This window comes from Paenibacillus sp. J31R109 (assembly GCF_059692055.1).
On sequence record NZ_JCAUAR010000005.1, the window covers coordinates 1 to 57,671 of the forward strand.

Consider the following 57,671-nt stretch of genomic DNA (forward strand, 5'->3'; position numbering starts at 1 on the left):
TTTTAAGACGCTCTTCTTCTTTTAACCTTTTCCCCATACCGGATCATCTCCCTTATCCCTATTCTAATAAAATGGGTAGGAAGACTCCAGTTTCATTAGGGGGCCTAGGAGAAAATACATCTTTTTTAAGGAGAATAGACCGTTTATTGAGGAATTGCTGCGAAAATACATCCTTATTTAGCGATATTCCATAAAAAGGGTAAATATGGTGGGAAAAGATGCATAATTGCATCTTTGCTATTAGACTACGACTTCTCTAGTGGAAAAAGATGTATATTCGCATCCTTTTTTAGATTCTGACTTTCCGAGGACGGAACAGCCTTGTTTCTTAGCAAAAATAAAAAGGACCGTCAGTTCAAATTGATCTGACGGTTTTTCTTACGATGAATCGAACCTAGACTAGAGCTTCTTCATTACCTCGAAAATGCGTAAATCGTTTATTGTTTGGATGACTAATGCCGAATCGGACATTTGGAATTTTTTGAGAATGGAGTTGATTTGTTTTTTGATCGTTTCATATTCCACGCAGCGCTCCTCAGCAATTTGTTTCCGCTTCTTGCCTTCGCACAGTAAGCGTAGCACTTGTAATTCGCTGGGCGTTAGCTCGGATATGATCTGAATAATGTTCAGCAGGGAGCTTTCGGCTCGCTTCACCCGAGCAAATTCCTCACGAATTTTCTCAGCGATCATGGGACGAATGGGAGAAGCATTCATATAAGCGGCACGCACGGCCTCCACGATTTCAACGTCAGCAGCGTTTTTAAGCAAATAGTCCGTAATGCCTGTTTGGAAGGCTGCAAAGATGAAGTTCTCATCCTTGTGAACGGTGAGTACGATGATTTTCATCTGCGGGTACTTTTCGCTAATTAATTTAGCCGCTTGAATGCCAGCAAACTGAGACTCCATCTCGATATCCATGAGAATCACATTCGGTTGATGAAGCGCTGCTTGAATAACGGCATCGTGTCCCGTTGAAGCACGGGCAACACAAGTAAAATCATCATATTTGGCGAATGTTCTTTCCAGCCTTCTGAGGTGGGCTTCCATATCATCGGCGATGAGAATGCGGATTGGTTGTTGTGTCATTGTGCAGGTTCCCCTTTCATCAGCTGTCCATTCCTCTAGATGATCGGCAGGAACACCGTAAAGGATGTCCCGACGTCTTTCTTGCTTTCTACGACAATCTTACCATCGTGGCCTAGAATGATTTTATGACAATAAGACAAGCCGATTCCCCAATTATTAACCGAAGCTTTTGTCGTGAAAAATGGATCGAAAATGGCTTCCAAATGTTCCTCAGGCACGCCAGGACCGTTATCGGAAATTCGCAAAAGCGCCCAGCCGTTCTGCTGGCTCCGTTCGACCACAATGCGTCCATCCTCTCGGAACTGCAGGGATTCGCTGGCATTGAGGAGCAGGTTATAGATAGCTTCGGTCAAATGAGCGAAATCCATATAGCTGATCGTGTGCTGCGTGCCAGGCGAATATTCGACTTGGCAGCTGCTAGCTTGCTCGCTTAACCGAGCAATAGCCGTTTGAACGGGAAGATCGATGGACATCGGTTGGAGATTCAGGTTCATATTTTTTAATTTATCTGCGGCGTCGTTTATGCTGGAGAGTGCTGTCTGCGACGATTGTAAAATAAGGTTGAGACTATACAGCGACTCACTGTCTGCCTGATGACGCTCTTTCAAATAAGCAGCCTCGGACTGAATGCCAATCAAATGATTCTTGAGTGCATGTGTAAAAGCGCGCGTTCCGAGCGTAGCCGTGTCGAGGCTTTTATTAATTTGAATATCACGGTTTTTACGGTAATTCTCAATGGCATTAAATTTGTAAACGAAGTAAATCATCAAGATTAGGGTTAAATAGATGGCAAATGGAAACACAGGGAGTAGAATCGACTGATAGCCAAGAGGAGGCTGCAGATAGTTGAAATAACCCTTCAAATATGTTTCTTTAACCAATACTTTGGGGGCCCATGAGAAAATGAATAGATGGATGACGACGAGCGGAATAAAAAGCAGAACATGATACAGGGTTAGATTTTTAATGAATTTAATTTTTGGATAATTCAAATAGTAGTTGAAAAGTACGCCAAAAGCAACAAAAAGTATGAGATAACGAAGGCACGTTAAGGCTGTTTCGATCGCGTTAAGGACGACAAGACTATCCATCCAATGGCTCAAGTAGATATGAAAAACAGGATCATAGTACAACGTCTCCACGATAAAAAAGAGGGAGATGCCGCCATAAACCAAACGCTGCTTCGACAGGCTGAGACTGCGGGTGAAGGCCACCGCGAAGCCAAGCAAGGAGCAGTAAAACAGTCCGACACCGACGTTCAGCATGCGAATGAGCCAGTTAGGGTTGAATTTGGTTAATACCAAATAATTCCAAGTGCCAGGGCTGAAATCAAAGAACCCTTGAATGACATTGTAGTAATAATTGAATTTACTTAGGTACAACATGAAGGATACGAACGAAAGCACCCAGCCGATGATGATGCCATACATGAAGCGAGTAGAGGCATGATTTAGCTTTTTATACGTGAACAATATCGTGAAAATAAGCAGGACTAAGGTAACGAACAGCATGGGATCACATCCTTCTCATTGCCAAATGGGGGAATAAAACATTCATCTGTCTGACTCTGTGGCATGTACGTATAATTCAAATTAAGAAAACGCAAACAAATCATATCAAAAAAAGGGTGAGTGTCCAATGAAAAAAAAATTACAGCTCGGTGTAACCGGTACAGTACTGTTAGGATTGCTGGCAGGATGCGGATCCGCTGGGACCACAACAGGAGATAAAAACACAACGTCGCCGGATGCCAAATCAGCACCAGTTAATTTGAGGGCAACGGTCCTTCCGGATGATTTGGAAACGTTCAAAACGGCTTATGCGGAGTTTAGCAAAGAGAATCCGAATATTCAAGTGCAATTCGAAACCATTCCACAAGCACAGTACTATGAGAAGCTTCGCATGCAGCTTTCATCTGGTGAGAATATGGATTTGTTCGGGGGCACGATGGACGTGTTCTTGGACACGGGTATCTTAGAGCCTTTAGATGATTATGTGAAAAAAGCAAATGTAGATGTATCCGGATACGGGCCATTGTACGATGCATTAAAAGTAAATGATAAAGTGTTCGGACTTCCGTATCGGAAATCCAATTGGATCCTCTTTTACAACAAAACATTATTCGACCAAGCTGGCGTTACGTATCCGAAAGCGGATATGACGTGGAACGATTTCCGGGAACTGGCGAAAAAGATGACAAAAGGCGAGGGCTCGAATAAAGTGTATGGGGCTTTCGTACATCCATGGGCACAAACGTGGTATATGCAAGGCGTTCAAGCCGGGGCTTCCATTATCGATAAAGACTTATCCGCATTCAAAAAGGGACTTCAATTCCGTATGGACATGGAAAAAGATGGTTCAATCATGGGCTGGGCAGAGCAAATTACAACGTCCGCTCATTACAACGCTGCTTTCCAAAAAGGCAATGTGGCGATGAATCTCATCGGGGATTGGCATGTTGCACAGCTTAGACAAGCTGAAGTAGAGAAGAAAATCAGTTTGATTGGGATGTTGTACCTATTCCTCATCCAGAAGGTGTAGCTGCGAACACTAGCTTAGCGACACCAGTATCTTTGATGGTTAGTAAGAACTCCAAACATAAAGAAGAAGCGTTCAAAGTGGTTCAGTTCATGACGGGTGCCAAAGGCGCGAAACAATTTGCTGCCAAAGGCTTCCTAACAGGCTTTATCAATGATGATATTCGCAAGACCTATATTGGGGACGGCAGCTTAAAGCCGAAAAACATCCATTATTTCGTGGAACAAAAAGAATATCCTGAATATCCGTTGCTACCAGGGGTGAAGAACATCTTGGTAAACAGCGTCTACAAGCAAGAGGGAGAAATGGCGCTAACTGGCGCACAATCCGTTGATCAAGCGATTCAAAAGATAGGTCAGCGCGTTGCTACAGAGTGGGCAGATAAATATGCGAAGGATTACAAAGCAGGCAAGAACTAAGGAATAAGAACAAAGACAGTCGGGCTTCGCCGAATGAAGGTGAAGCTCGATTGCTTTGATAGGGGTGAAGCAGATGAAGAATTCAAGCAAAGCACTACGACGCAATCGGTTGACAGGGTATACATTTCTACTTCCCAATATACTTGGATTTTTACTTTTCATTTGCATACCGGTTTGCGCTTCCTTCCTCATGAGCTTTACAGAATGGAATGGGTTTGGTGAAATTAAATGGGCTGGCCTATCGAATTATATTCACTTATGGCGTGATGAAACGTTTCGTATCTCCCTGTTCAACAGTTTAATCATGACGGCGGTCTCCGTACCGGTGACATTGCTTCTTGCGATATTGGCAGCAGTCGCCCTCAATAAAGGTTTGAGAGGCGTTAAAATATTTCGGACGGCGATTTTCCTGCCGCACATTACAGCGACGATTGCCGTAGCGGTCGTGTGGCAGCTGCTTTATAATCCCACTATGGGTCCCATCAATGGGGTGCTAAGAAGCATCGGAATTGATCATCCACCTACTTGGCTTGCTTCCACACAATGGGCGCTTGCTTCGGTTATTATCGTCAGTATTTGGCATTCCATCGGTTATTACATGGTGCTCTATTTAGCTGGCTTACAAGGAATTCCTAAGGATCTCTATGAAGCGGCTGAAATTGATGGCGCAGGCAAAGTAAAGCAATTCCGTAATATTACAATTCCTATGCTGTCTCCTGTCATTTTCTTTACCGTCATTATGGGCATTATCAATTCGTTCAAAGTCTTCGATCTGGTGTTCGTTTTAACCAAAGGCGGACCAGGCCGTTCAACGCACATGTTGGTTTACGATATTTATTACACGGCTTTTCAACGCTTTGAGTATGGCTATGCCTCGGCAATGGCTTACGTGCTGTTCACCATTATTCTAATTATTACGCTGATTCAATTTAGAGGACAAAAACGTTGGGTGAACTATTCCTAGCGAGTGGATTGGATGAGAGACAGGAGGAACCGGCATGAGTAGTATGCAATTAGAATCAAGCCAGATAACAATGAGGCTGTCGAGACGTCCACAGATTGGCGGAGTAATTAGAAAAACAGTGGTATATCTTGTCGTGACTGCTGTAGCCTTGTCCATGGTTGTACCTTTCCTTTGGATGCTTTCGGCATCCGTGAAGTCAGAGGCGGAAATATTTAGCTTCCCCATTCAGTGGATACCGAGCCAGTTTTATTGGTCGAATTATAGCAAAGTGTGGACCGAGCTACCATTTTTCACCTACTACTTGAATACGATTAAAATTGCTGTACTGACCACGCTGCTGCAAATTATTACATGTTCCACGGCAGCGTACGCATTTGCCAAAGTGAAATTCCCGGAACGGGATAAATTGTTTTTCCTATATGTGGCGACGATGATGGTACCCTATCAGGTCATGATGATTCCACAGTTCATGTTAATGAAAAAAATTGGGCTTATGGATTCACATTGGGCGTTGATTCTTCTAGGGGCTTTTAGTCCATTCGGTGTGTTTTTGTTTAGACAATTTTTTATGTCTATCCCAGAAGAACTCTCGGAGGCGGCTAGAATTGACGGGCTGAGTGAGTTTGGTATTTATGCAAGGGTCATTCTACCGTTGATTCGGCCGGCGATTGCGAGCTTGACGATTTTCACATTTATGCATGCGTGGAACGATTTCCTCGGTCCTCTGATTTACTTGAATTCGGATAGTTTGTTTACGCTTCAGCTGGGTATGCAGCATTTCCAATCGGAACATGCTACAGAGTACGGCCCGTTAATGGCAGCGGCAGTATGCGCGATTATTCCAACTATTCTCATTTACTTTATGGCTCAAGACCATTTCGTTGAAGGGATTTCCGCAGGAGCGGTGAAAGGGTGAGCCCGACATGAAGCCAAATATCATTTATATGTTTGCGGATCAATGGCGTAAGCAGGCTGTTGGGTTCGTGGGTGAAGATCCCGTTATCACGCCGAATATCGACCAGTTTGCACAGGAGAGTCTGGTATTTAATCATGCGCTCTCTTGTACGCCACTGTGCTCGCCGCACCGGGCGGCGCTCATGACTGGCAAGTATCCGCAATCGACGGGCGTCTATACGAATTGTAAAAATGGTGCAGACATTATGCTGAGTCCTGATGAAGTAGGTGTTGGAGATGCGCTGAAAGCTGCGGGGTATCAAACAGGGTATATTGGCAAATGGCATCTGGATGTGCCTGAGCAGAATGAATGTCCAGAGCCAGAATCCGGTGCACGCGAGTGGGATGCTTATACACCGCCGGGGCCGAAACGGCACGGCTTTGATTTCTGGTATTCTTACGGTGCGTACGATCATCATCTCAAGCCGCATTATTGGAAAGACACGCCGGAGATGATTCAAGTCGATCAATGGTCCTTGGAGCATGAGACGGATGTGGCGCTGGACTTTATCCGGGCTAAAGGGAAGGAACAATCGGATCCGTTTGCGTTATTCGTCTCCTGGAATCCACCGCATAGCCCCTTCGAGCTTGTACCTGAACGCTACAAGGAGCTATATCACGGGAGGGAGCTGAGCTTGCGTCCGAATGTAAGCTCGGAGCAGCTGGCTGCGCATACAGGTGAGCCCTTTAAGAGCGGGGATGAGGCGCTGCTTCGGTACACGCGCGATTATTTCGCTGCGGTATCGGGCATGGATGAACAGTTCGGCCGGATTTGGCGAGAGGTTCAGGATCTAGGCATCGCAGAGAACACGCTGATCGTACTCTCATCGGATCATGGTGAGCTTATGGGTTCACACGGTCTAATGGCGAAGCATTCCTGGCATGAGGAGTCCATTGCAATTCCTTGTGTGATGAGCTGGAAAGGGACGATTGAGCAGGGAAGTACGGATGTGCTTTTTAATAGTGTGGATATTATGCCTACGCTGCTCGGGCTTCTCGGCGTTCCCGTTCCAACGACAGTTGAAGGACTCGATCTGTCTGGTGATCTTCTCGGAACGAGCTATACAGACATATCTTCTGCTTTCATCTGCGCTTTCCCTGGAAGGAAGGATGCGATGGAGCTGTTCGCCTCCGCTGGTTTAGACAATCGGAGATATGGTTGGCGGGGAATCCGCACAAGTCAGTACACCTATGTCGTGCATAAAGGTTATGCGCCTGGCGCTGAGATACAACGGTTATTTTATGATCATGCCAAGGATCCGTATCAGCTCGAACCTGTCATCTTAAAGGAACGACCGCAGATGGAGCTATTCCTAGCTTTAGAAGAAGAATTACAAGCTTGGTTAGATCGGACACAAGATCAGTTTGAACTGGCTTAAGGGAGGATGACAAGAATGTGGCGTGAGGCAATTGAAGACGCAATCGGGAAAGTTCGCAAGAATTTGGAACAGCATCCAGGTACTTTCCCACATATTACGAATGAGAAACGCTATGCATGGTCCGCGAATGAGGATTGGATTGAAGGGTTTCATACAGGACTAACTTGGCTCAGCTATGAGTACAGTCAAGATGACTTTTTTCAAGGGCAAGCGAACCAACAAATTGCTGATTTTAAACAGCGGCTGGAAGCGAAAATATGCTTAGAGCATCACGATATTGGCTTTCTGTACGGGTTGTCCGCACTAGCCGGATGGATCGTAGAGAAGAATGAAAGCGCACGTGAGCTTGCCTTGCAGGCGGCGGATCATTTGCTCGGCAGATGGCGTGAGCAAGGTGGCTTTTTACAAGCATGGGGACCGGAGAACGATGAGAAGAATGGCGGCCGGATCATTATTGATTGCTTGTTGAATTTGCCTTTGCTTTATTGGGCCTCCGAAGTCACTGGCCAATCCCACTATGCCGAAGTCGCTTACAAGCAGGCTGAGCTGTCCAGACGGTATCTGGTGCGTGGCGATGATTCTTCTTATCATACGTTTTATTTTCAAAAGGAGACCGGAAACCCGCTTGGCGGTGGCACCCACCAAGGTTATACGGATGGCTCGACTTGGACGCGTGGACAAGCGTGGGGAATTTACGGATTTGCGCTTTCATACCGTTACACCAAGGATCCTGCGTTCTTGAAAACGGCGAAGCGGTTGTTAAAGTACTTCCTCAATCATTTACCCGAAGATCATGTGGCATACTGGGACTTCAACGTGCCGATTGAGGAGAATACAAGTCGCGATAGCTCAGCGTCGGCGATCACGGCATGCGGAATGCTGGAGCTGTTGGATTTGATCTCGGAAGATGATGTGGATCACAGCTGGATCAAGCAGGGACTGGATCAAACGATGCATTCCCTTGTGAACAAGTATGCAACCATTGGCGAAGAAGCGGAAGGGTTGCTGAAGCATGGTTCCTATCATGTGCGAGGTAATAACGGCTTAGATGACTATATGATTTGGGGCGATTATTACTATTTGGAAGCCTTAATGCGGATGGAGCGGGGGATTCCAGGTTACTGGTACGAACGGAATACGAAGTAAACGCATAAGGGCCAGTCCCAGAAGTCGAGGCATATATATACGTTGGAAAAGTAAATAAAGACCACGCAAGATAAGGTGATGACATCATCTTATCTTGCGTGTTTTTTCATTTTTACTGGAAATAAAGTGATGGTATAACGCTAAAGCGTTGAAATACGCAGGAAACTTCGATTTTGGAGCGTTTAGCGTTATCGCATAACGTTATTGTTCGGCTGGTCGTCCATTAGCACGAATTAGCGTTATCCCGTAACGTTATTTATCCCATCAGCCCAATTGTCACCTGTAAAGGGGTATAAAACATTCACCTGTTGGATGAGGGGTAAAGTATGCATAATGAAATGAAAGTTAGATGGAACGTGTCCTGCAGATGAACTCATATCTCAACCCCAAAGGATGAACGAAATGATGATGAATGCTACGCTACGCCGACGGAAGGTAATGACCGTCTTTAATCGCTATTTGCTTTCGTTTATTTTGCTGCTCTTTGTACCCCTTCTTTTATTGGGGATTACGGGGTATTACCAACTAACCACAATTGTCGGGGACGAAATGGAGAGAAACAATCAAGCATTGCTGAATTCCCTCCAAAATGAGGTGGATAACAAACTTATTCTGATGAATAAGCTAGCGATTCAGATTACGGAATCTCCCGAGTTGTCACCGTACACCCTGTCACAGGATATGTTTAGTGAGTATCAAGGGAAAAAGATATTGGCAGGCATGGCTGTAGATGACAGTATTCGTGAAATTGTACTTCATGTTCGCGGCTCGGAGAAGTTATATTCCTCGTTAAGTACCTATAAAGTGAAAGACTATGTGGACAGCTTTTACCATTTCGCTGAGTGGAAGGAGGAACAATTTTATCATGATCTGAACCAGATTACCTCCACGATGCTTCGGCCGGCAGAAGATGTTCGGATGGATGGGCTACCCGTCCAAAGGTTGATTTCTTATCTGGTGCCAATTCCGATTCGCAATCAGAAACCGTATGGGACTGTCTTGTTTGAGCTGAAAGAAGATTCTTTACTCAAAGGGTTGAATCCGGATTTGCTTTTACAGAACGGTAACGCGATTGTATTTGATCAGAATGGACGGGTCATTTCCGCCTATAAACAAGAGGAGATCTTGAAATCCGAAGGCTTTTACAAGCAAATTGTGAAGGGGGACAATAAAAATCATATTCAGGTATTACAGCACAAAAAATATGTCATCTCGGTACAAAAATCAACGCAAAGCGGTCTGACATATGTCACGATGCTGCCCCATGCTGCTGTCGTAGCCCCTGTTAAAGAAGTCATCTGGAAGTGGATTATTTGCTTGTTTATTATTGGAATCATAGGCTGCGGGTTCGTTTATCTGGTCATGGTATTGAATTATAATCCAGTTAAAAAGTTAGCCCATCTTGTCGAGACGCTGCGCGGTCAATCGCTTCAGAGGACGAACCTATTCGAAGCGATTGGCAGTGCTATCTATGATATAGCCCATTCCAATCAGACATTAGGCCGCAAATTGGAAGAGAATCGGTCCGCCATCAAGGACCATTTGCTCGGCAGCTTACTAAATGGGGAATTTCTAACGCTAGACGAGGTAAACGAGCGGGGCGAGGAAGTTGGCGTGATGTTCCCTTTTGCCAATCTCACCGTGATGATCTTAGAAGTCCCTGTTTCCCAAGCGTTTTATAAGGAAATGCTAATTGCAGAAGTAGAGCGGCAGTTCGGGGAAGATGTCGTCGGGCATGTGAAGATGAGCTTGGAAGCAAGCAGAGTGATTTTCATTTTGTCATGGCGAGATGCCGGAATGGATCGGAAAGCGTGGTTGAATCATCTACATGGACAGATAAGTACAGTGTTGGATGTGCCGATCACGATGGGAATCGGACATAGTTATCAGGAGCTTACGCAAGTCGGACGTTCCTATTTGGAAGCCTCAACAGCAATTGATTATAAAATGATCAAAGGCAATCAGCACGTGATCTTCTTCGAAGATTTGATGGCACATGATCAAGCGGATCTGCTGAATCCTAGACGTATGCTCGACGAATTGGATAGGTTGCTGCAACAGGGGGATACTGCGCGGATCACAGCGGGTGTTCAACAAATGGCTTTGAAAATAAAGCAAAGCGGCATGACGTTGTTCATCGCGAAAGAGCTGTGTTATGACATGAATCGCCTATTTATTTCGTTTATGGAAACAAGACATCCAGGAAACGTAAGTGATAACATGCCCGATATCCTAACGTTGACCGACTATACCACATTGGATGACATTGCCGATTTACTTATCGGAGCATGCACAACGTTATGTCAAGCCCTGGAAGAACCTAAGCAGGCATCACCTGCCATCATGATTGGCCAAATTCATCACTATATTTTGCAATCCTATAGTGATTATGATTTCTCCGTACAAAAGATCGCCGAGCACTTTTCGATATCGTTGTCCTATTTGAGCCGTTATTACAAAGAGCAGACAGGCCGAACCGTCATGGATTATTTGAATGAGGTTCGGATTGAACAAGCGAAACGGATGCTTCGCAACGAGAACAGCTCCGTGAAGGACATTGTGCAGCAGATCGGCTATTATGATGTCTCTAGTTTTATCCGTAAGTTCAAACAACAAGTAGGCTTAACGCCTGGGGAATATCGGAAGCAAAATAAGTAAGAGGTTGTTGCTTGAAATCGCATATGTGCGGTTCAGATTTGACACATGGGGGAGGTAAGCAGGCCCTATATAGATTTCGCATAGTCGGATTAGCGATCTCACTTATTTACCGACGGCCATGCTGATGATTAAATGACGTTATGAAGGCGGATACACACAAGTGAACACGCCAATAACTTCAAGACGAAATCAGATGCCGTGGAGGTGAATCCAACATGTTAGTAAAAAGAATTGTACGTAACTACGATTTATATTTGCTTCTGCTGCCGACATTGGCCTACTTTATTATTTTTCACTATATCCCGATGTACGGTGTGCAGATTGCATTCAAAAACTTCAATCCCATTAAAGGGATTATGGGCAGTCCGTGGGTGGGCTTCGATAACTTCGAGCGCTTCTTTCAATCGTATCAATTGGGAACGATCATTAGAAACACGCTTGGGATTAGTGTATATGAACTGCTCGTGGCGTTTCCTGCACCGATCATTCTCGCGTTAATGATTAATCAATTGACCAATGAGCGATTTAAACGCTTCGTGCAAACGGTTACATATGCACCGCATTTCATTTCCACCGTGGTTGTTGCCGGGATTGTGTATTTGCTCTTATCTCCCAAAACAGGCGCAGTGAATAGCCTGCTCGGTATGTTCCATATTGAGCCGATCTTCTTTATGGGCAGTCCAGAATGGTTTAAGACGGTGTTCGTTTTCTCTGGGATTTGGCAAAATATCGGCTGGGGAACGATCATCTATCTGGCAGCACTGACGGCTGTCAATCCGGAATATCACGAGGCAGCGGTGGTTGACGGAGCATCGAAGCTTCAGCGCGTGTTCCACATTGATATCCCAGCAATCTTGCCGACGGTCATTATTATGCTGATTATGAACATGGGTCATATGATGAGCGTGGGTTTCGAGAAAGTGTATTTGATGCAAAACCAATTAAATATCGATTCTTCGGAAACAATCCAGACGTACGTGTATAAAGCAGGACTTGTCCAAGCGCAGTACAGCTATTCTTCGGCAATTGGTTTGTTTAATACGGTCATCAACTTCATCTTATTGCTGAGCGTAAACCAAATTGCCAAATCGTTAAAACAATCGAGCCTATGGTAAAAGAAAGGAGGGAAATGTATGAAGGTGGCTAAAAATAAGGCGGATTGGACGTTCGACGTGATTAATTATTCGTTGATCATCATCTTGCTCCTACTTGTTGTCTATCCGCTTTATTTCGTAGTAACGGCTTCCGTGACGAATCCGGACGTGGTGTACGCCGGGAAACTGTTGTTTTTACCTGAACAAGTGACATGGGATGGCTACAAAAGGCTATTCTCCGATGCCACCATCTGGACGGGATTTAAAAATTCATTATGGTATACAGTTACTGGTACCACACTAAATGTTGTACTGACGGTGATGGCTGGTTATGCACTGTCTAGATCCGATTTGGTCGGACGCAATGTATTTATGTTCCTACTCGTGTTTACGATGTTCTTTGGAGGCGGGCTGATCCCAACTTACCTGCTAGTGAAAGACCTCGGTTTATTAAATACAACGTGGGCGATGATCCTTCCCAATGCGGTTTCCGTGTTTAATGTCATCATTGTCCGGACCTTTTTTCAATCCAATGTGCCTGCTGAGGTGCTTGAATCGGCGATGATTGATGGCTGTTCGAATACGAAGTTTTTTGTGAAAATCGCGATACCGCTGGCGATGCCGATTGTGGCGGTGATGGTGCTATTCTATGCCGTAGGCCATTGGAATTCCTATTTCCAGGCGTTGATCTATCTGAAAAGCAATGCCTTGCAGCCCCTGCAGATTATTTTACGGAACATTTTAATTATGAATGAAGGCTCTGATTTACAGAATCTAATGGACGGCTCACAAGAGCAGCAGAAGAAGCTAGAACTTATGAAATACGCCATTATCATTGTCTCTAGTTTACCTATGATGATCTTGTACCCGTTTCTTCAGAGATATTTTGTTAAAGGTGCGTTAGTGGGGTCGTTAAAAGGATAAGAGATGAACTATTCGAAGGGACAGGTGCTCACATATGAATCGTAAAGGATCAATAGGGACAATTGCATTAACATTAAGTTTGGCTGTTGGACTAGCAGGCTGTGGAGACAAGCAAGCTGCAACCGTTGATGAGAAACAGACGAAGTCGCAAGTGCCAAGTAATCTGAACGCAACCGATTTTCCCATTGCCAAAGAGAAGCTCACATTAAACATTGCAGCTTTCAAACCACCGTCAGGGAAAGATTTGAATGATTATAAGTTTTTTCAGGATATTGAAGCGAAAACGAACATCCATATTAATTGGAATCTTACCCCGGGAAGCAGCTGGCAGGAAAAGAAAAACCTGTTATTCGCCGGTGGTGAGCTGCCTGACGCTTTCTATGCCCATGGTATTTTGAACGAAGATACCGACGTTGTTAAATATGGTTCGCAAGGGATTCTCATCCCATTGGAAGGTTATATCGATACCTATGCACCGAATTTGAAGAAGCTGCTGCAGGATAATCCGGTTTATAGAAAGCAATTGACGGCGCCAGACGGTCATATTTACTCGCTGCCGACGATTGATGAAACCTATTCACGAACGAAATCAACGATGTTTATCAACAAGAAGTGGTTAGATGAGTTAAAACTTCCAATGCCGACGACGACAGACGAATTGTATAAAACGTTGAAGGCGTTCAAAGAGAACGATATTGGCGGCAATAATAAGAAGGATCAGATCCCGATGTCCTTCCTGCAAAATTGGAATAACGACATCAATTCGTTATTCGGCGCTTTCGGTCAGATCGATCGCGATGTTCATAAATCCGGTAACAATCACCTGTCCGTTGTGAATAACAAAGTGATTTACACAGCTGTGCAGCCAGCATACAAAGAAGCTATTCAGTATGTGAACAAATTGATCACCGAAGGCTTAATTGATCAGGAGAGTTTCACGCAGGATGCGAAGGTATTTAATGCCAAAACGGCAAAAGGGATTGTCGGTGTTGCTTTTGACTGGAATCCAGCCAATCAAGATTACGTCTCACTGCCGCCACTGAAAGGACCAAATGGTCAGAAGCAAGTGTGGGCGGAGTATCCGGCGGGCATTCTACTTCGAGGTTCCTTTGCGATTACAAATGTAAACAAGAACCCAGAAGCAACGATGCGTTGGATTGATAACATGTATGATTCGAAGAATTCCTTACAGTTAAGCAGAGGTGTCATTGGTGGCCAAAGCTTAAAAGAACGTACAGATGGCAAATATGATGTTGTGAACCTTCCGCAAGGGGCGAATGAGGATGATTTCAAACAAGTTCCTCCTACGGCGTACTCTGTGTGGGCCACTACGAAAGCGATTGCTGACATGGCTGTTGCTCCATCATCCGGTAAACGGACCAAAATTGACATTGATAGCGTGTATGCGCCGTTTCTTGTGAATGATGCGTTCCCGAAAGCTTATTTCACGGCAGAAGAAAATGATCAAATTTCTCGTTATTTAACGGATGTTGATGCGTATGTTGCTAAAATGTATGCGAAATGGATGATGTCCGGCGGTATTGATAAAGAGTGGGACGACTACGTGAAGAAGCTGAACGAAATGGGCCTTGATAAAATGATGAAAATTTATCAAACCGTTTATGACCGTTATGAAGCTACGAAATAACGACTGTCGCTTCTCTTGAACAACGACAGGGAAGACTGTTCCATAGTCTAAGGACGAAGGGATGGTCTTTCTTTTCTCATTACAAAGACATCATTACAAAGATCTCATTACAAAGCACAACAAGGGGAGCAGATATGAAGATATTTTCTTTTGATCATGACATTCCGCAACAGCTCGGATGGGATGAAGATTCTGACTTATCGATAAGTGATCTACATTACAAATACGGTAGCCATAGTCTGCAATGGACGTATCGTTCCCATTCCTACTTAAGATTGACCGAGCGTGTTGAGTATCGTCCATTTCAAGAGGGGGCGGCCAGCCAGGAGCGCGATTCGTTTGTGGTATGGATCTATAACAATGAACCCCTAGCCGATGTGCTTACCTTTCAATTGGGACGTCAAGAGGAGGTCGATTGTGAGTTTGAGTTTCACCTTAATTTCCGCGGATGGCGAACAGCTTGGGTTGCGTATGAGCGCGATATGCGCGGGGTTCCGCATCCCGAGATGGATACGTTGACCATTCGCGCACCGAAAACAGTAAGCACGGGGACTTTGTACATCAATCAGCTTATGCTGAACACGCCAATTGATCCACGGTTCCATACACGGGATAAGCAAGTGCCGTTTGTTAATCTGGAGGCCGATCAGAAAGCGAATGCGCATTGGCTGAGTTTGCTAGCTTTTGAGGAGCTAGAGCGTAGACATCGAATACCCGATGTGATCTCATCCGAGCAGCAATGGGCGCATGGGGTGATGAATCAGCGGTTGGAAGAGCTAATCTTTCAAGCTCGAATGGTCGCTGAAGAAGATTTCCTGCAAATGAAGGGGAGATTCTCGTCCTACGGAATTTCACGAAGGGGTGATGTCATCACTGGAAGGCCCATTGAGCTTCCTTTCTTTGATCATTACCCACAAGCGGACAAGGAACGGTTGAAAGCGCTGGCAAATAGTGTACAACTAGCTGCTTACACAGATTTCATGCTGGATATTGCGATGAGCTATCGCTCGGTCGATGAGCTAAGTTGGAAATATGACCTGCAGGTGATGTTTATCGATTTGTTGGATCATCTGCATGACCAAGGGTGGGCCTATGGCAGTTCACAAGGAACGGTCCATCATTTTGGCTACAACTTCCGATCCTACTATCAAGCTGTTTTTTTGATGCGTGATGAGCTGGAGCTCGCCGAGCGACTCCAACGAACACAGCTTACCATGTATTGGTACAGCGGTGCAGGACGCATTCATACGCCATTGCACGAAATCGAAGGAAATATCGATATTTTCAACACAACACTGCAAGGTATCTTGGCAAGTCTACTTATCATGCCTGACGCGCCACTTAAAGTACGTGAGCTGACTGCGTTTCGAGAATGGCTCAGTCAATCGCTATTACCCGCACATGGACTGAGGTCGGCGTACAAATTGGATGGATCTGCCTACCATCATGTTAACCATTACCCTGCGTATGCCATTGGCGGATTCTTAGGCGTTACGCCAGTTGTCTATCTGATTAGCGGTACGGTATACAGACTAGATGGACTCGCTCACAAGTCTGTACGGAAGGCTTTGCTAGCCATGCGCTTATACTGTAATAAATACGAATGGCTGGTGAGTCTGTCGTCACGCCATCCTACAGGGAAAGGGAAATTGGAAGTAGAACCATTCAAATATATGGCACTCTCGGGTACTCCCGATGGCTTACAATTGGTTGACCAAGAGGTGGCGGCTGCTTATTTACGACTTTGTCATCACGAGGAGAAATCAGAAGTTGCTGAACAGTTCTTAGCGAGGGGGATTACACCCGAAGAGGATCCTAACGGGCATTGGACTATGAATTTTGCTGCGCTAGCGATCCATCGCAGAGGCTCATGGCTTGTTGGAGCAAGGGGGCACAGCCGTTATTTGTGGGCAAACGAGTCGTATGTCAGCGCGAACCTCTATGGTCGGTACATTTCCCATGGACATGTGCAAATTATGAGTCAAGGCGAGCCGATTACGAATGAGGCCAGCGGGTATCATCATGATGGCTGGGATTGGAACCGCTGGCCGGGAACAACGACAGTGCATAAACCGATACCAGAACTGCGCTCAGACGTGCGAAACGTGGATACATTCAGTGGCTTTGAAGAAATGCTGCTTTCGGATGAAACGTATGCGGGTGGTTTGAACCTGGAAGGACTTAGCGGCATGTTCGCGATGAAGCTGCACGAGCATCCCAAATATGAAGGCAGCCACCGTGCGCGTAAATCGGTCTTCTTTTTTGATAATCGTATCATCTGTCTGGGTTCGGATATTGTGAATACGAATACGGTTAATCCAACCGAAACGACATTGTTTCAGAATTACCTCGCAGATCAGAGGAGTCCGATTTGGGTCAATGACCTAACGCCAATTGAAGAGTTTCCCTATGCGTATGAGCAAGTGTTGGAGGAGCCAGTATGGCTGTTGGATCACTTGGAGAATGGCTACTATATCCCAGCGGGACAAAGGCTGTCCATTTCTAAGGACACTCAGCATTCCAAACATCAAGCGACCGACGTAGATACGCAGGGAGATTTTGCTACAGCCTGGCTGGGCCATGGGTATGCGCCAAAACAAGGCAGCTATGAATATACGATACTTGTGAAAACAGATCGCGATAGCATCGAAGCATTTAGCCAGCACATGCAAAGCCTGGAAACGGCGCCCTATTGCGTATTGCAGAAAGACCGCAACGCACATATCGTGAAGGATCATGCGAACCAAACGACCGCTTATGCGTTGTTCGAGGCCCATTCGAGCATTAATACGGGGTGGATTGTCCAAACCGATACACCAGCGATGATGATGATTCGGGAAGCAAACGATGAACTTATCATAAGCGCAGTCGATCCTGACTTGCGATTATATGAAGGCATCGAATCCGATCAATATGATGCGGATGGCAACCGAGTGGAAGTTAGTGTGTATTCCCGAGATTGGATCCATGCTGAAAGCATTCCGTCCACGATACAGCTCACTTTGAGAGGACATTGGTTGCTGAAAGGAGATTGTGAGAGCGCTCGAATCGCTGAATTTGGAGATGATTATACCGTATTAGCAATCGAATGTGAAAACGCAATGCCGAGGGAGTTTCTTTTGCAGAAAGGGCAGCCATAGGGGAGGGATAGGTATGCGTGTATCGGTTAAAAAATGGTTGGTTTGTGTACTAGTTATTGTCATTGTCTTCTCTATTGGGTTCCCAGGCGTTGGCGGGATGCCAGTTGGTCAAGCAGCTGCAACGACGCATGTGAGTGTGAATTATGATGAAAGTACAACCGTGAAAGATACGAAGATCTACAATGGCACAACGTACAACGGGACCATTGGAGGCGCTTGGGGGACTTATAATTCAGCTGCAGGTACAGACTATGTCATCATGGAGAGAGCTCCCTCACGCAATGATTACAGTCTTAAGCTAGTTTCAAATACGGCAAACGTGAATACGGGAAGGAACAATTTAGGAGGATCAACAGCAGGAAGTACCGGAATAATGGGAAATCTCGTATTCGAAGCTACGGTCCTTATGAATAGCACCCAGCATCGCAGAGACATTCAATTCAGGAGTCTGAACGCAGCAGCTCCTGCTACGGCTACTACGAATGTCAATGTCATTTATTTTGATAATACGGGAAAAATACGAGATGCCAATAATCTAGCGTTGGCTAATTATGAGGCGAATACTTGGTACCGTGTGAAACTCTTCGTTAATAATGCGGCTAGGAAAGTAACCTATTTTGTAAATGACCAATTTCTTGGAGAAACGTCACTGCCTGCCGCATGGTTAAATATTAGGCATATTTATCTCTATAATAATTTTAAAAGTGGAACTCAGGGCGAGTGGTATGTGGACGATTTGAAGCTATCTGACTATGCACCCGTGACAGGGTTAACTGCCTCGCCAGCTGCACTCGAATTATCAGAGACAGCTAATTCCACAATCACAGCAGCTGCCCTGCCAGCAGATGCTTCCGACAAACGCTTGATATGGCAGGTGGCTGATCCAACTGTGGCAACGGTGACTTATGGTTTGGTTCAAGCTTTACATGAGGGAAACACGACGGTTACGGTTACCACGTATGAAGGTGCGTATACGAAGACCATTCCGATAACGGTCGTCAGACCCATTATTTTAACGAACATTAGCTTACCGAGCGAAACTTCTTTAGTTGAAGGGAAAACGCTTACGCTCCCTGTCACGTTCCAACCGAATAATGCGACGAACAAGAAATTGATATGGCATTCTTCTGATACGAATATCGCAACGGTAGATAGGAATGGGGTAGTAACCGGAATTGGTCATGGTCCTGTGACGATTACCGCTATCTCTGAATTAAACGGGGCGATTACAAGTCAAACGCTAGTAACTGTAACGCCGTATGTCCCTCTTACAAGTGTAAATTTCACGAACGCCCCATTAGACATGACCAACTACACGACCTATCAATTAGAAGCCATGGTAGCGCCAGCTAACGCAACTGATCAGCTATTAACATGGCAATCCTCTAACCCCAATGTGATTCGTGTGGATACGAATGGGAAATTAACGGCTGTGAAAGTAGGTACAGCAACGATTACGGCAACATCGTCCAATCTTAAGATGGCATCGGCGACGATTGAGGTGAAAGCCCCCGTGCTGTCTGACCCGCTAGAATACGATAAAATCAGGATTCGCTGGAAGGAAACAATAACAGGCAAGGATTCCTTGGATACGATGAACAGCGAGATCAAAGGTAGAATTGATGCCAATGCAGCCAATGCACAAACCTACTGGGATAGCCTGCAGTTGAGCGGGGCCACAACTACGTTATGGTCAGATCTCGTGCCTGCTGCTACGGATTCAAGCTATGTCATTGAGCACTATTCTCGTCTGAAAACGATGGCACAGGCTTATGCGACGAAGGGATCGTCCCTCTATAACAATCCTGCGTTGAAGACGGATATTGTGCTCTCTTTAGATTGGCTGTTGGATCATTTATACACAAGCACAGGAGTTGAATTTGGAAATTGGTGGAATTGGGATATTGGTATTCCCTCACGGTTGGCGGATATCCTCATCTTTATGTATGATGATTTGACGCCTGAGCAAATTAATAGAAACACGACGAGCGTTGACCATTATATTGGCGACGTAAGTTTACCTACTTTTACCCAAGTTGGGGCGAATCGTTCGGATATTATGCTGATTGAAACGAGATTAGGACTCGTCGAGAAAAACTATGATCGTCTGATCAAAGCCCGGGATGGACTGACACCTCTATTTGATTATGTGACAACGGGTGATGGTTTCTATGAGGATGGTTCGTTCATTCAACACGGGACGATTGCGTATACAGGCAGTTATGGCGAAGTGCTTATTAATGGCATGGGGAATTTATTGCTGTTATTGAATGGCAGCACTTGGCAGCCGATTGTTCCTAAGGCGGAGAATGTCTACCGTTGGATTGAAGAAGGCTATGCACCTGTGATGTACAAGGGACAGATTCTAGATATGACGCGCGGACGTGCGATTGTCAGGGATACGTCGGATGCCTATGGCTCGGCCAAAACCATTCTGGTCGGCATGTCGCGTATCGCCCAAACCGCTTCTCCAGATCGGGCAGCCGCTCTAAAGAGCTTCATTAAGTATCATTTCCAATTCCAAATGGCCAGAGGGATGACGTATTATAAACTGCCTCTAGATTTGGCTGATACGATAAAAGAATGGATGGAAGACCCTGCTATTCATCCGACTGCCGAGATGCAGAAGCACTTTGAACTTAACGCGATGGCTCGCAGCGTACATATTGGCGATGGGTATCTCTTTGGCGTGAGCAAGAGTTCGAAGCGAATTGCAACCTATGAGTTGACGAATGGTGAGAATCCCAAAGGCTGGTATACCGGCGATGGCATGACGTACCTGTACAATAACGATTTATCGCAATACACCGATCAGTACTGGGCAACCGTAAACTGGTATCGATTACCAGGGACGACCGTCGTTGTGAGACCGAGATCATCAGCTATCTATCAATACGGGGATGGCGAAGCGACGCCAGCGAATGCTTGGGCTGGAGGCGCGGTTTTAGGTAAATATGGCGTGACAGGTATGAACTTAATTCAGAATGGTACACAAATGAAAGTGAATAAGTCGTGGTTTACATTTGATAATGAAATTGTTGCGATGGGGTCAGAACTGACAAGTACAGATAATAAGACCGTAGAGACCATCGTTGAACAGCGCAAGCTTGCTACAAATAACACAAATGAGCTCTATGTAAATGGTGAGCTTAAGAGCAGTTTCTTCGGCGAAGAAACGGTAGAACACCCGGAATGGGTTCATTTGCAAGGGAATGCAGCTGGAGCTGATATCGGTTATGTATTCCCTGGAACGCAACCTCTGAAACTGATGCGTGCGGAGCAAGAAGGCAGATACTCCGATACGAATCTGAGTAATCCACCAGAATCAACGGTGCCAACCGAGCTATTGACTAATCATTTCTTGACTATGTGGTTTGATCATGGCTCAAATCCTAACCAGGCTAGCTATGAATATGCCATTTTGCCCAATGCAACCAAGGCAGAAACGTCTGTGTACGCTTCATCTCCAGATTACACAGTTCTGGCTAATTCAGAGGATGTGCAAGCGGTTCGCGAGAATAAGCTTGGCTTGGTCGGCTATAACTTTTGGAGGGATAAAGTGACGACCGTAGACGGATTGACCGTAAATAGCAAAGCATCCGTTCTTATGCATGGGAATATGCACACCGGGCTTTATGAGTTAGCAGTGGCAGATCCGACATTAGAGAATAATGGCTTTATTGAGCTTGAACTGGATAAGTCGGCGCAAAGTGTGATTAGCAAAGATGAGCGGATAGAGATTCAACAGCTAAGTCCTAAGGTGAAATTGAAAGTTAATGTGCAAAATACGATGGGGGCATCGCAGGTTATTTCTTTGCAAATGGTGCCAGTACCCGACACAACCGCACCAATAGGGGGGCCAACGGATCCAGAAGGGGAAACGGGAGCTGGTACAACGAATCCTGAACCCCATGTTTACCCAGATATCGTCATCGTGAAAGACGGTAAAGCTACGGTAAGTATGGGACCTGACAAGGAAACAGTTTCCGTACCAACGGAGCAGATTCCGAATGTTCCTTTGGAAATTCACGGAGAGCATGTACAGATTACACTTTTTCCTGAATTAATCAAGGCGCTCATTGCGAGAGTAGAGGGGGATGTTCACCAAACAACAATCGAAATAACATCGCGGCCAGTCACGGATACTTGGATAACGCAGGCTGGAACGACAGATCCTAAAGCTCGTGTCAATCTGGCAAGTCAAGCCATTGAATTGGATCTAAGCATTCGCTCAGATGAGGGCAAAACGTGGTCAGCGAGCAAGCTTCACTCCGGCGTTGAAGTCGTTCTGCCGTTTGATCCTACAGGCAAGGATGCCGAACTGCTGGGTGTTTATAATTATAATAAAGCTAGCGGGAAATGGAAATATGTCGGTGGGACGATAGATCTAACGTCTAACGAAGCTACATTCACGCCGGACCAACCAGGCATTTTTGCAGTGTTCGAATATGACAAAAAGTTTGAAGATATGCCTGATATGGATTGGGCTTTACGAGCGGTACAAGTATTGTCAGCCAAGCACATCATTGAAGGCGTTACTTCAAGTGAGTTTAACCCCAATGGAAAGACCACGCGAGCACAGTTTACGGCATTATTGGTACGGGCGTTGCACCTACAGCAGCAAGACGTGGTGACTTCCGCATTTGAAGATGTTAAGCCAGACGCATGGTATGCCCAAGATGTTGCTGCTGCAAGTCAGGCTGGTTTGGTTTCGGGTGTCACTGAGCAGACATTTGATCCCAATGCAGAGTTGACTCGTGAACAGATGGCCATCTTATTAGTTAGAGCCTTTGAGTATTTGAATGGCAGCTATACGTCATCCCAACGGAAACTTGACAACTATACGGACCAAAGTGACATTTCAACCTGGGCATTAGCAGATGTGAATAAGGCGATCGACATCGGCATTCTTTCAGGAAGATCGAGCGAAGTCCTCTCTCCTACTTCAACAGCTTTGCGCAAGGAAACAGCGAAAGCTTTATACAATTTTCTAATGAAACCATAGATAAGACGGGACTCCATTGAAATGTGGGGTCCCGTTTTATTTCTTACATAAGTTATTTCTTAGACATAGAGTGAAGAGCGGTATTTCGCTGGAGGCATGCCTGTATGTTTGCGAAATAGCCGAAAGAAATAGTTCATTTCAGGGATGCCAACTTTCGTGCTGATTTCCCGCAAGGTTAAGTTGGTATGTTCCAGTAATTCCCTGGCTTTCTGAATTCGAATTCGGTTCAAGTATTGAAGCGGCGTAAGACCCGTATGCTTTCTCAAACATTTGGAGGAGTAATCAATGGAAAAATTCAAATGCTGGGCCATCGCTTTAAGACGGAATGGTTGTTCGACATGCTCGGTTAGATACTTCATCACGTTGTCGCAAACCTGTCGACTATGCTCGTGATGGGATATTTTAGTCATATTTTGAAAGTAGAGAAGCAGTTGTCCGAACATCGTCTGAAGCGGCAGCATATTCTCTAGCGTAGAAGCGTTGTGTAGTTCAATCATCTCATCGAGCAGCGACCAAATTTGTTTGGAGTTCTGCTCTTTGAATTTAGGGAGATATATGAAATGCTCCTGTGGTGTGAGATCACGATAGGAACGGGTGGGGAACACCGTGTGCCATTGAATCTCTTCATGGTGGACAAGCCTCGGAGCAGGGGTGTGCTGCATATGCAAATAGTAGACAACGGTGTCTTCTTGGCAGTCACAGTGACCATAATGCCGCTTGCCAGGTTCCAGGACAAGCATTTGATTCTCACCAATTTCATAGGGAACGTTGTCTTCTGTCACATATAAAGTTCCGCTGCGAACGAGAATGATATCGTATAGGGTGAAAACGCGGTCAGGGTGATGATATGACTGGGGGAATTTCACTTTGTTTATGGTAACCATAATAGGAATAGGAGGTACAGAGAGCGCTACACAGATCATGAAGTGACACCTTTCTGATGACAATTGTAGTCTAAGTATAGGTGGATGAGGAGGGGGATGCAAGTCGAAAAAGAATGATTTTGTACTTATTTAATATGATTCTATTCCTAGTAAGGACAGTGGAGGATTTATATAATATAAGAATAAAAGGTCAAATTTGGCTTGGATTGGAGAGTAGATTCGATGACCACAAACTTATATGAACGGCTCCTGCCGGCTCCCGTAAACGGAGGATTCCAAATGTCGGGCTACTGGGTTTGGTGCGGTTCGGTTGTGCATGGGGACGACGGGCAATATCATATGTTTGCTTCGCGTTGGCCCAAGCATCTGCCCATGCATCCCGGATGGTTAGTGCATTCCGAAGTCGTGCGGGCCGTATCCGATAAACCGGAAGGGCCGTACCAATTTGAAGAGGTTGTGCTTCCCGCGAGAGGAGCCGAATTCTGGGACGGTCGCAGCACGCACAATCCCCACATCGTCAAACACGATGGTAAATATCTTCTGTTTTATATGGGGACTACGTACCCATTTCCAGATGTCAATCCAGGTGAAGCCTACGGCTTGGATGATCCCCGCTGTATTGTAGCCAGATCTAACAAACGAATCGGACTGGCAGTCGCTGATCAGGTACAGGGACCGTGGGTGCGACGAGATGAGCCAATTCTAGATGTTCGCCCTGGGAAGTTTGACAGCTATTTAACGTCGAATCCGGCCCCTTGTGTACATGAAGACGGCTCGGTGCTGCTCATTTACAAATCCAGAGCCTATCAAGGCCATACATTCAGTGATATGGCGCTGGGTGCAGCTTGGGCGGATCACTATACCGGCGCTTACCGTTCTTTAAGCGAGAAACCGATTTTTCCACCGGAGGATGTTCATTTGGAAGATCCTTTCATTTGGAAAACGGAAGATGGATACGCCATGATTGCCAAGGATATGAAGGGGAACATCTGTAACGAAAGGCACGGCGGCATTCAAGCCTACTCACGGGATGGGTTGAACTGGCAGATCGCTGAGCATCCCAAAGCGTATTCAAGGCATATTACTTGGGATGACGGGACCAAGAAACAGATGGGCAATTTTGAGAGGCCGTTTCTGCTGTTCCAAGATGGCAGACCAACGCATCTGTTCGCGGCTACGGCCGATGGTGATGGGAATTTTGGCGGTCGGAACACATGGAATATGGTCATTCCTCTTGGAAACTGAGAAGTATATAGTAAGTTTGGGAAAGCTGACGTCCTCCATAATGAGGAGTGTCAGCTTTTTATTGTTCATAAATAGGAAAAAATGTTAATTTATCTCATGAGCTAACGGATAGAATTATTCCAAATTATGGTATACTTTGAATGGAGCGAGGTGGGATTTGTGAGACTTACAAAAACAAGGATTATAGTAGTTTTTATTAGTTGTTTCTTATTTATTTCTATCGTCTATTTTGCGAACATCATAAAATTGTTCTTGGATACAAGAAATGTTGATGCTAGTCCCGAAGCTTCAATCGAACAATATTTAAGCACCAATACCAATGAATACAAGGTAATAAATGTCACTTTAAGTGAGAAGAAGTTTAGAGACCGTATATATGTGCTGGAATGTGATTGTAACTTTAAAAATGGAAAGAACAGCGGCATTCAAACATATAAGGTTCATTTAATAGAAGATATAGGTTGGATTGTTACAAAAATTGAAGGAGTGTTTTTATGAAAAAGTTGTTATTCATGGTCACCATACTGATTTTCCTTTCGAATTCAAGCGAGGCGTTCGGTGATAATGGCGTATCGGATCCAGTTTTTCAGACAGTTCATTACGTTATTAATTCAAAACATGTTGAAACGGAAGGCGAGTACGCAACCTTAAACTATAATGGTCATCTTTACGTACCCATTCGGTTTATTGCTAATCAAATCGAAGGTTCGATAGAATATGATGCTGAAACGTCTACAGTCATCTTATATACGCATAACTCGTCTGATTCTAGCCAAGTAATAGGGCCAAAAGTTACACCAGATCAAGCTAAGATTGTTGCCTATGAAACATATCATCTTGTTCATGTTGATGAACAAATTAATATAAGGATACTTAGTAATCAAGAAAGAGAACAAATCCCACCCGATGATTCTGATTTGACTCCGGTGTACTATTTCATTACAGGCAATGACGGTAATAATCAGAAAGTGACCATTTGCGTTTCGAGTAATTCGATAAAGCATCATTTTATGTATAGCGGATAGTTAGATGCAATCTAAGGTGATCTCTACATCAATACCCAAGAAGCATTAATATGGAGGTGTGAAGCGTATTGGAAAATAGTGAATTGTTAACTTTTTTAAATAAAAGACTATTACATTGAAAAAGCGAAGATTCATTCATATCATCTTCGCAATAAGAAATAAAAACGAAGGGAAAATTGAAGAAATAGAAAATATTATTAAAAGATTAGAAACAGACAACTTGGAAAACTATGATTATGATTAGAGCCAGCTTTTTTTTTTAAAAGAGCCTCAAACGAAAATAGTAAAGATGTTATCCGTGATTATTTGGAAAGACAAAGTTGGAAGGAAATCTCCGAGCATATACTGAGGTACGGAGGTGCTTAAGATGGATTTTCTGAAGGATTTAGGCAAGCTGGCAGGTGATGTGGCAGGCAAAGTGCTTGGAGGAACTGTCCGTGTTGCAGGGGAACTTGTTCGCAGTGATTATATTAAGGAAATCGGGAATGATGTAGAACAGGTAACGGTTAAAACGGGTGAGATCGCAGGCCATGCAGCGAGCGGAGTATGGGATGTAGGCGCGGGCTTAATTACCGCGGATAAACAGCAAGCGAAAGCTGGACTCCATGAGCTAGAACAAACGGCCATTACGACAGCAAGAGGAGTTGGCCATGGCATCGAGTATGTGGTTGAGAGCGGAAAAGATGTCGTGACAGGCTTCAAGGACAGCGATAAAGTGCGGTTGAAAAACGGTGTGAAAAAGCTGGGGAAAGCGGCCGCTATCAGCATTTTGGCTATCGGTGTGATCGATGTTGTTGATGGTCCGGACTTACCGGATTCCTCAGGTACAGTGTAAGACATATACCGTCATAAAAACAGACCCGACAAGATAACGAGATATCGTTGGGTCTGTTTTTAGATTTTGATGCTAGTTAGCGAACCAGAACAACTGGTTTAAACGCATAAGAGCCTTGGGCTTTAACAATGATGTCAGTCGTTGTATGCCAGCTCAGATAGATGGCTTCATTCCAAAAGCTTCGCTTATAAAACGAACAGGTACCTCTGTCATGTCTCGATGTACAAGAGGTACGATGTCCAATTCAAATGCTTTTCCGTTTACATATAAGGTAGACTTATTCAATGTCAATTGAATGGTTTTACCATCTTTTCGAGCAGTAACTGATTGTGCTTCTGCGTTCAATTCGACGATAATCCCAATGACTCGGCAAACGGTCGTAGCCTAATATTAGGGATGTTCCAATAAACCATTGATTTCGTTTAGGGGGGAAACAAATGAAGATGAGGAAGAGGATTGGAATTACACTATTAATTCTAATCGTTATGGGTTCTATCTACATCTGGGGCTCTAATTTTTCCCCACGATATTACTACACTTTTATTACAGACAATACAAATTTAAGTAATGAAAATATCAATGGTCTAAAGCTACACCAAAGTATGAAGGATGATTGGTTTATCGGTAAATACGGTAAGGAATATGAAAGAATAGAAAATGCCCTTTTTGATTATTACAAATTAAACGATGGTCTGGTGATTGCTACAAAAAAGGGTAACGATCGAATTATCCGTATTAGTATTACATCTTTAAATACTGAAACATTAAGAACAAACAAAGGAATAAGCATCGGAGAGTCAATTGACAAAGTAAAGCAATTATATGGTTCTAGCTACTATACAAGGTGGGAACAAGGTGGGAGTATTATTGGGTATGTTGATGGAAAGGAAACTTTGGAGTTTTGGTATGTTGACAATGAGGTAGACCAAATACGATATGATATTGTATCTATGAGTTAGTATGGTAACCAGTAGAGTTTAGTACATTATAATTGTCTGCAAAAAAATTCGGACTCCCCCTTGAACCTTACGTTACGTAATGATTTATAGTGAATGTAACAACAGGATAAAACAATGAAACGAATGGGCAGTTTAGATTAGTAGTTCAAGTATAATGTAGACATCCCTCATGAAAAAAAGGAGAACTGAAAATGAGAAAACTTATTTTATTTCTACACGCATCGCTTGACAGTTTTGTAGAAGGGCCGAAAGGTGAAATGGACATTGGCTGGGTTTCCTACGATGCTGAATTGGAGAAACACGCAAAAGAAATTCTGAGTACAGCCGACACGGTCATTTGGGGACGTGGGACTTATCAGATGATGCATAGTTACTGGCCATCTGTGCCTTCGAACCCATCATCTTCACAGCATGAACGGGATCATTCCGAGTGGATCGAAAACACAGCCAAAATTGTTTTTTCCACGACGCTGGAGAACGTCGAATGGAACAATTCCAGACTCGTGAAAGAAAATGTCGAGGAAGAGATCAAGAACCTCAAGCAGCAGCCAGGCAAGGATATGGTCATTCTCGGCAGTCCTAGGTTAGCACACTACCTTATGCAGCTTGATTTAATAGATGAGTATAAAATTACCGTTTCTCCCGTCCTAATCGGCAGCGGTATGCCGTTATTCCAAGGTATCAAGGAGAAAATCAATCTTAGACTTATCGAAAACAAGACATTTGATTCTGGAGCGTTAGGCCTCGTGTACGAGACGGTAAGATAACGAGAAACGATAGCACAATTAAAATGGAGCAAACTGCCGTGGCAGTTGCTCCATTTTTTTCATTCAAGTATCGATCAGATTAGCGTGATCATGGACATGCTGTATATGGTATAATATTCCATGACTATGAAGTTGAAAGGGGATTTGGAATGAGCACTATTAAAATCCACGAGACCCAGCCTGAGAAGGAAATACTGTATAACAACGATAATTTTGTTAAAGAGGACCTTCGTTCTATTCAGAATATTGAGGGTGGAGGACCGATTAATAAAATTGCTTTTAATACATTGCCACGCCCTCTAAAGGTATTCGGATACTTCTTTATTTCTATAATCGTGTTATTTGGAGCGACAACAGTTTTAATCAGTTTATTTCGTTAAATGGACACTAAATAGTGGATGGAAATGTCATGCATATTTTGGTCCGGTGGGGCTGAAATATGCATTTTTTTTCATAGTATAAGAAGCACCATTTTGGTGCTTTTTTTGTATGTAGAAAGCTTGGATAGCGACTTTCCTCAAAGCGTAGCGCAACCATTACTTTCCATTTTCGTATAAATATTGTTCAGATATTGGCTAGCGAAGAGAGGGATTTGAATGGATTTCAGTATGTATAGACAAGAAATTAATCAAATGATAGACAGTTTACCTGATGAAGAATTAGTGAAAGTTTACTGGTCCATTGAAGTTATCCGCCAAAAATATCTATTCAGTAAAAACATGCTTGATAAAGGGGTAGTTATTTTAACCTTATTGGAAAAAGAACATAGAATTAAGGAACTATGGGATGGTTCCTTTGCAAAGAACATTAGCGACGAGACCAAAAGTGAAATTCATTATAATCAGTATAAGTGGCATATTTTTAGTTATAAGAAGCAAGATTGTTTTGAAAATGAAGCAGCGAGAAACGAATTTGATGCAATGACTAAAAACGAAGTATATGTCATGTATCAAGATCTTCCTGATATTGTATTTGAATATAATAATGCAAATGAGATAGTTGCATCCGATTTTGATTATGAACAAGATATATATGTATTTGATAAGAATTTCACGTGGACGTACGTACACACGCATGAAGCAATGTGCGGACCATACTTTTATAAACAAGTTTAGGGTAACTTTCGAAGGAGGATCATATGAAGACGATCATCTATATGGTTAGGCATGCAGAATCACCATACAATGAAGGAACCGAAAGAACAAGAGGACTCACAACGAAGGGCAAGGGCGATGTTGAAAAAGTTACCGAAATTCTAAAAAAAGAAGGCATAGATGTCATTATATCTAGCCCGTATAACCGAGCGATCTTGAGTGTTGAGGGATTGGCACAATATTTAGGAATAGATATCATAACATATGAAGATCTCAGGGAAAGGCATTTTGCTGGAGAAATTATTGCTGATTTGATGTCAGTTATTAGAGAGAAATTTTATGATTTTGATTACTTTTTACCTGGCGGCGAGTCTAATTCGGATTGCCAGAAGAGATCAATAGCCGTGATCAAAAACATATTAACAGAACACTCTGGGAAAAAAATAGCTATTGGCACACATGGACTTGTCATGACTTTGATGATGAATTATTTTGATTCAAGATATGGCTTGGAATTTTTGGATCAATTAAAGAAACCAGATATTTATAAATTAAGTTTTGATAATTTAGAATTAAGAGAAGTAAGCAGACTGTGGAATGAGCATTTGGAATAAGGAGAAATTAAAATGATCGCTAATGTTTGGTCAGGTTCAAAAGTTAGATTACGCGCGGTGACACCAACGGATTGGAAAGAATTTCATGATAATGATCAGGATTCGGAGTGTGCACGACTATGTGATGCCATATATTTTCCGAGGTCAGAAGACGGAACCAAAGCTTGGGCGGAGCGGACATCCACGATGGTACCCGAAGGTGATAATATATTTCTAGCGATTGAGACGTTGGATGGAACTATGGTTGGCAGTATAACGGCAAGTAGTTGTGATAGACGGAATGGCACCTTTAAATACGGTGTAGCGATCTTTCGTAAACATTGGCGCAAGGCATATGCATCTGAGGCGATAAGGATATTGATTCGATATTACTTTGAGGAATTACGGTATCGCAAAGTAAATGCCTATGTTTATGGCTTTAATGAGGGGTCACGTGCTTTGCAGGAGCATCTTGGATTTACACAAGAAGGGATACTTAGAGAAATGATTTACACGATGGGCAAGCATTACGACGAGTATGTGTATGGACTAACCAAAGATGAGTTTGAAAAACGTACTACTATCATAAGTGTGGTATAATGTGGAATGAAACAAGTTATAGGAATAAGGATAGCTGAATACATATGAAGAAACGGCAGGCCGAGATAAGGTCTGCCGTTTTTTCAACTAAAGAGAGTTTGCGTAGCAGGTGGAGGTGACTTTAGAACACAGCTGTTGTTCAAATCGACTGACATCATGTAGATTACTTCCCTAGTAGTCAATAATGGAGGATGCAACGATGACCATTATAGAGCAGACGATTTTTAATTCATCTGGCAACACAATTACTACGAAGGATAGAGAGATTCAAATTGTCGGGAAATTGGATGAACCGCTAATTTTAATTTTGGACAATGTATTAAGCTATACAGAATGTGACTCGTTGATTGATTTAGCTAATAACCGAATGCAGCGAGCTAAAATTGGCAAATCTCATGTAGTAAGCGATATTCGAACAAGCAGCAACATGTTTTTTGAGGAAAGCGAAAATGAATTAGTTCAAAAAATTGAGAGCAGAGTTTCTGAACTGATGAATATCCCGATTGCACATGCAGAACCACTGCAGATTTTACATTATAAAGCGGGTGAACAGTATCGGCCTCATTTTGACTATTTCACATCCGAGAATGTTGTCAATAATCGCATCAGCACATTGCTGATGTATTTAAATGACGTGGAAGAAGGTGGCGAAACGTATTTCCCATCGCTTCGTTTTACCGTAACACCGAAAAAAGGAAGGGCCGTCTATTTTGAATATTTATATAACGATGATCACTTAAATGAGCTAACCTTACATGCGGGAAATCCCGTTACCATCGGGGAAAAATGGGTAGCGACCCAGTGGATGCGAAGACAAGGACACCGCAATATGTAAAGAACGAGATTCTTCCGTGAAAACAATACTTAACGATCACAAGGACTGCAACGTTGCAGTCCTTTCTTGCGTTTTAGGGTTTTGTGCGAGTGGGGCAGGATTTATGTGCTCGAGATTATTATGCTATAATGAACCCGATTAACAGCAGGAGATGATAACTAGATGGTGTTGCGCAAGATCTATCGGAATTATTTGCAAAATAATTTGTTTATGAGGCTGCTGCTCCTCTTTTCCATGATTACGGTTGTAACGATTATTTCGTTCTCTTATTTTATGTATTATTCGATGTCCCAAGCAGCAATTAATAGAGAGTTGGATATCCATAAGAAAGCGCTGACGAGTGTTAATAATTATTTGGGTGGAAATTATGATTCAGCCCAGTCGATCCTATTTGGCCTTTATCGGGATAGTTCGCTAGCCTCGGGCGTATCATTTATGCTGCAACATCCTTTTCAAGAATATGTGCAACACAGTTTGGAGCAGTACAATTTAGGCGGCAAAAGCATGTGGAATGATGGGCTGCAATATTTTAAAAATCAAGTGGAAGACAATAAAGATATTAGCAATTTGCTGTTATACAGTGAGGATCAGCAGACGTTATATGCGCTTGGGCGAAATGGGCAGATGAAGCTCGTTCCCACCAATCGCGCACGCTCTTATATCCCGGATGTGATGGCTCTCGAAAGTAAGACTGTGGAACTGCCAAATATTTGGGTGCGTGACGCAATCGGACAGTGGGATCCCAACCTGTATGCCATTCGAACGCCAATCTCGGACAAGTTAACGCTGAAGACAATTGGCCAGCAGGTCGTTTATTTTAGTACGGATGGGATATGGAAAATTTTGAAGAATGATAAGGACGAGCTGAAAGGGATGATTCTTGTCTTGGCCCCGGACGGCGGTGTGCTCTTCGATTCTTCGAATCAATACGTGGGGCAGGTCTATCCACATATGGATCAAATCAATGCGATGTATGAAAATAGTGGTTCTAGCCAAGGCGACTATGTGACGAAGCTTACACAAAGCAAGGGGAATTTCATTACGGTCAGCATCATCCCCCGTCAAGAGCTGGAGGCTTCCTCAAAGAAAATTGGCAGTATGATTTTCCTCATCAGTGCGATTTGTATTTTTTTCGCCATCCTGATACCGTTCCTAGTTGTGATGAGTGTCGCCAAACGGACGAATCAAATCATCCGCTTCACCCGAAAGGTGAAACAAGGCGATCTTAGTGTGCGGATACCTGATGTGCGGGAGGATGAGATCGGGCAAATTTCCCGGAGCTTTAACGAGATGATTGAGGAATTGAACCTCTACATTGATCGGGTGTATAAGGCAAACATTAAGCAAAAACAGACGGAATTGACGGCACTGCAAGCCAGGGTGAATCCGCATTTCCTTTACAATACGCTGGAAGTGATTCGGATGCGGGCAATTTCGCAAGGCGCACATGACGTTGGTGAAATGATCTACAGCTTATCAGCGCTGTTCCGAAGTTTTGTCCAACAGAAGAAAATCTATACGCTCAAACATGAGTTGGAAGCCTGTCGATTGTATCTGGAACTTTTCCAAATTCGATATAAAGATAAATTTACGTATACCATGGATTGGGATCGACGGCTCGGGTCTGTGCGTGTGATGAAAATGTCGCTGCAACCCATCATTGAGAATTACATTGTGCACGGTTTGCGAAGCGAAAGCTCGGATAATGAGATTCACATACGAGTGAAGCAGGAAGAGACGTATCTCCATGTGCAGATTGAAGACAACGGCAATGGAATCTCGCCCCAGCGGCTCACTGAATTGACGTTATTTCTTCAAGATGAGGAATTAGAAGGGGAGTCTTTTGGTTTGCGAAGCATCAATCAACGGCTTAAACTGCTCTACGGCAGTAAATACGGTGTAAAATTACATAGCCAGCCTGGCCAAGGAACGATTATTGATATCTGGATGCCGATAGACTGTGAAGGGGAGACGGACGATGTTTAGGGTCTTTCTTGTGGATGATGAGCCTTTCATTATTGAAGGGTTGTATGACATTATTGATTGGGCAGAAGTTGGTTTGGAAATTGTGGGACACGCCAGCAATGGACAGAAGGCTTTGGACGCTTTGCAGGAAACATCGGTCGATATTTTGTTGACAGATATCTCCATGCCGATTATGAATGGACTGGATTTGATTCGACAGGCACGATTGGTTCACCCGGAATTAAAAGTGATCGTGCTCAGTGGATTTGATGAGTTTTCCTACTTGAAAGAGGGCATGCAGCTGGGTATCGAAAATTACTTGCTCAAGCCTATTAACATCCAAGAACTCAAAGCTTCGCTGCAAAATATCGTAGAGAAGCTGAATACCATGAACGAGACGCAGTTGGTTCAGGCGTACAGTAAGCAAATATTGAAAGACAACACGCTGCATCGTTGGTTGACGCAACAGATTGCGCCACTGGAGTTCTACGAGCGTGCAGAACTTTTAGGTATCAACTTAGCAAGCGCCTATATGGTCGCAGCCGTTCTACGAATGCCCGCCCATGCAGATAGGGGCCAGGAATTTATTGCTGGCCAGCTGGATGCCTATGAATGGGTGACCGTTTTCCATGATATGGACGGAGATATCTTGTTGCTTGCCTCCATGGATCACATGGAAGAGGGGAAAAAAGAACTGATGGCACTGCTTCATCAGCTTCATACCGCGCTGCAAGACCAATCGGTTCGCATCTCGATTGGGAGCGTCGGTCACTTGCCAGATGGCGTCGCCCAAAGCTATGAAGCCGCCAAAAAAGCACAGGAGTATTTCTGGATTTATCCTGAGCTGTCGGTCATTGATTATCAAGAGTTGGCTATGCATCAAGACAATCCCAAGGTGGATTTCACGATCATTGATTGGCCGGCCTATGCGAAGCTTATTATTGCCAAAGATATGGATAACCTGCGTGCTTGCATCCATAATGACTTCAAGCGAATTCAAGCTTTGCCTGGCGTTACGCCGCGCGATTTTCAGAATATTGCTTTTGAGATGGTCATTCATTTCAAGTTGGAAATTAAAGCTATCCGCCATACCGAAGTACTAGAGATGTATCATCTTGCTTTTGACCAGATTCGCGAGGCGGTGGTGCTGGAAGAATTGGAAGCTGCCATTCTGGAAATTGCGGAGACGACCATTGGCTTTTTGGTTTCGGACGTTCGAAGTCCGATTGTGCAGCAGGTGTTAAAATATGTGCAACAATCCTATGCGGAGGAGCTCTCACTCAAAATGCTTGGCGCTCATTACCACATCCATCCCGTTTATTTAGGGCAATTGTTTCAGAAAGAAATGAATGAGACATTCACGGAGTATATGAACCGTTTCCGAGTGGAGAAGGCGAAAGAACTGCTTAAGACAACACATGCCAAGGTTCATCAGATCGCGAGTGAGGTAGGTTACTCCGAATTGGGTTATTTTTATAAACAATTCAAAAAATATGTCGGTATTTCGCCAACGGATTATCGTGGATTGCTCTAGGGAAACTTAGTAGCAGTCCTTTTTTTTACGAAAAATGATTTGACAGCGTTTTTTTCTTTAGTTTAGACAGGGTTCATTTAGTTTATCGTCTATTTGTAATTGCTTTCATGAAGTACTGTAAATATAGCCCCTACGGGCGTAGAAAAAGAGTATTCACTTGGGAGGACTCAAAAAATGAGAAGAATGAAAAAAAACTTGGTCACGACACTAGGATTAACGTTAGCTGTTTCCTTGACGCTTAGCGCATGTGGCAGCAAAGATGCCGGCGATGCGAAAGGGAATGCGGCAGCGAATAAACCTGTTGAATTAATTTGGTATACAATCGGAACGCCACAGAAAGATGTGGATCGCGTTATGGCTGAAGTCAGCAAGTACACCGCGGAGAAAATCGGTGTTACGGTGAAGATGAATATGACAGATTGGGGCGACTATGCTCAAAAAATGCAAGTAATGACGGCTTCCGGCACACCTATGGATATTATGTTCACGTCTTCATGGGCATTTGATTATGTGCAAAATGCACGTAAAGGAGCATTCAAGTCGATTGACGAGCTGCTGCAAAAAAATGGACAAGGCATTGTCAAAGCATTGGACCCTGCTTTCCTTAATGGCTCCAAAGTAGATGGACATAATTACGGTGTTCCAGCGAATAAAGAGCTGCCTGCACAAGATGTATGGCGTTTCAACAAAACGCTGGCTGACAAATATAGCCTAAGTCTAGATAACGTGAAATCATTGGAAAGCTTAGAGCCGCTGCTTTCAGCAATTAAAGCGAAAGAGCCGAATGTGTATGGATTGGCTGTTGATAAAAACTACATGCCTTATGTGCCTTATGACTACATCATTGAGAAAATGCCAATGGCGGTTAGCGTAGACAACAAAGATTTGAAAGTCGTTAACATTCTCGATACACCAGAAATGAAACAAGCTTTGAAAACAATGAATAAGTATTACAAAGCGGGCTACATTCCAACGGAAGCATCCACACTGACATCCTTGAATGATGTTCAAGTGACGGGCAAATGGTTCGCTGATAAAGCGACCAATCAACCTTTCGCGGACAACCTTTGGTCAGCAAGCTATGGATACCCTGTAGTATCCAAACCAGCTAGCCCTGCTCTCATTTATAACTGGTCCGTCATGGGCTCCATGCAAGCGATCTCCGCCAACTCCAAATATCCAGAAAAAGCGATGGAATTCCTGAACCTGCTCAACACAGATCCTGTCCTTCGCAACATGGTTGATTCTGGTATTGAAGGCGAGCATTACAAAAAAGTCGGTAATGACACTATGGAAAACCAACCGGCATCCAAAAACTATGATATGCCTACGTTCTCCCTTGGTAATGTCCTTTTGACATACAAAGATGTGAAAGATCCTGAGAACAAATGGGAAGAGTTCAAGAAATTTAACGATACAGGCGTACCTGCTCCACTACTTGGCTTTAACTTCGATCCTACCAAAGTCATCAACGAAATCGCTGCTGTACAGAACGTGAAAGAAGAGTTCTGGGCAACACTGATGACGGGAACTGTTGATCCGGATAAATACATCCCGCTAGCCAATGAGAAATTCAAAGCAGCTGGATTGGATAAAATCATGACAGAAGCACAAAGTCAAATTGACGCTTGGAAAACAGCTAACAAAAAATAGAGACAAGGCCGAGGATGAGGTGAATGTTCTGCATTCACCTGATCTTTGTCTTGTTATCAGCGAAGGGGTGATTGTATGAACAGAATAGGAACTTTTTTCAAAGATGTGAAACAAAGCAGAGTGCTGCTGCTCATGGCATTACCGGCAACGCTTTGGTTCCTGTTCTTCTCGTATTTACCGATGGCAGGCATGGTGATTGCTTTCAAGCAGTACCGTTACAGCCGTGATGGTTTTTGGGCAAGTATTGTGGAGAGCAAATGGGTTGGTTTACAGAACTTCAAATTCCTTTTTAGTACGAACGACGCTTATATCATTACGCGCAATACCTTGCTATACAACATTGTGTTCATTATTGCTGGTCTGGTGCTGTCCGTTGGACTCGCCATTGTATTGTCCGAAATTACGAATAAAAAGCTTGCTAAGCTTTATCAAACAGGTATGTTCATGCCCTATTTCTTATCATGGGTCATCGTTGGCTATTTCGTATTCAGTTTCCTAAGTGTGGATAAAGGAATGCTTAATCATATACTTCCCTGGTTTGGCGTGGATCCGATTCGTTGGTATAACGACAAGACGTATTGGCCGCTTATTATTATTCTCGTGTACCTCTGGAAATCAGTCGGCTATAGCTCTGTTGTGTATTTAGCGGCGATCATGGGGATCGATAAATCGCTCTACGAAGCAGCCATGATTGATGGCGCGAGTAAATGGCAGCAGATCCGTCACATTACCTTCCCGATGTTAAAACCGCTAATGACGATTCTGACGCTGCTCGCGATCGGACGTATTTTTTACGCAGACTTTGGCTTGTTCCTACAAGTGCCTAGAGACTCCGGAACGTTATACTCCGTTACCAATGTTATCGATACGTACGTATACCGCGGCCTTAAATCGACAGGAGAAATCGGGATGAGTACAGCGGCTGGCTTGTATCAGTCCGTGATCGGTTTCATTCTCGTGATGACTTCGAACTATGTCGTTAGAAAATTTGATAGGGACAATGCACTCTTTTAACCTAGGATTGCGGAAAGGAGGAACTGATTATGAATGCTGTCAAAGCGATGAAAAAGCAAGACTTTCATAAATTACCGCCGCTGTTGAATGTGTTTGCTCATTTGGCCGCGGGACTTTTTACAATTGCCTGTGTATTCCCGTTTCTGTTTGTGACGATCATTTCGTTCACCGATGAGAAATCACTGAATACGAATGGGTACCGCATCATCCCGGAGAAATGGAGCCTGGAAGCGTACCGTTATCTCTTCAAAGCAGGCGATCAACTGCTGATGTCCTATGGAGTCACCATCCTTGTGACGGTCGTAGGTACGCTTGTTAGTTTGATTCTAACCGCAACGTTCGCTTATGCGATTTCGCGAAAAAGCTTTAAATTCCGTAATTTTTTCGGTTTTTTCGCCTTTTTTACGATGCTCTTTAACGGTGGACTTGTACCGACTTATATTGTTATGACGCAATTGCTTGGGCTCAAGGATTCCCTGTGGGCTTTGGTTCTGCCATTAGCGGGCAACGCCTTCTATATCATGATTATGCGTACTTTCTTTAGTACATCTGTACCGGATGCCATTATTGAATCAGGCAAAATTGACGGAGCCGGCGAATTCGGGATCTTCGTCAAACTCGTGCTGCCGCTGTCCCTGCCAGGGCTGGCGACGATCGGGTTATTCAGTACCTTGGGGTACTGGAATGATTGGTTCAATGCGCTCCTGTACATCGACACGCCAAACTTGGTGCCGCTGCAATCGATGCTGATGCGGATTGAGAACAGCATGCAGTTCCTGCTCCAAAACACGAGCAACCCTTCGGTTGGCATAGGCTTGCTGCAATCGCTGCCGCAGGATACTTCGCGGATGGCGATGGTTGTGCTTGCGACGGGACCGATTATTTTCGCTTATCCGTTCTTCCAACGTTACTTCATTCAAGGTTTAACGATCGGCGCTGTAAAAGAGTAGTACTGTAAGCAACTACGTAGATTATAGAAATGTGGAGGATTTACCGTGGAACAATTTAGACTGCCCAAAATTCCGATGCCCAAACTGGAACTGCCGCAAGCCATTCAAGATGTCTTGCTGGAAGCCGAAGAAAAGCTGGCGCATCGTCCTAAACTCCTGCAATTATTTAAAAATTGTTTTCCAAATACATTAGAAACGACAACGAAGCTGATGCCAGATGGCACTACGTTTGTCATCACGGGAGATATTCCAGCATCCTGGCTGCGTGATTCTGTCGAACAGGTTATGCATTACGTGCCTTTTGCCAAAGAAGATACGGATCTTCAACGTATCATTAGCGGATTAATTAAACGTCATATTCAGTACATTCATATTGATCCGTATGCAAATGCGTTTAATGAGTCGGCCAATGACTGGCATTGGAACAAAGCTGACCAAACCGAGATGTCACCATGGGTATGGGAGCGTAAATTCGAACTCGATTCCCTGTGCTTCTCGATGCGTCTCGCTTATGCGTATTGGAAGGAAACTGAATTGACGGATATCTTTGATGCTGGCTTTAAAGCAGCGATGGTGAAGATCTATGAGTTGTTCCTAACCGAGCAGCATCATTTTGAAAAGTCGCCTTATCGTTTTACTCGCAATAACGGGATACCGACTGACTCGCTGCGCAATAACGGCTTGGGCATGCCTGTGAATTATACGGGAATGGTGTGGTCAGGCTTCCGTTCTAGTGACGATGCGTGTGACTTTCATTACAACATTCCAGCGAATATGTTCGCTGTCGTTGCGCTTCGTCATATGCAGGAATTCGCGGAATGGGTATTCCGGGACATGGATTTCTTGGCACAACTTAAAGCACTTGAAGCAGACATTGATCATGGCATTCAATTGTACGGCATTTATCGTCATCCGACATTTGGACCCATTTATGCGTATGAAACGGACGGCTTTGGCAATCACTGCCTGATGGATGATGCCGGGACACCAGGTCTTATGTCGATTCCTTACTTGGGCTATGTATCAGCGGACGATCCTATTTATCAAAACACAAGACGGTTTGCGCTTAGCAAAGAGAATCCGTTCTATTTCGAAGGCAAGGTGGCTCGTGGAATAGGCAGTCCGCATACGCCGGATGATTACATTTGGCATATGGCACTGTCCATGCAAGGCATTACGGCGTCCACGGCGGAAGAGAAGCTGGAGATGATCGCGATGCTGGAAGCGACAGATGCAGATACGGGATTCATGCATGAAGGTTTTCACGTTGATGACCCAACGATTTTCACACGCAAATGGTTTGCATGGTCGAACAGCCTGTTCTCTCAATTGGTTTATCAAGCGATGAAGGATGGTCTTCTATGAGTCGCCCGATCCTTATCTTCCATGAGCCCGGATTCCCGAGCAGTTCGTTGAGTGATGTGCCCATCGAGCAATTGACGGCGCAAGGGGCGATTGTGGTAGGTGCCCATGCACTTGGAGAGGCACTACGATCAGCAGCCCACGGATGTTTCGTTAATTTGCATGCGCCGTATTTTCCAAAAGCGGCGTGGCCTGACATTCTGGGGTTCTTGCAGCGCGGCGGCGGTCTGCTGAGTGTGGGCGGCGCAGCCTTCAAGCGTCCTGTACGCTGGGAAGATGAGAATTGGCATGTGGAATCGGAGCAGACGGGTTACCACCAGCAGCTGCATATTCATGAAATGCTACGAGTTGACAGTACGCCATTCCGTTCTTATATCACGTCAGAAACCTTACCATTGTTGGAAGGGCAAGAGTCGCTATTCGCGCTTGCTGATACTTGGAATATGGTGCCGCATACGACGCGAGACAGTGATTTGCCGCATCAGATGGGTGCGGCGGGGACGATGAGCACGCAGATTTATCCGTTGCTGAAGAGCATAGGTAAGACAGGCCGGGAACTAGCTGCTCCTGTTGTCCTATGGGAGAACTCGCGAGGTGCGTTTATCGGTTCGCGCTGGATGTTCGTCAATGTGCCGCTGAGCCCCTCGTTCTGGAGCGAAGGTGGTGCGCAGCGCTTGGCCGAGTGGGCGAGTTTCTGTGCGAGCGGTGTGACGGAGTTGTGGATCAAGCCGAATTATGCCAGCTATGAACCAGGCGAGCACGCGATGCTTACGATTCAAACACAACTTATCGGGGAGAAAGATGCCGCTGTTAAAGAGTGGACACTCGACCTTCGTGTCGAGCATGACAACGGTACGCAAGATGCTTGGACCTCTCGTTTAACTGTTGAAGTTAACAAAGAATTCAATGTGGTGCGCATTCCTGTGCCGCTAGATATACAGCGCGGTTTGTACCGCGTAACGTGTAAGGCAATCTCAGAGGATGGCGAACAGCGTATGCTTCGTCAAGGATTCTGGGGGCACGATGCAGGGCTGCTCTCAGAAGGCCAGCCCATCACTTGCGGTCGCGATTATTTCATCAAGGATGGACGTCCATTGCCAGTCGTTGGCATGACGTACATGACATCTGATGTGGCTCGCAAATTCTTATTCCTGCCGAATAGCGATGTCTGGGATCGGGATATGGCTCAAATGGCCAAAGCAGGCATCAACTGGATACGTACGGGCATTTGGACTGCCTACCGCAATATCATGCAGGTGGATGGCCATGCTTCGGAAGAAGTATTGAGAGCCATCGATGCTTTCCTCCTGACGGCTAAAAAACATAATCTGCAGGTGACGTTTACCTTCTTCTCCTTCACTCCTGAAACATGGGAAGGGGTTAATCCCTATCTCGATCCACAAAGTGTGGAAGCTCAAAAGAGATTCATCCGCTCCATCGTATCCCGACATGGGGAGACGACTCATGTGGATTGGGATCTGATCAACGAGCCATCGATGTTCGATCCCGCTCAGATATTCTCGGATGGACCTCGTTCCAGTCGGGATCCGTATGAGAAGGAAGCTTTTATTGCATGGCTCAAACAGCGTCATGAGAGTATTGAACTGTTGCAAGAACGCTGGAATATGACGCCTGTGCAGCTTCCGACGTATGAATCGGCTGTCATTCCGGAGGCGTCTGACATCAATTTCGACGTGCAGGATATGCACCGGGCGAAAAAGGGGACACGCTGGCTCGATTACTGCCTATTCTCGATGGAGATGCACAACCAGTGGGCCAAACAGCTGTATGATACCATTAAAGAAATCGTACCTGAGCATCTCGTTGTCGTCGGCCAGGATGAAGCGCTTGGCGCACAGCGACCTTCACCGCTTTTCTATGAAGAAGCAGTAGATTACACAACGGTCCATTCCTGGTGGTTGAACGATAACCTCGTATGGGATGGCATCTTTGCCAAAACAGCCAATAAACCGAATGTCATTCAAGAGACTGGCATTATGTACGTAGAGACCCCAGATGGACGTGCGAAACGTTCGGAGATCGAGCTGCGCAGTATGTTGGAGCGCAAATATGCTTACGCCTTTGCAACGGGAGGCGCAGGAGCGATTCATTGGATATGGAACACCAATTTCTATATGGATAACGCGAACGAGTCCCATATCGGAGCACTTCGTGCCGATGGGACGGAGAAACCGGAAGCGGATGTTTCCTATGAATTCGGCCGCTTCATGGCCGAGATCAGAGACCTATTCCAGGAGCGGGTACTGGAAGATATTGTGGCTGTATTCCCTTATTCCAACGATTTTTCCAATCGGAAATTGGCATTTGATGCCACGACGGCCATGACGCGTGTGCTGTCCTATAAGATGAAGTTGCCGTTCCGTGCGGCTTCGGAATATCATTTGGAGGCGCTGGAGCAGCAACCTGCGAAGCTGATTGTGCTCCCAAGCGCGCATAATGTGGATGAGCAAGCATGGATGAAGCTGATCGATATTGTGAAGCGCACGGGTGCGACACTATTGGCTACAGGCCCAATTAGTTTGGACGCGTACTGGAAGATGAAACAGCGTCTCGTCGATGAGCTGGGTGAAGCAGAACTTCACAATGTTCGCCGGGAAGAAATGCTTGAGCTGGAAGGCACTTTGCACCCAGTTTCCTATGGGCGTCGCCGAATTGCTGAAACGTTGAAAGAAGTGCGTATTGGTGGTGGAGCAGCGAAGCCAAGTGCTGGTGGAGATCGCGTTGTTGATCTTCCTTTAGGCAATGGCCGATTGATTTGGAGTCCGCTGCCAGTGGAAGTAAACGACCGGATGGACACGGTAGAGGCACTTTACCGGTATGCAGTGACTGCTTCCGATTGTAGCAGCGGATTGCAGTGGCTTCAAGGCGATCTTGCAGGGATTTACGGAAGGAAGCTGCGTTTCAAGGACGGTTTCTTATATGTATTTGTCTCTGAATTTGCTTGGGATGTGAATGTTAAAGTTCGCGATACCGATAGTGACACGACATACGCGTTCACCCTAGAGAAAGAGCGTTCTGTGCTCTTTGCCGCAGATCGACAAGGGCAATTGATCTCCATTTACCGCCCAGATGAAGTCCATATTGAAAGGAGCTAACCCATGAGTACCAAACGAACGGCTCATATCATCTCCCATACCCATTGGGATCGGGAGTGGTATTTACCATATGAAAAGCACCACGTGAGACTAGTTAAACTCGTAGATACGTTATTAGATAAAATGGATCAAGATGCCAATTACCGCAGTTTCTTTCTGGATGGTCAGACAATTATTCTGGAGGATTACTTGCAGGTCAGACCCGAGCAGAAGGAACGTCTAACCCAATTAATTCAGGATGGCCGTATTCTCATCGGACCTTGGTACATTTTGCAGGATGCTTTCTTAACGAGCGGCGAAGCCAATGTCCGTAATATGCAGATTGGGCATCAAGATGCGAAAGCTTATGGCGATGTGTCGAAAATCGGCTATTTTCCCGACACGTTCGGTTTAGTCGGGCAGACGCCGCAATTGATGCAGCAGTCCGGCATCACGAATGCCTTATTCGGACGCGGCGTGAAGCCGACGGGATTCAACAACACAGTCTCCGATGGTGATTTTGAATCTTCCTTCTCGGAGCTGGTTTGGGAAGGTCCAGATGGCTCCCAGGTGCTGGGTATTCTATTTGCCAACTGGTATTCCAATGGGAATGAGATCCCTGCTGACAAAGTAGAAGCCAAAGCTTATTGGGAACGCAAGCTGGCGGACGCGGAGAAGTATGCTTCTACGGGGGAATTGCTCTTCATGAATGGCTGTGATCATCAGCCTGTTCAACTTGATTTGCCAGAAGCCATTCAAACGGCGAGCGAGCTTTTCCCAGATACAACTTTTGTCCACTCGAATTTTAACGATTACTTGGCGGCCGTTCAGCGCTCAGGGAAGCAAGAACTTTCGACAGTCAAAGGTGAACTTCGCAGTCAGCGAACGGATGGATGGTCAACACTTGTCAATACAGCTTCGGCGCGCGTGTACTTGAAGCAGATGAATCAGCTTGGACAAGCGATGTTGGAGAAAGTGGCAGAGCCGCTCGCGGCATTCGCCTATGTTCTTAAAGTTGGAGAGAAGTACCCGCATCATTTGTTCACTTACGCCTGGAAAACCTTAATGCAAAACCATCCGCATGACAGCATCTGCGGCTGTTCTGTGGACGAAGTGCACCGTGAAATGGTCACACGCTTCGATAAGAGCCGTCATGTTGCTGAAGCCATTATCGATGACAGCAAGCAAGCCATTGCGGATGCGATCAATACGTCTGGCTTTACGGTGACTGGCGAAGGTGCTCTGCCCGTAGTCGTGTTTAATACGTCGGGTTGGGAACGCTCGGGGGTAGTTAGTATCGTGATTGATGCTTTACGTCTCTATTTCCGAGATGGCTATACACTTGAAGAAGCAAGCGCTCTTGCCAAAGCAGCAGATCTCACAGGACGCGTACTCGTGGATGCTTCTTCGCAGTCTCTGCCATGTACGGTCGAAGATCTCGGCTTGCAATTCGGATACGATTTGCCGGACGACAAGTTCCGTCAGCCGTATATGTGCCGAAAAGTAAGATTGACTTTCGAAGCCGACAAGGTGCCGGCACTAGGTTTGAAAACGTACGCGTGGGTGAAGAAGGAAGCGGAATTGGTCACTTCTTCGCTGTTCACAAATGAGCGGGTCATGGAAAATGCTGCGATCAAGATTGACATCGCGGATAACGGTTCTTTCACGCTGACGGATAAGAAGAACGGCCGCACGTACCGGGATTTAGGTGTATACGAGAATGTCGGAGATATTGGCAACGAGTATATGTTCCGTCAACCGGATGGCGAAACGTCATTGACAACGAGCGCCTTGCAAGCTCAAATCCGCGTGCTTCATGATACGGCCTACCAAGCTTCCGTTGAAATCGTCCACGAGTGGTCGATTCCTGCGTCGGGCGACGACATGCTGGATGTTGAACAACGTGACTTGGTGTACTATCCGTATCGTAAAGCACAGCGTTCTACGCGCATGATTCCGATGCGGATTCGCACGGTGGTTAGCTTGAGCCGCAGTGGGCAAGGGGTAGAGATCGAATCATCCTTTAACAACCAGGCGAAGGATCATCGTCTACGGATGTTATTCCCAACGGATCTGACAGCGCAAACGCATCATGTTGATTCGATGTTTGAAGTTGTGCAGCGCGATAATACGCCGGCTTCAGAATGGGAGAACCCAAGCAATACCCAACATCAACAAGCATTCGTTGATGTAAGCGAAACAGGTGCGGGCTTGGTTGTTGCCAATCTCGGATTGAACGAATACGAGGTTCTGCGCGATGGACGGAATACGATCGCTGTAACGCTTTTGCGTGCAGTTGGCGAACTCGGTGATTGGGGCTTGTTCCCTACTCCGGAAGCGCAATGTCTAGGCGAGCACACCGTTCGATTGGCGATTTTCCCGCATAATGGGGATGGCGCACAATACGAAGCTTATACGGCCGCATACCAGTTCCAAATTCCTTGGACATTGGCACAGACCGGCATCCATGATGGCCAAATTGCTTCAACATATGCTCCTCTCCAATGGGAGGGAGAAGGGCTTGCCTTTTCCTCAATGAAACTAAATGAAGCATCAGAGGATGTGCTGCTTCGTTGGTACAACATGCGTTCACTGCATGCAGAGGTTAAAGTCAGTACGCAACTTCCTCAGCAGAATTTCTATAAGAGCACGATTTTGGAAATACAAGGCGAGCGTTTGGCCGTAGAGGCAGACGGCGGATTGACGTTGCCAGTAGGTCCTTGTGAGATTGTGACAATCGGGATTCAGCGGTAGGAAGGTTAATAACAAAAAATAGGCTGTCTCAAAAGTCTTGATCGACTTTTGAGACAGCCTATTCCTATTACCTGTGAATATGATTGCCTTGTGAATCGTATTGGCGAATGTGCGCAATAAGCTCATCGCGGTTTACCCAAGAGATGCCGACTTTCTGATCAGCAGCGCCATAAGCCATAATCAATTCTTCACCGACAAAAATACCTGCGGTGGTGAATAGGCATGGAGTTGGATAGTCAGAGGGCATTTCCCATTCTTGCTGGGCATACATTAACCGATCCGAGCAGCGATGTGTGACCACAGGGAAGTCGTTCTCCTGCTCTTTCACGATCATGAAGGATTGCGTATACCCAAAGTAAATATCTTTCTTACCATGATACGATACCAGCCATTCCCCCTCGCCAAGTGAGAGTGGCGGCCAAGAAGCGCCTACCTTGTTAGCCTCCCAATCGAAGAGGGATGTTGCGAGTAATCGATGAGTTGCTTTTGGCGATGCAAAATCTTCAATGTGCTCTGCGGCCGCCAAAAAAATCGATGGTCGGGTCACTTCATCGCCTTGCGGGAACGGTTTAGGGTTCATTGGACGATGGAGCATCACGTATTGCGGCTTACCGTCGATCACCATTTTTTCAGGGAACAAGAAGACGTCGCGGTTATCGCTGACATGACCTTCAGATAATGGGCACACGTATTGGAAAGCTTCTTCATACTTGCCCACGCTAAGTTTATCGAGATGCAGTCTATACAGCACGGTCACGGTGTCATTGGTACGAGCGGTTTGGGTGAAGGCATCTTCTCCTTCATGGACCCAATCGGGTACATACTCATACCTGGTTATGACAGGCGGATCTTGATCTTCCAACCAGTAAGGACCTGGAGGGAACATCCGGCAGGCAACGGACACATAGAGTTCGTCTTCGATGTAAAAAATACGCGGATCTTCAATACACCCGTTTGAATAATCGCGAACACGCGTGCCGTGGATATTTGTAATATAAATATCTTCTTTCTCCTGGTTTAAGGCAGGAATAATCGCAGGGCGACCGAAATCTGCCTCCCAAGTGATTCCTTTATCATCACTGAAAGCATATCCGAGAAATATCGGATAGGGGTCATGTTTGCCTTCCTGACGCGCTTGCGGCCACGGTCCAGTTGCCCGGAACAACATGTGAAGCCGCTCAGACTTAGGATCTTGCACGATAGCGGGGTTGAGCACCATTTTATTAGCCCAATCGCAGTCGGGTTGAGGGGTAAGCGCAGGTGTTGGTGAATAACGGAATTGAGGTTGCATGGGTAGGTGAGCCTCCTATAGTATGTTGCTATTATCAGCATACAAACTCACAGTCTAGTCGAAAAGAGACAGGAACGACATTGTTTCGTAAAAATGTCGTTCCTGTTATAGTAGATAGACGAGGAGGCTGATTCTCATGTCCACAGCTCATGAATCGCCACAATTAGCCATGCGCTATACCGATCTAGATATTAAAATTCCACTTGGCCCCATGTTAATCAATCTGATCTACATTAATTATGAAGCACCGATTGCTTCATGGGGATACCCTAACCATTGTCACAGCAGTTATGAACTACACTATATTACGCGAGGAAAAGGCACACTGGAGGTAGCGGAAAAGACGTTCCACATAGAGCCGGGTACTTTTTATTTAACAGGTCCAGGCATCTATCATCGGCAGCTTGCTGACAGTGAAGATCCTATGGATGAATACTGTATTAATTTCGAAGTTAGACTGCGAAAGCGAAAACCGCAGAAGAATGATATGTATTTGACCCAAGAAACGAATGATATATGGCATACATTGTTAAATACTTCCTTCTGGTTCGGACAAGATGAGCTGGGGACCGTCGATCTTTTTCGTAGCATCATGAACGAATTTGAACAACAATGGCTCGGTCAGTATACCGTGATCCAGAGTCTCGCTACTCAAATTATTGTGGGTGCGGTGCGTAGTTTTGCAGGGGAGAGGCGTTCCGCTTATCACATTCCCAAGAAACTGCTGAATGATTCCAGACGCTTCCTGACGGATGATTACTTCCGACTGCCACATAAGGATATGAGTTCCAAGGAGCTTGCGTCTCAAATCGGTATTAGCCAGCGTCAGTTAGAACGACTCATGCAGAGTTACTATGGTGTGACTTTTCGGGAGAAGCTGCAGTTCAGCCGAATGGAGAAGGCGAAGGAGCTCCTGCGCAACAAGGAACTTCCTGTTAACGCTGTAGCAGATCAGATTGGGTATGCGTCGCCAAGCTATTTTACGAAACATTTTCGGAGCTATACAGGGTTAACTCCCGTGCAATTTAGGCAGCAATAAATGATCAAAGAAACACTTCCAATTTCAGGAATCCATTTCGGCTTTTAGTACGACAATCCGTCTGTGCAAAAGGTAGAATACTCCTAAGAAGAAGGAAGGAGTTTTACAATGACGACACATACAATAGGTATTATTATGAACGGCGTGACAGGGCGCATGGGAACGAACCAGCACTTAGCACGCTCCATCGTCGCTATTCGCGAACAAGGCGGCGTGACATTGCCCAATGGCGATACCATTATGCCTGACCCGATATTAATTGGACGGCAGGAGAAGAAAATTAAGGCACTAGCAGAAAAGTACGGCGTTGCCCGTTGGAGTACGGATGTGGATGCCGCGCTTGCCGATCCTTATAACGTAATCTATTTTGATTCTCAGACGACGGTAATGAGGGCAGAGAGCTTGCGCAAAGCTATTCGTGCGGGAAAACATATCTATACGGAAAAGCCTACTGCTACCAGCTTGGAAGAATCACTTGAATTAGCCAGATTGGCAAGGGAAGCAGGTTTGAAGAACGGCGTCGTTCAGGACAAACTATTTCTTCCTGGCTTGTTAAAGCTAAAGCGTTTGGTTGACTCCGGTTTCTTTGGGACAATTTTATCTGTCCGAATGGAATTTGGCTATTGGGTGTTCGAAGGGGATTGGCAGCCAGCTCAACGGCCATCCTGGAACTATCGGAAAGAAGACGGTGGTGGAATTATCGTCGATATGTTCGCACATTGGCGGTATGTATTGGACAATTTGTTCGGAGAAGTGCGCTCCGTATCTTGCCTCGGTGTCACTCATATCCCACAACGCGTGGACGAACTCAATCAAGTCTATGAAGGCACAGCAGATGATGCTGCCTACGCGACATTTGAATTGGAAGGCGGCATCATTGTACAAGCCAATTCGTCATGGGCAGTTCGAGTGAATCGAGATGATTTATTGACCATTCAAGTTGACGGTACGGAAGGAAGCGCGGTCGCGGGGTTACGTGAATGCAAGACGCAACATCGCGTCCAAACACCAAAGCCAGTGTGGAATCCAGATATTCCGAACCCGCATTCATTCCAGGAGCAGTGGCAGAATGTGCCAGATAACATGGTTTTTGATAACGGTTTCAAAGTGCAATGGGAAATGTTCCTTAAGCATGTGGTAGCAGATCAACCGTTCAAATGGGATTTGTTCGAAGGCGCGAAAGGTACTCAGCTAGCGGAACTTGGGTTACAGTCGTGGAAAGAACGTCGCTGGATCGATATACCGGAGTTACGGTTGTAATAAATAGGAAGCGGAGAGCTTGAACGGATTTCAAGCTCTCGCTATTCATTTTGATGAGGGGGAAACTACGTTGTCAACGGTGCTGAAGCTCCTACGAACAGGAGGAACGTTATCTCCTTACACACCAGGGCGAAGCGGTTCGTTTACGCAACCGCAAAAGCCACTTATTAGCCGTACGGCGTTTTCTGCGGCTCATGTCGTTTGCGATCCGTTTGCTGACGCGAATCCTCTGCATGATTCGCGTATAGATTGGGATGCTACGTTAGCCTACCGAAGGCATTTATGGTCACTCGGTCTTTCAGTCGCCGAGGCCATGGACACGGCTCAACGCGGCATGGGTCTTCATTGGACACGGGCGCAAGAGCTTATCTCGCGTTCGATTACGGAGGCCAAAGCAGTGAATGGCCGCATCGCTTGCGGTGCTGGAACGGATCATCTGCTGCCATCGAATGAGGTAACACTCGAAGATGTTGAGGCAGCATACGAGCAGCAATGCGCGTTCGTAGAAGGAGAAGGCGGGCAAATTATACTTATGGCAAGCCGGGCACTTACTGCGGCTGCTCGGGGACCTGAAGATTATGAAAGGGTTTACAGCCGTATTTTGAGCCAAGTCTCTCAGCCCGTAATCTTGCATTGGCTTGGAGATATGTTCGATCCTGCACTCGCAGGGTACTGGGGGCATCGGAATCTGAATGAGGCTATGGATGTATGCTTGAGAGTCATTCACGCTCATGCCGATAAGGTGGATGGAATTAAGATTTCGCTGCTCGATGCAGATAAAGAAATCGCAATGCGTCGGCTTCTGCCGAGCTCGGTTAAGATGTATACCGGAGACGATTTCAATTATCCAACCCTTATCCGTGGTGACGAGCTAGGATATAGTCATGCACTCCTTGGTATATTTGATGCGATTGCACCTGCAGCCTCTGCAGCCATTCAAGCGCTTGATCGAGGGGATACGGCAGCATATGAAAGAATTCTAGAGCCGACTGTCGCACTTTCTCGTCATATTTTTCAAACGCCTACTTATGCTTACAAGACTGGCATTGTATTCATGGCTTATTTGAATGGACATCAATCACACTTTCGCATGCTAGGCGGACAGGAAAGCTCGCGTTCGCTTACTCATTTATGTGAGTTATTTGTACTTGCCGATAGAGCTGGGCTCCTTGTGGATCCCGAACTAGCATCGGAGCGGATGCGACTCGTGTTGGCTATGCATGGCATTATTTAACAACTCCACAAATTAATAATGAGGAGGGCTTATGAGATGTACAGTCAACCTTCGATGTCACGTCTTAGTTTGAATCAAATAACAACGGATAACTGGAGTTTGCGAGAGGCAGTCGATGGATGCGTTCGTGCAGGCATTCCGTGGATCGCACCTTGGCGACACAAAGTAGCTGAACTGGGGCTTAATGAAAGTGTGAAAATCATTACAGACTCTGGTTTGCGCGTATCGAGTCTGTGTCGAGGGGGATATTTTCCTGCAGCAACGGCGGCTGAACGAGAAGCGCGTCTGGATGATAATCGGCGTGCTGTTGATGAAGCAGCAGCGCTTGGAGCAGAGACGCTCGTTCTCGTTTGTGGCCCTGCTCCTGACCGCGACATCGATCGTGCGAGGGGGTGGGTTCAAGAAGGCATAGACCGTCTAGTCCCCTATGCAAAAGATAGAGGTATTAAACTTGGCATCGAACCGCTTCATCCCATGTATGCGGCAGAACGGTCTGTTATTGTCACGCTGGGTCAAGCTAATCAAATGGCGGAGCAGTACGCAGCAAGCGAAGTAGGCGTAGTTGTAGATGTGTTTCATGTCTGGTGGGATCCCCAGTTATATACGGAAATACGCAGGGCAGGCAATCGCATACTAGGCTTTCACGTATCCGATTGGATCGTTCCGACGCCGGATTTGCTTCTTGGCCGTGGGATGATGGGCGACGGCGTGATAGAGCTAAGAAGAATACGGCAAATGGTTGAAGAGGTCGGTTATCAGGGTCCTATTGAAGTTGAAATTTTCAATAAGTCGATCTGGGATCTCCCCGGCGATGAAGTCATTACTACAATGAAACAGCGATACACGGAGTATGTGTAAAGGTTATTCTAGGTCAATCATACGTCTGTATAGACGAGGGTAGGCAGGTGGTCATTATTCATGATGCGGATTTCGTAGCGCAGTTGCTCTATTGGAGAGAGGATGATGGTAAAGTCATCGTCCCAGAAGATCAGAGGAAGCAAACGAAGCTGAAGCCCAAAGTCACCAAAAAATATACGAAACGAAAGACATCAGGTAAAAAGTGATGCTAATCAACTTTACGAAAAGAAAGCGCTTGTCTCCTGTTAAACTCCGAACTACAATGGATGAAAGGGTTTCCAAGTTGGGGGTTATAAAGGAGGCGAGCTCATCATGACGTTTAGAAAATTATATCTTCCACATCATGGTGTCCACTTGTATGAAAGCCAGCATCGGGATCGTAATGTTGTAGGCAGTCATCATCATGACGTCTATCAATTGTTATATGGTATGGAGGGCGAAGGACAAATAACGCTCAATGGTAAAACATATCCGATTGGGCAAGATGTAGCCGCATTGATTGTGCCTTATTCCGAGCATTCGATTAGTACGACCTCCAAATTGACACTTCTCGTGCTTGCCTTTCACCGAACTTCGATCGATATCTATGCGCAAGAAGAATTGCTCGGCAAGTTCTTCGGAGCTTCTTCCTTATTAAAACTGAATGCGTTTGCGAGCAGTGAGCTTCGAAGATTGCTGCGTAAAATGCTTTACGAGCAATTGCAGGAAGATCTACTGAACACATTTGCAATTAAGCTGCATATGGAAGAGCTTCTGCTTGAACTTGCCCGTTCCCAACAAATTCCTCATACTCCTGATGCTAATTCACTTCGCGCGGAACGTATTTGTACCTATATAGATACCCACTATTTCGAACCGATTACATCGACAGACATTGCCGTTCGAATGAATATGAGCGTACGGCATGTGAGCAGTATTTTCAAAGAACGATATCAGAAAACGCCATCGCAATACTTAACTGAGGTACGTATTGGCATTGCCAGCAAACTTCTCTTAGAAACGGATAAAGATATCGTCTCCATCTGCTTTGAAGTAGGCTATGAGACGGTGTCCGCCTTTTACCGCACCTTTAGAAATATGGTAGGGATGTCCCCGAATCACTTCCGTCAATCAGTCAAACGAAACAACTAGCAAATACTAGCTTCCTATGACCATTTTTTCTTGTCAATTCATTGACTCTCCATTGCGTTCCCTATATATTTATGGAGGGGGTGTATGTGTGTCAGTCATTCGCAGTAAATTAAAAGAAGTTATGGAAAATCACGATCCTAAATTATCGATACGCAAGCTTGCGAAAGAGATTAATTACCACTTTGACTCCGTTCGTCGTATGTATAAGGATGAGATGGTACAGTATCCTAGGGACTTATTACTGAAGCTTTGTCTGTATTTTAATGCCCACCCTGGGCAGCTCATTGGCATCGAAATGGATGTAGAAAGTGATTGGACGATAGATGCATCAATGGATTATCAGGAAGACGTCAATGACAAGGAATTCAATTAAAAGTGCGGAAACTAGTGTTCACTGAGTTTGGAAATCGCGATGGTATACATATAACAGCCCCGTTTCACTACTACGGGAGGAAGTCATCTTAAGAAGAGTTGAGGAACGGGACAGCGAGTTCTCTCAACCCTTCAAATGAAAGTAACGAGGGAGTTCCCTTAAAGTTTGACTAGATTTTATGGTCATGTTATAATCAATTTGACAAGAATTTATGGTCAAAGAGAGCAGGAAACAAACAAATGAGTAAATTTATTCAATTGAACAAGCGCACTGGTGAAACAAAGTCCACTATGAATCTAGCAAGAAAACAGGGACGCATCCCGGCTGTGTTGTATGGGATTGGTAAAGATACTTTGTCTGTAGAAGTAAATGAAAAAGAAATGTTGGATATTTTGAAAAAAAATCCACGAGCTATTCTGCAGGGTAATACATCCGATGAAAAAATTATTCCGATCATCGTTAAGAGTGTCCAAAAGGATGCGATGTCGGGCAATCTGCTGCATATCGACTTTCATCATGTGAACATGACTGAAATCATGGACAGCAAAGTTACTATTCAGTTTTCTGGAGAGGCAATCGGGGTTAAATCCGGTGGGGTTCTACAGATTGAAATCTATGAAGTAGAAGTACGTTGTATGCCTGGTGATTTGCCGACTTCCATGGAAGTGGATATCAGTGGTCTTGATACTGGCGACAAGCTTCTCGTTTCCGACTTAATCTTCAAGGATGGCATTGAAGTGTTGACGGATGCGAATACGGTTATGATTCAAATCAAAACCGTTCATGAGGAAGTTGAAGCAACAGCCTAGTAAAAATCATCCCCTTATGGTGGAGAGTGTTTAAGCTTATGAGCTTAGATACTTCTGCTGTGAGGGGATTTTTTGGTTTCTGAACTTGATAGTTTCCTATTACTTATTTTGGGGATAAAAATATAACTTATAGGAAAATATAGCAGCAAGTGGTGTGCCTAATGTCGACGTTTTCCAATCCTAAAATCAATCCCTTATACGGTTGTATTCTATGTATGAGTGCAACATTAGGCAATTAATAAAAACAAAAAGGAGAGATTCCCTTGAGAAAAACGATAGCGGATTCCATCGTGGAATCCCTTCTAAATGCCGGGGTGAAGCGAATTTACGGCATTATCGGCGATTCGCTAAATGCCTTGCTAGATGCAATCCGACGTTCTGGAAAAATAGAATGGATCCATGTCCGCCATGAAGAGGTTGCAGCTTTCGCGGCGGGGGCAGATGCCGCCATGAACGGAGGAATCGCCGTATGTGCAGGTAGCAGTGGACCAGGTAATTTGCATCTCATTAACGGATTATACGATTGCCATCGAAACAGGGTGCCAGTTCTTGCAATTGCCGCTCATATACCGAGCAGTGAAATTGGCAGCAGTTTTTTTCAAGAGACCCGTCCGGATATGTTGTTTCAGGAATGCAGCTTTTTTTGTGAGGTCGTAACTGGACCGGGGCAAATGCCTCGAGCGGTTACGATGGCAATGCAAACCGCGACGGCAAGGTCAGGAGTTTCTGTCTTAGTGCTTCCAGGTGATGTAGCAGCTTTCGAATACGACGAAAGCCCCGTTCCGGAACGCATTATCCATTCCACACATCCGATTGTATGCCCTTCAGCAGACGAATTGAAGACGCTTGCCGACTACTTAAACAAAGGTAAGAGAATCACTTTGCTGTGCGGTGCTGGTTGCGCGGGAGCTCATGCTTCGCTCATGAAGTTGTGCGAGAAACTACAATCCCCGATGGTGATAGCACTGCGAGGAAAAGAATATCTGGAATACGACAACCCGTATTCCGTTGGATTAACCGGCCTCATCGGATCTTCTTCCGGATACCACGCTATGATGGAATGCGATGTCTTGCTTATGCTGGGTACTGATTTTCCATACCGACAATTTTATCCGCACGAAGCGACCATCCTTCAGGTTGATTTGGATTCATCCCGACTAGGCCGGCGAACGACGTTAGCATACGGAGTGTGCGGAGACGTGAAGACGACGGTCGAAATGTTGATACCCTTGTTAAACGAACCGCACTCTTCTGATCATTTGAAGCAGTTTGCCGCACATTATGCCAAAGTCCGCCAGGAACTGGACAATCTTGCAGCTCCCGGCAGAGCGCCTATTCATCCGCAATTCCTCATGAAGGTAATCAGTGATCTCGCAGATGAGGATGCCGTTTTGACTTGCGATGTTGGAACGCCGACTGTGTGGGCTGCCAGATATTTGAGAATGAATGGAAAAAGAAGGCTTCTTGGCTCGTTTAACCATGGAACAATGGCGAACGCGATGCCCCAGGCGATTGGGGCGCAGGTTGCTCAGCCGGGACGCCAGGTCGTATCTCTGTCGGGAGATGGGGGAATCACCATGCTGCTCGGAGATCTGTTGACCCTTCGTCAGCATAAGCTCCCGATCAAGATCGTTGTCTTTAATAATGGCGCGCTTGCATTCGTGGAATTGGAAATGAAAGCAGCCGGCTTTTTGGAATTCGGAACGGAACTCGACAATCCAAATTTTGCGGCTCTGGCTCAAGCTATGGGAATTGAAGGAATTCGGGTCGAGGATCCGAACGACTTGGAAAGCGCCGTTCGTCGAGCGTTCGAACACAACGGTCCGGTACTGCTGGATGTCATCGTCAATCGTCAGGAGCTGGCTATGCCGCCGAAGATCAACTTCGAGCAGGCACGCGGATTTACGATGTGGATGCTGAAAGCTGTTTTGAACGGGCAAGGAAACGAAATTATCGAGCTGGCGAAAACCAATCTTCTTCGGTAATAAAAAGCCGTAGTCCTCATCTGATTTATCAGGTGGGGGCTATTTTAGTGCGAAAAGCACCTGGTTTACTTGTACTCTCTGGGAGCATAAGAATAGGTATTACTGCCAAGTTGTATCCATTTAAGGCATGCACCTCCAATACGCTAACATACATACACTGTAACAACATGGAATACATTACATTAAGCAGCGGTATTGAGGAGGGGTAGCGTTGAGATATACAGTGCAATATATACCTCTAAATAAGATTAAGCAGGACAGTACCAATACGAAGACTTCACCACGTAAGAAGGAGTTTAAAAAAGTTGCACAGGACCTCATGCAATTACTCATTGTGCAAAAAAGCAAGAAAGATGGTGACTATATTATCCAGGATGGACATCATCATTTCGCATTCCTCAAAAAGCATACCAATAAAAATCGGGCTGTGTGCCTCGTGGATGAAAGCAAGATTTCAACTAATTTCGGGAATTTTGTTAATCGATTTCGGAAACGGCAACTGCCTTATGACATCCCGTACCTCAAACCAAATCGGTTTGAAATCAACAGTTGGACCATTATTCGAAAATTTTTAAAGCAAGAACCACGTTTTCGGATGCTCTCTCGCAGTCAGCAGTTGAAGGTAATTCGGCTAGGTATTCAATATAGGAAAACAACGGTGCAATCCATGCAAGCAAAAGTAGAAGACATGATAAAAAGACGCTAAGGAAGCTTTATCATGAGCCAGCGGAAACCGGCATACGTTCGGTGTCCGTTGGTTATTTGTGCATATGGAATATTATGTAAAAAAATAAAGAGACGGTAGCTATTCATTCTGCTGCCGTTTTTTTGGTGTCTCACTATGAAAGAAGGTAAGCGATCCATTTCCCCGGAAATAATTATTGCTTGCAGTCTGTGCCGCTATGTCGGCAAACAGCTAATGAGGCAAACCGCCTGCGCGCTCAAACATACCGGTGTGCATAAGACAGCGAAGATGCCGCATGCGGCCCGACAAGCGTTTCCGATACGATAACATTTTGCATTGCATTCGGGATCAGCGGTCGCACCTTTGCCTCGTTTCGGAGTCAGTTTCTTTATCACACGCTCAAGTTTTGTAAATAGTCGTTTAAGGGCAAATTGGAGCGATTTATCGATGCTGATCTTTAATGTTGTACCGTCTTTGAATCTAATTTTTTTGGTGTGCGTGCAAGAGCAACCACATTGACAAGCGCTTTCAAGTCTAACGGGAACGATTGCTTTCTTATTAATAAATCCTCTAGCAGTGATAGTGTTGTTCTTATCTTGGAGAATAATGTTGGCACTGGAGACGCCGTCCACTTGTTTACCAAAGGAAGCCGTGAGTCTGCTGCTTGTGCGATTCAGAGATTGTATTTTGAATGTTACTAAGTTACAGGCATTCTGGGTGATGTTTAGGAAGATGTCGGAAACACCTCGATTGGCGTTCAAAACGATTTCCATATTCGCGCTCAAGATGCCTTCTTGCTTGGACTTTATACTTGTTGTTGCAAAAAGGGTAGTCGTTCCGTTGACTGTGCGCAGTAGTCCGGGCATAGCTATCACTCCCTCAATTCA

Annotated in this window: 45 protein-coding genes and 1 pseudogene; 40 read left to right on the top strand and 6 right to left on the bottom strand. The window is 45.1% G+C overall.

From position 1 onward, the window contains the following. Nucleotides 1-399: 399 nt before the first annotated feature. Both AC58QT_RS15270 and AC58QT_RS15275 read right to left on the bottom strand, forming a co-directional pair. Entirely contained in the window at nt 400-1,086 is a 687-nt protein-coding gene (locus tag AC58QT_RS15270) for a response regulator (RefSeq protein ID WP_497409733.1), read from the bottom strand. A 35-nt stretch (nt 1,087-1,121) separates the two neighbouring features. Then, complete coding sequence (locus AC58QT_RS15275; RefSeq protein ID WP_497409734.1) at nt 1,122-2,597, bottom strand: sensor histidine kinase; 1,476 nt, start codon at nt 2,595-2,597, stop codon at nt 1,122-1,124. 127 nt (nt 2,598-2,724) lie between these two features. Between AC58QT_RS15275 and AC58QT_RS15280 the strand changes: the two genes are divergently transcribed. The 12 genes from AC58QT_RS15280 to AC58QT_RS15335 all read left to right on the top strand — a co-directional run bounded on the left by AC58QT_RS15280 (nt 2,725) and on the right by AC58QT_RS15335 (nt 22,955). Further along, nucleotides 2,725-3,627, top strand: a complete 903-nt coding sequence (locus tag AC58QT_RS15280) for an ABC transporter substrate-binding protein (protein ID WP_497409735.1) — start codon at nt 2,725-2,727, stop codon at nt 3,625-3,627. Then, on the top strand, nt 3,606-4,043 hold the full coding sequence (locus AC58QT_RS15285) for a hypothetical protein (RefSeq protein WP_497410030.1): 438 nt from the start codon (nt 3,606-3,608) through the stop codon (nt 4,041-4,043). The genes AC58QT_RS15280 and AC58QT_RS15285 overlap by 22 nt, the downstream gene beginning before the upstream one ends. A 73-nt stretch (nt 4,044-4,116) precedes the next feature. After that, nucleotides 4,117-5,007 (top strand): carbohydrate ABC transporter permease, encoded by an 891-nt coding sequence (locus AC58QT_RS15290; RefSeq protein WP_497409736.1) that lies wholly within the window; start codon nt 4,117-4,119, stop codon nt 5,005-5,007. Nucleotides 5,008-5,041: 34 nt separating this feature from the next. Continuing rightward, nucleotides 5,042-5,923, top strand: a complete 882-nt coding sequence (locus tag AC58QT_RS15295; protein WP_497409737.1) for a carbohydrate ABC transporter permease — start codon at nt 5,042-5,044, stop codon at nt 5,921-5,923. Nucleotides 5,924-5,930: 7 nt separating this feature from the next. Continuing rightward, a complete protein-coding gene (locus AC58QT_RS15300; RefSeq protein WP_497409738.1) occupies nt 5,931-7,340 on the top strand; it encodes a sulfatase family protein in 1,410 nt (469 codons plus the stop codon). 15 nt (nt 7,341-7,355) lie between these two features. After that, complete coding sequence (locus tag AC58QT_RS15305) at nt 7,356-8,486, top strand: glycoside hydrolase family 88 protein (protein WP_497409739.1); 1,131 nt, start codon at nt 7,356-7,358, stop codon at nt 8,484-8,486. Nucleotides 8,487-8,888: 402 nt separating this feature from the next. Continuing rightward, on the top strand, nt 8,889-11,144 hold the full coding sequence (locus AC58QT_RS15310; protein WP_497409740.1) for a helix-turn-helix domain-containing protein: 2,256 nt from the start codon (nt 8,889-8,891) through the stop codon (nt 11,142-11,144). Nucleotides 11,145-11,359: 215 nt separating this feature from the next. Next, the gene (locus AC58QT_RS15315; RefSeq protein WP_497409741.1) at nt 11,360-12,259 is read left to right on the top strand and encodes an ABC transporter permease; all 900 of its coding nucleotides are present in this window, start codon (nt 11,360-11,362) and stop codon (nt 12,257-12,259) included. A gap of 18 nt (nt 12,260-12,277) precedes the next feature. Beyond that, nucleotides 12,278-13,162: a carbohydrate ABC transporter permease gene (locus tag AC58QT_RS15320; RefSeq protein WP_497409742.1), complete on the top strand. Its 885-nt coding sequence runs from the start codon at nt 12,278-12,280 to the stop codon at nt 13,160-13,162. Between the two features lie 34 nt (nt 13,163-13,196). Then, entirely contained in the window at nt 13,197-14,810 is a 1,614-nt protein-coding gene (locus AC58QT_RS15325; protein ID WP_497409743.1) for a type 2 periplasmic-binding domain-containing protein, read from the top strand. Between the two features lie 134 nt (nt 14,811-14,944). Beyond that, nucleotides 14,945-17,950 (top strand): chondroitinase family polysaccharide lyase, encoded by a 3,006-nt coding sequence (locus AC58QT_RS15330; RefSeq protein WP_497409744.1) that lies wholly within the window; start codon nt 14,945-14,947, stop codon nt 17,948-17,950. Between the two features lie 13 nt (nt 17,951-17,963). Continuing rightward, nucleotides 17,964-22,955 (top strand): polysaccharide lyase family 8 super-sandwich domain-containing protein, encoded by a 4,992-nt coding sequence (locus tag AC58QT_RS15335; RefSeq protein ID WP_497409745.1) that lies wholly within the window; start codon nt 17,964-17,966, stop codon nt 22,953-22,955. Nucleotides 22,956-23,014: 59 nt separating this feature from the next. Here AC58QT_RS15335 and AC58QT_RS15340 read toward each other — a convergent pair whose 3' ends face one another. After that, entirely contained in the window at nt 23,015-23,878 is an 864-nt protein-coding gene (locus AC58QT_RS15340; protein WP_497409746.1) for a helix-turn-helix transcriptional regulator, read from the bottom strand. Between the two features lie 183 nt (nt 23,879-24,061). On the opposite strand from AC58QT_RS15340, the gene AC58QT_RS15345 reads away from it, so the two are divergent. The 4 genes from AC58QT_RS15345 (at nt 24,062) to AC58QT_RS15360 (ending at nt 26,944) form a co-directional block, all read left to right on the top strand. Continuing rightward, on the top strand, nt 24,062-25,084 hold the full coding sequence (locus AC58QT_RS15345; RefSeq protein ID WP_497409747.1) for a glycoside hydrolase family protein: 1,023 nt from the start codon (nt 24,062-24,064) through the stop codon (nt 25,082-25,084). Between the two features lie 159 nt (nt 25,085-25,243). Next, nucleotides 25,244-25,582: a hypothetical protein gene (locus AC58QT_RS15350; protein WP_497409748.1), complete on the top strand. Its 339-nt coding sequence runs from the start codon at nt 25,244-25,246 to the stop codon at nt 25,580-25,582. Then, nucleotides 25,579-26,109 (top strand): stalk domain-containing protein, encoded by a 531-nt coding sequence (locus tag AC58QT_RS15355; protein ID WP_497409749.1) that lies wholly within the window; start codon nt 25,579-25,581, stop codon nt 26,107-26,109. The genes AC58QT_RS15350 and AC58QT_RS15355 overlap by 4 nt, the downstream gene beginning before the upstream one ends. A gap of 367 nt (nt 26,110-26,476) precedes the next feature. Further along, nucleotides 26,477-26,944, top strand: a complete 468-nt coding sequence (locus AC58QT_RS15360) for a hypothetical protein (protein WP_497409750.1) — start codon at nt 26,477-26,479, stop codon at nt 26,942-26,944. 153 nt (nt 26,945-27,097) lie between these two features. Here the strand turns inward: AC58QT_RS15360 and AC58QT_RS15365 are convergent. Next, nucleotides 27,098-27,310: pseudogene (locus AC58QT_RS15365) on the bottom strand (copper amine oxidase N-terminal domain-containing protein); the annotation flags it as partial. 71 nt (nt 27,311-27,381) lie between these two features. Here AC58QT_RS15365 and AC58QT_RS15370 point away from each other — a divergent pair. The 14 genes from AC58QT_RS15370 (at nt 27,382) to AC58QT_RS15435 (ending at nt 46,119) form a co-directional block, all read left to right on the top strand. After that, complete coding sequence (locus tag AC58QT_RS15370) at nt 27,382-27,903, top strand: hypothetical protein (protein ID WP_497409751.1); 522 nt, start codon at nt 27,382-27,384, stop codon at nt 27,901-27,903. A gap of 191 nt (nt 27,904-28,094) precedes the next feature. Beyond that, nucleotides 28,095-28,670, top strand: a complete 576-nt coding sequence (locus AC58QT_RS15375; protein ID WP_497409752.1) for a dihydrofolate reductase family protein — start codon at nt 28,095-28,097, stop codon at nt 28,668-28,670. A 596-nt stretch (nt 28,671-29,266) separates the two neighbouring features. Continuing rightward, the gene (locus tag AC58QT_RS15380; RefSeq protein ID WP_497409753.1) at nt 29,267-29,785 is read left to right on the top strand and encodes a DUF4275 family protein; all 519 of its coding nucleotides are present in this window, start codon (nt 29,267-29,269) and stop codon (nt 29,783-29,785) included. Between the two features lie 23 nt (nt 29,786-29,808). Then, nucleotides 29,809-30,378, top strand: coding sequence for a histidine phosphatase family protein (locus tag AC58QT_RS15385; RefSeq protein WP_497409754.1), 570 nt, complete (start codon nt 29,809-29,811; stop codon nt 30,376-30,378). A gap of 12 nt (nt 30,379-30,390) precedes the next feature. Further along, complete coding sequence (locus tag AC58QT_RS15390; RefSeq protein WP_497409755.1) at nt 30,391-30,957, top strand: GNAT family N-acetyltransferase; 567 nt, start codon at nt 30,391-30,393, stop codon at nt 30,955-30,957. A 199-nt stretch (nt 30,958-31,156) separates the two neighbouring features. Next, the gene (locus AC58QT_RS15395; RefSeq protein ID WP_497409756.1) at nt 31,157-31,792 is read left to right on the top strand and encodes a 2OG-Fe(II) oxygenase; all 636 of its coding nucleotides are present in this window, start codon (nt 31,157-31,159) and stop codon (nt 31,790-31,792) included. A 162-nt stretch (nt 31,793-31,954) separates the two neighbouring features. Further along, nucleotides 31,955-33,778 (top strand): sensor histidine kinase, encoded by a 1,824-nt coding sequence (locus tag AC58QT_RS15400; RefSeq protein WP_497409757.1) that lies wholly within the window; start codon nt 31,955-31,957, stop codon nt 33,776-33,778. Beyond that, on the top strand, nt 33,771-35,291 hold the full coding sequence (locus tag AC58QT_RS15405) for a response regulator (protein WP_497409758.1): 1,521 nt from the start codon (nt 33,771-33,773) through the stop codon (nt 35,289-35,291). The genes AC58QT_RS15400 and AC58QT_RS15405 overlap by 8 nt, the downstream gene beginning before the upstream one ends. A gap of 174 nt (nt 35,292-35,465) precedes the next feature. Beyond that, a complete protein-coding gene (locus AC58QT_RS15410; RefSeq protein ID WP_497409759.1) occupies nt 35,466-36,944 on the top strand; it encodes an ABC transporter substrate-binding protein in 1,479 nt (492 codons plus the stop codon). Nucleotides 36,945-37,019: 75 nt separating this feature from the next. Further along, nucleotides 37,020-37,958 (top strand): ABC transporter permease, encoded by a 939-nt coding sequence (locus AC58QT_RS15415; RefSeq protein ID WP_068665052.1) that lies wholly within the window; start codon nt 37,020-37,022, stop codon nt 37,956-37,958. 29 nt (nt 37,959-37,987) lie between these two features. After that, complete coding sequence (locus AC58QT_RS15420; protein ID WP_497409760.1) at nt 37,988-38,908, top strand: carbohydrate ABC transporter permease; 921 nt, start codon at nt 37,988-37,990, stop codon at nt 38,906-38,908. Between the two features lie 45 nt (nt 38,909-38,953). Next, nucleotides 38,954-40,273 (top strand): glycoside hydrolase family 125 protein, encoded by a 1,320-nt coding sequence (locus AC58QT_RS15425; RefSeq protein ID WP_497409761.1) that lies wholly within the window; start codon nt 38,954-38,956, stop codon nt 40,271-40,273. Then, the gene (locus tag AC58QT_RS15430) at nt 40,270-43,386 is read left to right on the top strand and encodes a beta-galactosidase (RefSeq protein WP_497409762.1); all 3,117 of its coding nucleotides are present in this window, start codon (nt 40,270-40,272) and stop codon (nt 43,384-43,386) included. The genes AC58QT_RS15425 and AC58QT_RS15430 overlap by 4 nt, the downstream gene beginning before the upstream one ends. 3 nt (nt 43,387-43,389) lie before the next feature. Further along, nucleotides 43,390-46,119: an alpha-mannosidase gene (locus tag AC58QT_RS15435; protein ID WP_497409763.1), complete on the top strand. Its 2,730-nt coding sequence runs from the start codon at nt 43,390-43,392 to the stop codon at nt 46,117-46,119. Nucleotides 46,120-46,186: 67 nt separating this feature from the next. Here the strand turns inward: AC58QT_RS15435 and AC58QT_RS15440 are convergent, their stop codons facing one another. Beyond that, nucleotides 46,187-47,410 (bottom strand): glycoside hydrolase family 130 protein, encoded by a 1,224-nt coding sequence (locus AC58QT_RS15440; RefSeq protein WP_497409764.1) that lies wholly within the window; start codon nt 47,408-47,410, stop codon nt 46,187-46,189. A 136-nt stretch (nt 47,411-47,546) separates the two neighbouring features. Here AC58QT_RS15440 and AC58QT_RS15445 point away from each other — a divergent pair, with 136 nt between their 5' ends. The 10 genes from AC58QT_RS15445 (at nt 47,547) to AC58QT_RS15490 (ending at nt 56,805) form a co-directional block, all read left to right on the top strand. Continuing rightward, entirely contained in the window at nt 47,547-48,449 is a 903-nt protein-coding gene (locus tag AC58QT_RS15445; RefSeq protein WP_497409765.1) for an AraC family transcriptional regulator, read from the top strand. Nucleotides 48,450-48,557: 108 nt separating this feature from the next. Beyond that, a complete protein-coding gene (locus AC58QT_RS15450; protein ID WP_497409766.1) occupies nt 48,558-49,709 on the top strand; it encodes a Gfo/Idh/MocA family protein in 1,152 nt (383 codons plus the stop codon). A 70-nt stretch (nt 49,710-49,779) separates the two neighbouring features. Further along, entirely contained in the window at nt 49,780-50,943 is a 1,164-nt protein-coding gene (locus AC58QT_RS15455) for a dihydrodipicolinate synthase family protein (RefSeq protein WP_497410031.1), read from the top strand. 36 nt (nt 50,944-50,979) lie between these two features. Next, the gene (locus AC58QT_RS15460; protein WP_310225803.1) at nt 50,980-51,801 is read left to right on the top strand and encodes a sugar phosphate isomerase/epimerase family protein; all 822 of its coding nucleotides are present in this window, start codon (nt 50,980-50,982) and stop codon (nt 51,799-51,801) included. Nucleotides 51,802-51,848: 47 nt separating this feature from the next. Continuing rightward, nucleotides 51,849-52,007: a hypothetical protein gene (locus AC58QT_RS15465; RefSeq protein WP_497409767.1), complete on the top strand. Its 159-nt coding sequence runs from the start codon at nt 51,849-51,851 to the stop codon at nt 52,005-52,007. A gap of 106 nt (nt 52,008-52,113) precedes the next feature. Beyond that, nucleotides 52,114-52,932 carry a helix-turn-helix domain-containing protein gene (locus tag AC58QT_RS15470; RefSeq protein ID WP_497409768.1) on the top strand — a complete coding sequence of 273 codons (819 nt, stop codon included), beginning with the start codon at nt 52,114-52,116 and terminating at the stop codon, nt 52,930-52,932. A gap of 88 nt (nt 52,933-53,020) precedes the next feature. Continuing rightward, nucleotides 53,021-53,305: a helix-turn-helix domain-containing protein gene (locus tag AC58QT_RS15475; RefSeq protein ID WP_497409769.1), complete on the top strand. Its 285-nt coding sequence runs from the start codon at nt 53,021-53,023 to the stop codon at nt 53,303-53,305. 239 nt (nt 53,306-53,544) lie between these two features. Then, nucleotides 53,545-54,114 carry a 50S ribosomal protein L25 gene (locus tag AC58QT_RS15480; RefSeq protein WP_497409770.1) on the top strand — a complete coding sequence of 190 codons (570 nt, stop codon included), beginning with the start codon at nt 53,545-53,547 and terminating at the stop codon, nt 54,112-54,114. Nucleotides 54,115-54,377: 263 nt separating this feature from the next. Further along, nucleotides 54,378-56,099: a ubiquinone-dependent pyruvate dehydrogenase gene (poxB, locus tag AC58QT_RS15485; protein ID WP_497409771.1), complete on the top strand. Its 1,722-nt coding sequence runs from the start codon at nt 54,378-54,380 to the stop codon at nt 56,097-56,099. 211 nt (nt 56,100-56,310) lie between these two features. Further along, nucleotides 56,311-56,805 (top strand): hypothetical protein, encoded by a 495-nt coding sequence (locus AC58QT_RS15490; protein ID WP_497409772.1) that lies wholly within the window; start codon nt 56,311-56,313, stop codon nt 56,803-56,805. Between the two features lie 194 nt (nt 56,806-56,999). Here the strand turns inward: AC58QT_RS15490 and AC58QT_RS15495 are convergent, their stop codons facing one another. Beyond that, nucleotides 57,000-57,650, bottom strand: a complete 651-nt coding sequence (locus AC58QT_RS15495; RefSeq protein WP_497409773.1) for a hypothetical protein — start codon at nt 57,648-57,650, stop codon at nt 57,000-57,002. Nucleotides 57,651-57,671: the final 21 nt, after the last annotated feature.

Bases quoted from the DNA above. Each gene is read 5' to 3' on its own strand.
- AC58QT_RS15270 (WP_497409733.1), bottom strand. From the start codon at position 1,086: ATGACACAACAACCAATCCGCATTCTCATCGCCGATGATATGGAAGCC.
- AC58QT_RS15275 (WP_497409734.1), bottom strand. From the start codon at position 2,597: ATGCTGTTCGTTACCTTAGTCCTGCTTATTTTCACGATATTGTTCACG.
- AC58QT_RS15280 (WP_497409735.1), top strand. From the start codon at position 2,725: ATGAAAAAAAAATTACAGCTCGGTGTAACCGGTACAGTACTGTTAGGA.
- AC58QT_RS15290 (WP_497409736.1), top strand. From the start codon at position 4,117: ATGAAGAATTCAAGCAAAGCACTACGACGCAATCGGTTGACAGGGTAT.
- AC58QT_RS15295 (WP_497409737.1), top strand. From the start codon at position 5,042: ATGAGTAGTATGCAATTAGAATCAAGCCAGATAACAATGAGGCTGTCG.
- AC58QT_RS15300 (WP_497409738.1), top strand. From the start codon at position 5,931: ATGAAGCCAAATATCATTTATATGTTTGCGGATCAATGGCGTAAGCAG.
- AC58QT_RS15305 (WP_497409739.1), top strand. From the start codon at position 7,356: ATGTGGCGTGAGGCAATTGAAGACGCAATCGGGAAAGTTCGCAAGAAT.
- AC58QT_RS15310 (WP_497409740.1), top strand. From the start codon at position 8,889: ATGATGATGAATGCTACGCTACGCCGACGGAAGGTAATGACCGTCTTT.
- AC58QT_RS15315 (WP_497409741.1), top strand. From the start codon at position 11,360: ATGTTAGTAAAAAGAATTGTACGTAACTACGATTTATATTTGCTTCTG.
- AC58QT_RS15320 (WP_497409742.1), top strand. From the start codon at position 12,278: ATGAAGGTGGCTAAAAATAAGGCGGATTGGACGTTCGACGTGATTAAT.
- AC58QT_RS15325 (WP_497409743.1), top strand. From the start codon at position 13,197: ATGAATCGTAAAGGATCAATAGGGACAATTGCATTAACATTAAGTTTG.
- AC58QT_RS15330 (WP_497409744.1), top strand. From the start codon at position 14,945: ATGAAGATATTTTCTTTTGATCATGACATTCCGCAACAGCTCGGATGG.
- AC58QT_RS15335 (WP_497409745.1), top strand. From the start codon at position 17,964: ATGCGTGTATCGGTTAAAAAATGGTTGGTTTGTGTACTAGTTATTGTC.
- AC58QT_RS15340 (WP_497409746.1), bottom strand. From the start codon at position 23,878: ATGATCTGTGTAGCGCTCTCTGTACCTCCTATTCCTATTATGGTTACC.
- AC58QT_RS15345 (WP_497409747.1), top strand. From the start codon at position 24,062: ATGACCACAAACTTATATGAACGGCTCCTGCCGGCTCCCGTAAACGGA.
- AC58QT_RS15355 (WP_497409749.1), top strand. From the start codon at position 25,579: ATGAAAAAGTTGTTATTCATGGTCACCATACTGATTTTCCTTTCGAAT.
- AC58QT_RS15360 (WP_497409750.1), top strand. From the start codon at position 26,477: ATGGATTTTCTGAAGGATTTAGGCAAGCTGGCAGGTGATGTGGCAGGC.
- AC58QT_RS15370 (WP_497409751.1), top strand. From the start codon at position 27,382: ATGAAGATGAGGAAGAGGATTGGAATTACACTATTAATTCTAATCGTT.
- AC58QT_RS15375 (WP_497409752.1), top strand. From the start codon at position 28,095: ATGAGAAAACTTATTTTATTTCTACACGCATCGCTTGACAGTTTTGTA.
- AC58QT_RS15380 (WP_497409753.1), top strand. From the start codon at position 29,267: ATGGATTTCAGTATGTATAGACAAGAAATTAATCAAATGATAGACAGT.
- AC58QT_RS15385 (WP_497409754.1), top strand. From the start codon at position 29,809: ATGAAGACGATCATCTATATGGTTAGGCATGCAGAATCACCATACAAT.
- AC58QT_RS15390 (WP_497409755.1), top strand. From the start codon at position 30,391: ATGATCGCTAATGTTTGGTCAGGTTCAAAAGTTAGATTACGCGCGGTG.
- AC58QT_RS15395 (WP_497409756.1), top strand. From the start codon at position 31,157: ATGACCATTATAGAGCAGACGATTTTTAATTCATCTGGCAACACAATT.
- AC58QT_RS15400 (WP_497409757.1), top strand. From the start codon at position 31,955: ATGGTGTTGCGCAAGATCTATCGGAATTATTTGCAAAATAATTTGTTT.
- AC58QT_RS15405 (WP_497409758.1), top strand. From the start codon at position 33,771: ATGTTTAGGGTCTTTCTTGTGGATGATGAGCCTTTCATTATTGAAGGG.
- AC58QT_RS15410 (WP_497409759.1), top strand. From the start codon at position 35,466: ATGAGAAGAATGAAAAAAAACTTGGTCACGACACTAGGATTAACGTTA.
- AC58QT_RS15415 (WP_068665052.1), top strand. From the start codon at position 37,020: ATGAACAGAATAGGAACTTTTTTCAAAGATGTGAAACAAAGCAGAGTG.
- AC58QT_RS15420 (WP_497409760.1), top strand. From the start codon at position 37,988: ATGAATGCTGTCAAAGCGATGAAAAAGCAAGACTTTCATAAATTACCG.
- AC58QT_RS15430 (WP_497409762.1), top strand. From the start codon at position 40,270: ATGAGTCGCCCGATCCTTATCTTCCATGAGCCCGGATTCCCGAGCAGT.
- AC58QT_RS15435 (WP_497409763.1), top strand. From the start codon at position 43,390: ATGAGTACCAAACGAACGGCTCATATCATCTCCCATACCCATTGGGAT.
- AC58QT_RS15440 (WP_497409764.1), bottom strand. From the start codon at position 47,410: ATGCAACCTCAATTCCGTTATTCACCAACACCTGCGCTTACCCCTCAA.
- AC58QT_RS15445 (WP_497409765.1), top strand. From the start codon at position 47,547: ATGTCCACAGCTCATGAATCGCCACAATTAGCCATGCGCTATACCGAT.
- AC58QT_RS15450 (WP_497409766.1), top strand. From the start codon at position 48,558: ATGACGACACATACAATAGGTATTATTATGAACGGCGTGACAGGGCGC.
- AC58QT_RS15460 (WP_310225803.1), top strand. From the start codon at position 50,980: ATGTACAGTCAACCTTCGATGTCACGTCTTAGTTTGAATCAAATAACA.
- AC58QT_RS15470 (WP_497409768.1), top strand. From the start codon at position 52,114: ATGACGTTTAGAAAATTATATCTTCCACATCATGGTGTCCACTTGTAT.
- AC58QT_RS15480 (WP_497409770.1), top strand. From the start codon at position 53,545: ATGAGTAAATTTATTCAATTGAACAAGCGCACTGGTGAAACAAAGTCC.
- AC58QT_RS15495 (WP_497409773.1), bottom strand. From the start codon at position 57,650: ATGCCCGGACTACTGCGCACAGTCAACGGAACGACTACCCTTTTTGCA.